Annotated in this window: 57 protein-coding genes (1 of these 57 only partly in view); 31 read left to right on the top strand and 26 right to left on the bottom strand. The window is 71.8% G+C overall.

Annotation, left to right across the window (positions count from 1 at the left end):
- Nucleotides 1-97 precede the first annotated feature (97 nt).
- The 5 genes from BIV23_RS14725 to BIV23_RS46220 are packed head-to-tail and all read right to left on the bottom strand — an operon-like array spanning nt 98 to nt 2736.
- Nucleotides 98-292, bottom strand: coding sequence for a hypothetical protein (locus tag BIV23_RS14725; protein WP_071381265.1), 195 nt, complete (start codon nt 290-292; stop codon nt 98-100).
- 5 nt (nt 293-297) lie between these two features.
- Entirely contained in the window at nt 298-696 is a 399-nt protein-coding gene (locus tag BIV23_RS49600) for a hypothetical protein (protein WP_143079083.1), read from the bottom strand.
- A gap of 56 nt (nt 697-752) precedes the next feature.
- Nucleotides 753-1535, bottom strand: coding sequence for a hypothetical protein (locus BIV23_RS14720; RefSeq protein WP_071381264.1), 783 nt, complete (start codon nt 1533-1535; stop codon nt 753-755).
- A 3-nt stretch (nt 1536-1538) separates the two neighbouring features.
- Nucleotides 1539-1979: a hypothetical protein gene (locus tag BIV23_RS14715; protein WP_071381263.1), complete on the bottom strand. Its 441-nt coding sequence runs from the start codon at nt 1977-1979 to the stop codon at nt 1539-1541.
- 1 nt (nt 1980) lies between these two features.
- Nucleotides 1981-2736 carry a S8 family serine peptidase gene (locus BIV23_RS46220; RefSeq protein WP_342746365.1) on the bottom strand — a complete coding sequence of 252 codons (756 nt, stop codon included), beginning with the start codon at nt 2734-2736 and terminating at the stop codon, nt 1981-1983.
- Between the two features lie 26 nt (nt 2737-2762).
- Here BIV23_RS46220 and BIV23_RS14710 point away from each other — a divergent pair, with 26 nt between their 5' ends.
- Together BIV23_RS14710 and BIV23_RS14705 are read left to right on the top strand one after the other, a co-directional pair.
- Nucleotides 2763-3059: a hypothetical protein gene (locus BIV23_RS14710; protein ID WP_071381262.1), complete on the top strand. Its 297-nt coding sequence runs from the start codon at nt 2763-2765 to the stop codon at nt 3057-3059.
- 110 nt (nt 3060-3169) lie between these two features.
- Nucleotides 3170-5590 carry a SpoIIE family protein phosphatase gene (locus BIV23_RS14705; protein ID WP_245790522.1) on the top strand — a complete coding sequence of 807 codons (2421 nt, stop codon included), beginning with the start codon at nt 3170-3172 and terminating at the stop codon, nt 5588-5590.
- A gap of 7 nt (nt 5591-5597) precedes the next feature.
- On the opposite strand, the gene BIV23_RS14700 is transcribed toward BIV23_RS14705, so the two are convergent.
- Nucleotides 5598-6776, bottom strand: a complete 1179-nt coding sequence (locus tag BIV23_RS14700; protein WP_071381260.1) for an alpha/beta hydrolase family protein — start codon at nt 6774-6776, stop codon at nt 5598-5600.
- Nucleotides 6777-6964: 188 nt separating this feature from the next.
- On the opposite strand from BIV23_RS14700, the gene BIV23_RS14695 reads away from it, so the two are divergent.
- From BIV23_RS14695 to BIV23_RS14685, 3 genes are read left to right on the top strand one after another with little or no spacing between them, the layout of a single operon-like run.
- Nucleotides 6965-8026 (top strand): ABC transporter substrate-binding protein, encoded by a 1062-nt coding sequence (locus BIV23_RS14695; RefSeq protein ID WP_071381259.1) that lies wholly within the window; start codon nt 6965-6967, stop codon nt 8024-8026.
- Complete coding sequence (locus BIV23_RS14690; protein WP_071381258.1) at nt 8027-9031, top strand: FecCD family ABC transporter permease; 1005 nt, start codon at nt 8027-8029, stop codon at nt 9029-9031. It abuts the gene before it with no gap.
- Nucleotides 9028-10083, top strand: a complete 1056-nt coding sequence (locus BIV23_RS14685; RefSeq protein WP_071381257.1) for a FecCD family ABC transporter permease — start codon at nt 9028-9030, stop codon at nt 10081-10083. Before BIV23_RS14690 ends, BIV23_RS14685 begins: the two co-directional genes overlap by 4 nt.
- A gap of 45 nt (nt 10084-10128) precedes the next feature.
- Here BIV23_RS14685 and BIV23_RS14680 read toward each other — a convergent pair whose 3' ends face one another.
- Entirely contained in the window at nt 10129-11172 is a 1044-nt protein-coding gene (locus tag BIV23_RS14680) for an NAD(P)-dependent alcohol dehydrogenase (protein WP_071381256.1), read from the bottom strand.
- A gap of 166 nt (nt 11173-11338) precedes the next feature.
- Here BIV23_RS14680 and BIV23_RS14675 point away from each other — a divergent pair, with 166 nt between their 5' ends.
- On the top strand, nt 11339-12247 hold the full coding sequence (locus BIV23_RS14675; RefSeq protein ID WP_071381255.1) for a helix-turn-helix domain-containing protein: 909 nt from the start codon (nt 11339-11341) through the stop codon (nt 12245-12247).
- 87 nt (nt 12248-12334) lie between these two features.
- On the opposite strand, the gene BIV23_RS14670 is transcribed toward BIV23_RS14675, so the two are convergent.
- From BIV23_RS14670 to BIV23_RS14650, 5 genes are all read right to left on the bottom strand, one after another.
- Complete coding sequence (locus tag BIV23_RS14670; RefSeq protein WP_079173152.1) at nt 12335-15643, bottom strand: S8 family peptidase; 3309 nt, start codon at nt 15641-15643, stop codon at nt 12335-12337.
- A 252-nt stretch (nt 15644-15895) separates the two neighbouring features.
- On the bottom strand, nt 15896-16579 hold the full coding sequence (locus BIV23_RS14665; protein ID WP_071381254.1) for an ABC transporter ATP-binding protein: 684 nt from the start codon (nt 16577-16579) through the stop codon (nt 15896-15898).
- Between the two features lie 88 nt (nt 16580-16667).
- Complete coding sequence (locus BIV23_RS14660; protein ID WP_071381253.1) at nt 16668-18125, bottom strand: ABC transporter permease; 1458 nt, start codon at nt 18123-18125, stop codon at nt 16668-16670.
- A gap of 136 nt (nt 18126-18261) precedes the next feature.
- Entirely contained in the window at nt 18262-19506 is a 1245-nt protein-coding gene (locus tag BIV23_RS14655; RefSeq protein ID WP_177239895.1) for a L,D-transpeptidase, read from the bottom strand.
- 226 nt (nt 19507-19732) lie between these two features.
- Nucleotides 19733-20080: a hypothetical protein gene (locus BIV23_RS14650; RefSeq protein WP_177239894.1), complete on the bottom strand. Its 348-nt coding sequence runs from the start codon at nt 20078-20080 to the stop codon at nt 19733-19735.
- A 110-nt stretch (nt 20081-20190) separates the two neighbouring features.
- Between BIV23_RS14650 and BIV23_RS14645 the strand changes: the two genes are divergently transcribed.
- Both BIV23_RS14645 and BIV23_RS14640 read left to right on the top strand, forming a co-directional pair.
- Complete coding sequence (locus BIV23_RS14645; protein ID WP_071381251.1) at nt 20191-20538, top strand: LAETG motif-containing sortase-dependent surface protein; 348 nt, start codon at nt 20191-20193, stop codon at nt 20536-20538.
- A gap of 17 nt (nt 20539-20555) precedes the next feature.
- Nucleotides 20556-20828 carry a hypothetical protein gene (locus tag BIV23_RS14640; RefSeq protein WP_143079082.1) on the top strand — a complete coding sequence of 91 codons (273 nt, stop codon included), beginning with the start codon at nt 20556-20558 and terminating at the stop codon, nt 20826-20828.
- Here the strand turns inward: BIV23_RS14640 and hutH are convergent.
- The 3 genes from hutH to BIV23_RS14625 all read right to left on the bottom strand — a co-directional run bounded on the left by hutH (nt 20809) and on the right by BIV23_RS14625 (nt 24453).
- A complete protein-coding gene (hutH, locus tag BIV23_RS14635) occupies nt 20809-22347 on the bottom strand; it encodes a histidine ammonia-lyase (RefSeq protein ID WP_071381249.1) in 1539 nt (512 codons plus the stop codon). The two genes, BIV23_RS14640 and hutH, sit on opposite strands and share 20 nt — an antisense overlap.
- Nucleotides 22348-22450: 103 nt before the next feature.
- Entirely contained in the window at nt 22451-23596 is a 1146-nt protein-coding gene (locus BIV23_RS14630) for a GGDEF domain-containing protein (protein WP_071381248.1), read from the bottom strand.
- Between the two features lie 62 nt (nt 23597-23658).
- Nucleotides 23659-24453: an enoyl-CoA hydratase/isomerase family protein gene (locus BIV23_RS14625; protein WP_071381247.1), complete on the bottom strand. Its 795-nt coding sequence runs from the start codon at nt 24451-24453 to the stop codon at nt 23659-23661.
- Nucleotides 24454-24650: 197 nt separating this feature from the next.
- Between BIV23_RS14625 and BIV23_RS46210 the strand changes: the two genes are divergently transcribed.
- A complete protein-coding gene (locus tag BIV23_RS46210) occupies nt 24651-25241 on the top strand; it encodes a hypothetical protein (protein ID WP_245790521.1) in 591 nt (196 codons plus the stop codon).
- On the opposite strand, the gene BIV23_RS14615 is transcribed toward BIV23_RS46210, so the two are convergent.
- Complete coding sequence (locus BIV23_RS14615) at nt 25238-26344, bottom strand: adenylate/guanylate cyclase domain-containing protein (RefSeq protein ID WP_071381245.1); 1107 nt, start codon at nt 26342-26344, stop codon at nt 25238-25240. The two genes, BIV23_RS46210 and BIV23_RS14615, sit on opposite strands and share 4 nt — an antisense overlap.
- Nucleotides 26345-26585: 241 nt before the next feature.
- Entirely contained in the window at nt 26586-27452 is an 867-nt protein-coding gene (locus tag BIV23_RS14610) for a biotin--[acetyl-CoA-carboxylase] ligase (RefSeq protein ID WP_071381244.1), read from the bottom strand.
- Nucleotides 27453-27563: 111 nt separating this feature from the next.
- On the opposite strand from BIV23_RS14610, the gene BIV23_RS14605 reads away from it, so the two are divergent.
- The 4 genes from BIV23_RS14605 to BIV23_RS14595 all read left to right on the top strand — a co-directional run bounded on the left by BIV23_RS14605 (nt 27564) and on the right by BIV23_RS14595 (nt 30272).
- Nucleotides 27564-29168 (top strand): acyl-CoA carboxylase subunit beta, encoded by a 1605-nt coding sequence (locus BIV23_RS14605; RefSeq protein WP_071381243.1) that lies wholly within the window; start codon nt 27564-27566, stop codon nt 29166-29168.
- 53 nt (nt 29169-29221) lie between these two features.
- Complete coding sequence (locus BIV23_RS14600) at nt 29222-29431, top strand: acyl-CoA carboxylase epsilon subunit (RefSeq protein ID WP_071381242.1); 210 nt, start codon at nt 29222-29224, stop codon at nt 29429-29431.
- A gap of 81 nt (nt 29432-29512) precedes the next feature.
- A complete protein-coding gene (mmpB, locus tag BIV23_RS53200) occupies nt 29513-29641 on the top strand; it encodes a morphogenic membrane protein MmpB (RefSeq protein WP_263636389.1) in 129 nt (42 codons plus the stop codon).
- A 13-nt stretch (nt 29642-29654) separates the two neighbouring features.
- Nucleotides 29655-30272 (top strand): Maf family protein, encoded by a 618-nt coding sequence (locus BIV23_RS14595; protein WP_071381241.1) that lies wholly within the window; start codon nt 29655-29657, stop codon nt 30270-30272.
- On the opposite strand, the gene BIV23_RS14590 is transcribed toward BIV23_RS14595, so the two are convergent.
- Nucleotides 30244-30843, bottom strand: coding sequence for a hypothetical protein (locus BIV23_RS14590; protein WP_245790520.1), 600 nt, complete (start codon nt 30841-30843; stop codon nt 30244-30246). The two genes, BIV23_RS14595 and BIV23_RS14590, sit on opposite strands and share 29 nt — an antisense overlap.
- 421 nt (nt 30844-31264) lie before the next feature.
- Here BIV23_RS14590 and BIV23_RS14585 point away from each other — a divergent pair, with 421 nt between their 5' ends.
- Nucleotides 31265-33037, top strand: coding sequence for an acetyl/propionyl/methylcrotonyl-CoA carboxylase subunit alpha (locus BIV23_RS14585; protein WP_071381240.1), 1773 nt, complete (start codon nt 31265-31267; stop codon nt 33035-33037).
- 188 nt (nt 33038-33225) lie between these two features.
- On the opposite strand, the gene BIV23_RS14580 is transcribed toward BIV23_RS14585, so the two are convergent.
- Entirely contained in the window at nt 33226-34158 is a 933-nt protein-coding gene (locus BIV23_RS14580) for a DeoR/GlpR family DNA-binding transcription regulator (protein ID WP_079173151.1), read from the bottom strand.
- Between the two features lie 166 nt (nt 34159-34324).
- Entirely contained in the window at nt 34325-35773 is a 1449-nt protein-coding gene (locus BIV23_RS14575) for an NAD(P)H-quinone dehydrogenase (protein ID WP_071381238.1), read from the bottom strand.
- 116 nt (nt 35774-35889) lie between these two features.
- Here BIV23_RS14575 and BIV23_RS14570 point away from each other — a divergent pair, with 116 nt between their 5' ends.
- The 4 genes from BIV23_RS14570 (at nt 35890) to BIV23_RS14555 (ending at nt 39308) form a co-directional block, all read left to right on the top strand.
- The gene (locus BIV23_RS14570; protein WP_071369985.1) at nt 35890-36327 is read left to right on the top strand and encodes a gamma-glutamylcyclotransferase family protein; all 438 of its coding nucleotides are present in this window, start codon (nt 35890-35892) and stop codon (nt 36325-36327) included.
- Nucleotides 36328-36377: 50 nt separating this feature from the next.
- A complete protein-coding gene (locus BIV23_RS14565) occupies nt 36378-36656 on the top strand; it encodes a type II toxin-antitoxin system RelE family toxin (RefSeq protein WP_071381237.1) in 279 nt (92 codons plus the stop codon).
- A gap of 109 nt (nt 36657-36765) precedes the next feature.
- The gene (locus tag BIV23_RS14560; RefSeq protein WP_071369986.1) at nt 36766-37590 is read left to right on the top strand and encodes a purine-nucleoside phosphorylase; all 825 of its coding nucleotides are present in this window, start codon (nt 36766-36768) and stop codon (nt 37588-37590) included.
- Between the two features lie 86 nt (nt 37591-37676).
- Complete coding sequence (locus BIV23_RS14555; protein ID WP_071381236.1) at nt 37677-39308, top strand: phospho-sugar mutase; 1632 nt, start codon at nt 37677-37679, stop codon at nt 39306-39308.
- A 112-nt stretch (nt 39309-39420) separates the two neighbouring features.
- On the opposite strand, the gene BIV23_RS14550 is transcribed toward BIV23_RS14555, so the two are convergent.
- Nucleotides 39421-40110: a PH domain-containing protein gene (locus BIV23_RS14550; protein ID WP_071381235.1), complete on the bottom strand. Its 690-nt coding sequence runs from the start codon at nt 40108-40110 to the stop codon at nt 39421-39423.
- Nucleotides 40111-40257: 147 nt separating this feature from the next.
- Between BIV23_RS14550 and deoC the strand changes: the two genes are divergently transcribed.
- The 5 genes from deoC (at nt 40258) to BIV23_RS14525 (ending at nt 44504) form a co-directional block, all read left to right on the top strand.
- Nucleotides 40258-41217 (top strand): deoxyribose-phosphate aldolase, encoded by a 960-nt coding sequence (gene deoC / locus BIV23_RS14545; RefSeq protein WP_071381234.1) that lies wholly within the window; start codon nt 40258-40260, stop codon nt 41215-41217.
- A 5-nt stretch (nt 41218-41222) separates the two neighbouring features.
- Entirely contained in the window at nt 41223-42683 is a 1461-nt protein-coding gene (locus tag BIV23_RS14540; RefSeq protein WP_071381233.1) for an aldehyde dehydrogenase family protein, read from the top strand.
- Nucleotides 42676-43572 carry an aldehyde dehydrogenase family protein gene (locus BIV23_RS14535; protein WP_071381232.1) on the top strand — a complete coding sequence of 299 codons (897 nt, stop codon included), beginning with the start codon at nt 42676-42678 and terminating at the stop codon, nt 43570-43572. The genes BIV23_RS14540 and BIV23_RS14535 overlap by 8 nt, the downstream gene beginning before the upstream one ends.
- 432 nt (nt 43573-44004) lie before the next feature.
- Complete coding sequence (locus BIV23_RS14530; RefSeq protein WP_071381367.1) at nt 44005-44256, top strand: type II toxin-antitoxin system Phd/YefM family antitoxin; 252 nt, start codon at nt 44005-44007, stop codon at nt 44254-44256.
- On the top strand, nt 44253-44504 hold the full coding sequence (locus BIV23_RS14525) for a type II toxin-antitoxin system RelE family toxin (RefSeq protein WP_071381231.1): 252 nt from the start codon (nt 44253-44255) through the stop codon (nt 44502-44504). Before BIV23_RS14530 ends, BIV23_RS14525 begins: the two co-directional genes overlap by 4 nt.
- A gap of 132 nt (nt 44505-44636) precedes the next feature.
- On the opposite strand, the gene BIV23_RS51110 is transcribed toward BIV23_RS14525, so the two are convergent.
- Complete coding sequence (locus tag BIV23_RS51110) at nt 44637-45041, bottom strand: hypothetical protein (RefSeq protein WP_071381230.1); 405 nt, start codon at nt 45039-45041, stop codon at nt 44637-44639.
- A 127-nt stretch (nt 45042-45168) separates the two neighbouring features.
- On the opposite strand from BIV23_RS51110, the gene BIV23_RS14515 reads away from it, so the two are divergent.
- Nucleotides 45169-45804 (top strand): uridine kinase family protein, encoded by a 636-nt coding sequence (locus tag BIV23_RS14515; RefSeq protein WP_425443489.1) that lies wholly within the window; start codon nt 45169-45171, stop codon nt 45802-45804.
- Between the two features lie 242 nt (nt 45805-46046).
- Here BIV23_RS14515 and BIV23_RS14510 read toward each other — a convergent pair whose 3' ends face one another.
- On the bottom strand, nt 46047-46781 hold the full coding sequence (locus BIV23_RS14510) for a SigE family RNA polymerase sigma factor (RefSeq protein WP_071381228.1): 735 nt from the start codon (nt 46779-46781) through the stop codon (nt 46047-46049).
- A 250-nt stretch (nt 46782-47031) separates the two neighbouring features.
- On the opposite strand from BIV23_RS14510, the gene afsQ1 reads away from it, so the two are divergent.
- The 5 genes from afsQ1 to BIV23_RS14485 all read left to right on the top strand — a co-directional run bounded on the left by afsQ1 (nt 47032) and on the right by BIV23_RS14485 (nt 50925).
- Nucleotides 47032-47709: a two-component system response regulator AfsQ1 gene (afsQ1, locus tag BIV23_RS14505; protein ID WP_177239893.1), complete on the top strand. Its 678-nt coding sequence runs from the start codon at nt 47032-47034 to the stop codon at nt 47707-47709.
- Nucleotides 47706-49319 carry an ATP-binding protein gene (locus BIV23_RS14500; protein ID WP_079173150.1) on the top strand — a complete coding sequence of 538 codons (1614 nt, stop codon included), beginning with the start codon at nt 47706-47708 and terminating at the stop codon, nt 49317-49319. The genes afsQ1 and BIV23_RS14500 overlap by 4 nt, the downstream gene beginning before the upstream one ends.
- Nucleotides 49316-49948 carry a hypothetical protein gene (locus BIV23_RS14495; RefSeq protein ID WP_071381226.1) on the top strand — a complete coding sequence of 211 codons (633 nt, stop codon included), beginning with the start codon at nt 49316-49318 and terminating at the stop codon, nt 49946-49948. Before BIV23_RS14500 ends, BIV23_RS14495 begins: the two co-directional genes overlap by 4 nt.
- 86 nt (nt 49949-50034) lie before the next feature.
- Nucleotides 50035-50613, top strand: coding sequence for a VanZ family protein (locus tag BIV23_RS14490; RefSeq protein WP_071381225.1), 579 nt, complete (start codon nt 50035-50037; stop codon nt 50611-50613).
- Between the two features lie 111 nt (nt 50614-50724).
- Nucleotides 50725-50925, top strand: coding sequence for a PspC domain-containing protein (locus BIV23_RS14485; RefSeq protein ID WP_071381224.1), 201 nt, complete (start codon nt 50725-50727; stop codon nt 50923-50925).
- 97 nt (nt 50926-51022) lie between these two features.
- On the opposite strand, the gene BIV23_RS14480 is transcribed toward BIV23_RS14485, so the two are convergent.
- Both BIV23_RS14480 and BIV23_RS14475 read right to left on the bottom strand, forming a co-directional pair.
- A complete protein-coding gene (locus BIV23_RS14480) occupies nt 51023-51367 on the bottom strand; it encodes an ATP-binding protein (RefSeq protein WP_071381223.1) in 345 nt (114 codons plus the stop codon).
- Between the two features lie 150 nt (nt 51368-51517).
- Nucleotides 51518-52681: an adenosine deaminase gene (locus tag BIV23_RS14475; protein WP_071381222.1), complete on the bottom strand. Its 1164-nt coding sequence runs from the start codon at nt 52679-52681 to the stop codon at nt 51518-51520.
- Between the two features lie 145 nt (nt 52682-52826).
- Here BIV23_RS14475 and BIV23_RS14470 point away from each other — a divergent pair, with 145 nt between their 5' ends.
- Complete coding sequence (locus tag BIV23_RS14470) at nt 52827-53588, top strand: alpha/beta hydrolase (protein WP_107471164.1); 762 nt, start codon at nt 52827-52829, stop codon at nt 53586-53588.
- A gap of 5 nt (nt 53589-53593) precedes the next feature.
- Here BIV23_RS14470 and BIV23_RS14465 read toward each other — a convergent pair whose 3' ends face one another.
- A complete protein-coding gene (locus tag BIV23_RS14465) occupies nt 53594-54553 on the bottom strand; it encodes a LysR family transcriptional regulator (RefSeq protein ID WP_071381220.1) in 960 nt (319 codons plus the stop codon).
- A gap of 63 nt (nt 54554-54616) precedes the next feature.
- Here BIV23_RS14465 and BIV23_RS14460 point away from each other — a divergent pair, with 63 nt between their 5' ends.
- Nucleotides 54617-55504, top strand: the 5' portion of a protein-coding gene (locus BIV23_RS14460; RefSeq protein WP_071381219.1) for an MFS transporter. 423 nt of this gene lie beyond the right edge of the window; the window shows 888 of its 1311 coding nt (coding positions 1-888); the start codon lies at nt 54617-54619; the stop codon falls past the right edge of the window.

Raw genomic sequence — 55504 nt, 5'->3', positions numbered from 1 at the left:
GTGACCTCGTCCCGATAGGGAGCACTTTCTCAGCGGGACAGAGAGCGGGCACGCACCTGCATCCGAGGGACAGGGATGCGCCGTTCCAGAGATCGACTCAACCCAAGAAGTCCAAAGCGAGCAGCGTGCCGCCCACAAAGATCCAGATCCAGCCCATGATCCGAAGCGTGACCGAGCCGCCGATCATCGGTACGAAACGGGATGCTTGTCGATATGTCCGGTCTGTGATCCCTTTGATGTTCAGTGCGAAGAACCAGCCGAAGACGAAGAAGAGCAGCGGTCCCGGGTCCAAGCCATTCACTTCTTGTCCGATCCGATTTCTGTTTGCCAGCGCGACTTGGCGTCACTGTACCCGCCACCAATCTCGGCGCCCAGACCGGCCCCTAGGCCATACTCGATGACGTTGACTCCTTCACCCTTCGAGTTGGTGGTTCCGACCTCCGTCTGATGGTTCCCGTACAGGCCGAGACCGAACTTGGCGGATCCGCCCTTATCCAAGCCCTTGCCTTCGAGCTGACCAATGTCATCGGCGTTACTGTAGAATTTACCGGCCGTTGCGGAAAGGCCGAAATCGGCACCAGCGGAATGTACGGACTTCGACGTCAGGATCCCGATCTGGGTTTTCCCATCTGGCGTTTGTGTCTCCGCCAATGTGATCGAGTATCCGATTCCTCCGCCTCCCCAGCCGGCACCCACACCGATGGTGATTCCCTGCGTTTTGTTGTAGCCGGTGGCGCCGGCGACGCCATCGATCAGCGTTCCAACGAACTTACTGCCCAGATCAGGACCGGGCTCCCCGTTAAAGATCGAAAGTCCTTGACGATGCCATGACATATAGCCTTCACGGTTCCGTCGTGCTTCTTCTTCCGCTCGGCTTCTGCCCTCTGCTCCGCTTCCTCCTTCTTGACTTCCTTCTCATATGTGGTTAGGTCGCCGACTGCCGCCCCGTTGAAGTCTTGACCCTGCCCCAGGTTTTCCAACATCTGCTCGAGGAAGCCGCCGACGCCTGCTGCTTCGCGAAGTGCGCGACTCACGACCTGGTCTTCGTCGTCGACCGCCCGCACGGCATCCTTGATCTTCTTGGTCCAGGCGGCCTCGGCGTCTTTCGCCTGCGTCACGTACTTCGGGTAGTCCGGGTCGTGGCGCAACGGAGTGATTTTCCTGAAGTCATAGACCGCTTCGCCGCTGCCGTTGACAGTCATCTCGTCCTTCACTGCCTGCTCGACCAGGTTTTTCACGTGGCCGATCAGCTGGGCGAAGCGCTCGTGGGCGCTCCGGAGAAGGGAGGCGATTGCGTGGGCTTCCGTGTGAGCATCGGTGAACTGTTTACGTGTGCCAGTGAACCGCGTATAAGCGACACCGCGGCTGACGCCAGCCCAGGAGCCGTCGTTCGCTATGGATTCCACCTTTGTCCCGTAGAGGCGTCCCAGGTCGTCGAAGGTGTGGGCCATGTCGTCCCAGTCCTTGGCAGCCGTGATTAGCACACCGAGGTCGATTGTGACTACGTCCTGATAGGTGGGATTGCCCGCTCCCATCTCCTAGCCCTCCTCTCCGAGATTGGATCCCATGTTTATCTGCGCTATCCGACTCCTGACGCCGATGTCGGTATATCGGAAGTCCTGGTGGGTCTTCTCCAGGGCGGTCTGGTCGTCTCCCAGACGCCCTTTCAGATTCTTGACCTGCAGTTCCCACTCCGCGTGGGCGGCCTTGAGGGCGGATCCGGTGGCCCAACCACTGAACTTCCGGGCCGCTGTGGACGAGGAGTCGTCGGCGTGGCTGCCGGCCTTGTCCGTGTCAGGCCGAATTTCCTCACGCAGCGCCTTGACCGCGGCCTTGTTGCCCGCGTGGTTCATCTTCAGGTCCGGCGCAGCTCCGGTACCACCTCCGCTGTCTGCGTCGGCAGCACTGTCCAGCCGCATGCCTTCCTGCCTGCGGGCCAGCGCGTCGGCCTTCAGCTGTTCCCACTCGTCCCACGCCATCTCAGGGCCTTCCTCCAAAGTCACGGTCTCTATGAGGCCAGGCCGTCTGTCCAGGACCTGGCGGCACAGGCGCTGGCGTGTGGGCAGCCGCTGCAACGCGTCGTCGCCTGCGTATCGCCCCTGTGGCAACTACCGCGCCAGTGAGAACGACGCCCCCGGCGCCAGCGAGAGCCCAAGTTGTCGTTGAGGTGCCTCCGGCAGATCCGGACCCCATACCCGACGCCGCATTCTGGTGCTTCGTCGATGCGGCTCCAGCCTCGTCGGGTCCCTGGAACGCCGCTTGTTTGAAGTCGGGCAGTGGGTACATTCCGGCCGGACCGGGGTCACCGGGATTGGTCAGTGCGATACGGGGGCGGACGGCGCCGTAGCCGATGTAATCGGTGCGCTCCTTGCCGCTCGTTGGCTTGCTGGCGGTGTTGAGCATGACCCGCAGGACCTGGTTGTTGGTCCAGTTCGGGTGCTTGGACCAGATCAGAGCGGCGGAGGCGGAGGCGAGGGCGCTGGCGTCGCTGGTACCGTGCGAGTCGCAGACGCCGCTCTTGCTTTCGAGGCAGGCGGAGATGATGTCCTCGCCCGGCGCCACCATGTCCACTTGGGAGCCGTGTTCGGACGCTGGAAGCCAGCCGGGCGGTCCGGCTCGACGAGGTCGGCGCCTTCGCCGCCCGGCGCCACGCGGAGAAGGCGGCCGGCCGGCGGACCCCAGGCGGCGCCGACGAGGCGCACGGGCCAGGACCTCGCTGGCCCAGCCGGACGGCACCCTCTCGGCTCGGACTCGTCGCCGCCGTGGCGAACCGCCACACGGCGTTCCGGCGTTCCCCCTTCCCGGACGAGAGCCTCTGCCGCGACGACCGGGGGCGGCAACTGACCGACCTGCGCGCCCGGCTCGACGACTGCGCCACCTCGTACCTCACGAACCTCGGTCACGTGGACGCGCCGGCCCGGGACGCCCTGGCCGAGACGATCAGCGGAATCGAGCGCCTCGTCCGTCCGGGCCGGGCGCCCCTGAACGGTGATCTGCTCCTGTGGCTGCGTTTCGCGAACCTCGTCGCCTACGCCGCAACGGTCCCGCTCGGCCGTTGAGCAGCCGCGCCGGGCCCGAGCCGCCGGGGGACACGGGAGTCGCGGGCCCGGGCCACCGGGAGGAACATCGGAGGCATGGAGGCAAGGTGGTGGCTATGGGGACGCCGTCCATGCATTTCAGCGAGAGCCCGGAGGATCCCTTCGCCCTCGGTCGCGGTGCCTCGGCCGTGCTCGACGACCGGGGCGTCGTGGTCGGCTGGAGCACCCGCGCACAGGAACTGCTCGGATACCCGCCCGAGGACGTGATCGGAAGGGCCTGGCAGGAGCTCCTGGTCGACGCCCGTGACCTGCCTGTCGTGCGGTCCGTCGTCGCGGACGCCATGAAGGCGGAAGGGTGGTTCGGCGTCCTGCCCGTCCGGTGCCGCGACGGACGCCGTCTGGAGATGGGTTTCCGGGCCCGCACGGTCACCCGGGAGGAGGGCGGCCGGGAGTGGCTGCTGGTCGGCGCTCCCGCCGCGGAGGTCATCGCCTGGCAGCGGGACCGCGCGCTGTTGGACGGCTTGTACCGCCGGTCGCCGATCGGCCTGGTCACCTACGACCCGGACAGGAGGGTGATCCGGGTCAACCGCGCGGTCGCGAAGGCGAGCGGTGTCCCGGCCGAGGCCCCGGTGGGCCACCGTCCCCGCGCGTTCATGGTCGACGAGGACGCGGGTCCGGCGGACGAGCGGGTCCGGCACGTCCTGGAGACCGGCGAGCCGCTGATCTTCACGGAACAGTCCGCCCGGACGCGCCACGATCCCGGCCGGGAACGGATCGTGTCGGTCTCGGCGTTCCGGATGGAAGACCCCTCGGGCCGGGTTCTCGGCGTGGCCGAGACGATCGAGGACGTGACCGACCGCCACCGGGCGCGGCGCCGGCTCGCCCTGCTGAACGAGGCGAGCGCCCGGATCGGAACCTCCCTGGACGTGGCCCAGACCGCCCGGGAGCTGGCCGAGGTCGCCGTCGACGGCCTGGCCGACTACTGCTCGGTGGACCTCCTCAAGCCCGTGACACTGGGTGACGAACCTGTTGCCGGTATGGCGGGTCCGCTGCTCCGGACCGCCTTCTCGCCGACGGAACACCGCCTGCCGTTCCGGGAGGGCGACGTGGTCCCGCTGCTTCCGGAGTCTCCGCAGGCGCGGTGCCTGGCCGAGCGCCGCCCGATTCTGGAGGGGCTGCTGTCCCTGCGCCCCGAGTGGTACGCCATGGACCGGCGGCGCGTCGAGATCGCCCTGGGCCTGGGAGTTCATTCACTGATCGCGGTACCCCTGCTCGCGCGCGGTCTGGTCCTGGGCGTGGTGAGCCTGTGGCGGTCGCGCAGTTCGGAGCCGTTCGAGGACGACGATGCCGCGGTGGCCCAGGAGCTCACCTCGCGTGCGGCCGTCTGCATCGACAACGCCCGCCGCTTCACCCAGCAGCAGAGCGCCGCTCTGACGCTGCAGCGCAGTCTGCTGCCGAGCGCGGCGTCCGACCTGCCGGCCGTGGAGGTGGCCTGCCGGTACCTCCCGGCCAGCGGTGAACCGGGCATCGGCGGCGACTGGTTCGACGTGATCCCGTTGTCGGGGGCCCGGGTCGCCCTCGTCGTGGGCGACATGGTCGGCCACGGGATCCACGCCGCGGCCTCGATGGGCCGGCTGCGCGCCGCCGCGCGCACCCTGGCCAGCCTGGACCTGGAACCGGACGAGGTGGTGGCGCGGCTGGACGACCTGGTCAGTCTGCTGGCGGCCGAACGGGAGGCGAACGCCGACGGCGACCCGTCGGCGATCGACCAGGTGCTGGGGGCCACCTGCCTGTACGCCACCTACGATCCGGTGTCGCGGCACTGCTCCCTGGCCCGCGCCGGCCACCCGGCACCGGTGGTGGCCACCCCGGACGGCGAGGTGACCGTGCTCGACCTGCCCGCGGGTCCGCCGCTGGGCCTGGGCGGACTGCCCTTCGAGACGTACGACCTGCACCTGCCCGAGGGCAGCCTGCTCGCGCTCTACACCAACGGCCTCCTGGAAGCGCGCGACGGCGACGTCGACGCCGCGCTGGAGAACCTGCGCGCATGCCTCACCCACGCCACAGAGCCCCTGGACCACACCTGCCGCACCGTGGTCGAGGCGCTGCTGCCCAAGGACCACCTCCCCCTCGACGACATCGCGCTGCTCATCGCCCGCACCCGGGTGCTGCCGCCCCAGGACGTCGCCTCGTGGCAGCTGCCTCGGGAAGCGACCGCCGCCGCCCGTGCCCGGGAGCTGGCCACGGCGAAACTGACCGAGTGGGGGCTGGCCGAACTGGCCTTCACCACCGAGCTGGTCGCCAGTGAGCTCGTCACCAACGCCTACCGGTACGCGGCCGGCCCCGTGACCCTGCGCCTCATTCGTACGCACTGCCTGATCTGCGAGGTGTCCGACACCAGCCACACCTCTCCCCACCTCCGGCGGGCCCTGAGCACGGACGAGGGCGGACGCGGACTCTTCCTGGTCGCGCAGCTCACGGAGCGGTGGGGCACCCGTTACAGCCACGAGGGCAAGACCGTCTGGACGGAGCAGCCGCTGCCGCGTGCCTGAACGTCGTTCACGGTGCGTGGAAGCCGACCTCCGGCCAGGCCGGGGTGGGTCCGTTCAGGACGGGCTGCGGGATGTGCCGTAGGTGGAGGTCGAAGAAGGCGGCGACGTAGGTGCGGGTGAGCTGGACGGCGCGCTGGGGGGTGAGCGTGGTGCCCGGGGGTTCGGGGACGCCGAGTTCCCGTGCGAGGACGGGGACGTCGGTGAAGCTGCCGTGGTTGGAGCCGGCGACGGTCAGCCAGCGTTTCCAGCCCCTCAGCCGGCCCCAGGCGTCCGTCCAGGTGGGGTCCTCGTCGGTGCCCGTGGGGTGGCCGATCATCATGAACGGGCGGCCGCCCAGACCGTCGTCGGGGACGGGCGTGAACATGGTGCCGTCGAGGTCGATCCCGGCCAGGACGCGTTTGTCGTGGGCCATGGTGGGGACGGCGGAGGCGCCGCCGAGGGAGTGCCCCGCCACGCCGATCCGCCTGCCGTCGATCATGTGGGCGAGGCGCCAGGCCGGGTGGCGGTGGCCGGTCAGCGCGTCGACGACGAAGGAGAGGTCCTTCGCCCGGTTGTTCTCGATGGCGTCGGGCGGGTACGCGTCGGGGTTGTCGCAGACGGTGCAGGTGAGGGTCTGCCCGTCGGGGAACGTGGTGCCGGAGTTCTCGTAGGTGTGGTCGACCAGGGCGACGACGTACCCCCGGCCGGCCAGGTCCTCGGCGAGGCTGGTGAGTTCCGTGCGGGGCATGGTGAAGCCGGGGGACAGCAGGATCAGGGGGTGTCTGCCGTGCAGCGGGATCGCGTCGGTGTGCGACCAGGTGCGGGTCCGGCTGACCGTCTCGGGCGGGACCGTGCTGCCCGGGATCTTCGTCTGGATCATCAGCCGGGCGGCCTCGGTGGTCATGTAGGGCGCGGGGCCTCCGGTGCCGGGCCGGGCGGGGTAGTACATCGACACCATGAGCTGCCGGGGTCCCGCCGAGGGGACCCACGGGTCCGGGCGGTGCGCGTCGACGAGGTGCAGGATGTCCCGGCCGACGGCGTACGGCCCGGTGGGGGCGGGCAGTTCGGCGGGCGCGACGGCGGTGGCGGCGGGTGCGGCGGCGCGATGCGCCGAGGGAGAGGCGGAGGCCGGGGCCGCCGCGAGGACGGGCAGCGGCAGGACGAGGGCTAGCACGACAGCAGCGGCTGTGCGACGGGTTCTGGACATGGTGGTGACCGTAGGCCGGGGACCTCGGCGTGAACGTCCGTACGGAGACGGACTTTGACGTCCCCTCAGAGATGGAGGCGCATCGCGTCGAACCTACGGGAGACGTACGGGACATCCCCTGGGGGCGGAGACCGCTTACCGAGAGGTAAGGTGAGCCTCACCTTAGTAGCTCATCGGGAGTGCGAGTCGTGCGTGCGTTCAGGTTGACGGCCGTCCTGGCCGTGTCCGTCGTCGGGGGTCTGCTGGCCGGCTGCGGCTCGGGCGCCGGGGCCGGGGCCGGGGCCGGGGGCGGTTCCGGGAAGGGGGACGGCAGCGGGCGCAACAGCGTCATCGGAGCCGGTACCGGCCCCTCCGCCGCGCCCAGCGCGCTCGCCCCCGGCATGGGGTCCGACACCGATACCGACGGCGTCTTCCCGCGCACCGTGACGCATGTCGAGGGGCGTACGACGATCGCGTCTGCGCCGCGGCGGATCGCCGTGCTCAGCACCGGACAGCTCGACGACCTGCTCTCCCTCGGAGTCGTCCCGACGGCGGCCACCCGCGCCGACAACGCCGGGCTCGTCCCGGGCTACCTCGCCGACGCCTTCCCGCGGGACAGGGAGAAGCTCGCCGCGATGACCGACGCGGGCACCCGGCAGGCTCCCAACCTGGAGTCCCTGGCCGCCGCCAGACCCGATCTGATCCTGGTCAACGACTCCCTCGGCGACCTCTACCCCAAGCTGTCGAAGATCGCCCCCACCGTCGTCACCGCGGGCAACGGCATCAACTGGAAGCGGGACCTGCTGCTCGTCGGCGACGCCGTCGGCAAGGGCGAGCAGGCCCGGCGGCTCCTCGACGGCGTCGCGCAGGACGCGGCGGACAGCGGCAAGGCGGTCGACGGCTCCACCACCGTGTCCATGCTCCGGTTCACCCCCGGCCGCACCCGGATGTTCGGCGTCTCCTCCTTCACCGGGTCCCTCGCCGTCGACATGGGGCTCGACCGGCCCAAGTCCCAGCGGTTCAAGGCGATTTCACAGGACATCAGCGCCGAGCGGATCGACTCCGCCGACGGCGACTGGATCTTCTACTCCGTGCAGGGCGACCCGGCGAAGACGGACGCGGGCAGCACGCTGGCCGGGCCGCTGTGGACGTCGATGAAGGCCGTCCGGGCCGGGCACGCGGTGCGGGTGGACGACGACCCGTGGTACCTCAACGCCGGTCCCACCGCCGCCCGTCTCGTCGTACGACAGCTCTCCGAGCACCTGCGATAAGTGCGCCCCTCTCTGCTCGGCCGGCTGCTCGCCTGGCCGGCCGCCGCCGCACTGCTGGCCCTCGCCGTCCTGCTCAGCCTCGCCGTCGGCACACGGCCGGTGGCGCCGCACACCGTGCTCGACGCCCTGCTGCACGGCGGGAGTTCGCCGGACGCGCTCGTCGTACGCTCGCTGCGGCTGCCGCGCACCCTGGTCGGGCTCACCGCGGGGGCCGCGCTCGGGCTGGCCGGGGCGGCGCTGCAGGCCGTCACCCGCAACCCGCTCGCCGACCCCGGCGTGCTCGGGCTGAGCCAGGGCGCGGCGGCGGGCGTGGTGTTCGCGCTCGCCTTCGGCGCCGGGTACGGCTTCACGGGGACCGTCTGGTACGCCTTCGCCGGGGCTGTCGTCGCCGCGTGCCTGGTGTACGGCATCGCGTCGCGCGGGCGCGGCGGTGCCACGCCGGTGAAGCTGGCGCTCGCCGGTACGGCGCTGTCGGCCATGGCCGCCGGTGCCACGGCCGTGGTGCTGACGTCGAGTTCGGCGACGCTGGACCAGTTCCGGTTCTGGCAGGTCGGCACGCTCGGCGGACGCGACGCGGGGACCGTCGTACGGATGCTGCCGTTCCTCGTGGCCGGGGGTGTGCTGGTGCTGGCGTGCGCGCGGGGGCTGGACGCGCTGGCCCTCGGCGACGAGACCGCGCGGGGACTGGGGCACCGGGTGCACCTGGTGCGGGCCTCGGCGGCGCTCGGGGCGACGCTGCTCGTCGCCTCGGCGGTGGCCGCGGCGGGGCCGATCGCGTTCGTGGGGCTCGCGGTGCCGCATGCCGTGCGGCGGGTGGTGCGCGGGGCGGGGTACCGGGTGGTGCTGCCGTTGTCCGCGCCGCTGGGGGCGGCGCTGCTGCTGGGCGCGGATGTGGCGGGGCGGGTGGTGCGGGCGCCCGCGGAGGTGCCGGCCGGGGTGATGACGGCGTTGCTGGGGGTACCGGTGCTGGTGGTGCTGGTGCGGCGGAAGGGAGCCGTGACGTGAAAGCCGCCACGCGTACCCGTGGGGCGACGGCGACACTCCGGTTGCGCCGGCACACCGTCGTCCTGCGCCGCAGGTCCGCCCGCACCGCGCTCCTCCTGCTCGTGCTCCTCGCCGGGATCATGGTCGCCTCGGCCTGTGCCGGGCAGACCTTCGTCCCGCCGGCCGAGGTCTGGCGTGCCCTGCGCCACGGCGGCACCCCCTACGACCTGGTCGTCACGGAGCTGCGGGCGCCCCGCATCGTGCTCGGGGCGCTCGTCGGGGCCGCGCTCGGCTGCGCGGGCGCGCTGGTGCAGACGGTGACCCGGAATCCGCTGGCCAGCCCGGATGTGATCGGTGTCGGGCACGGCGCCGCGGCCGCGACCGTGCTCGCGCTCGCCACCGGGGCGGCCGGCTCCCCGAGCGCCCTGCCCGCCGTGTCCGTCGCGGGCGGACTCGCGGCCGCCGCACTCGTCCACGTCCTGGCCTGGCGGCACGGCATGCAGGCGGGCCGGTTCGTGCTCACCGGCGTCGGGATCGGTCTCGCGCTGTCGGCGGTCGTCCAGCTGTATCTCGCGGACGCCCAGCTGGACGCGGCCGAGCAGGTCAAGCTGTGGCTCACCGGCTCCCTGAACGGGCGGGGCCGGCAGCAGGCCGTACCCCTGGCCGTCGTCATGGCCGGGTGCCTGCCCGGGCTGGTGTGGGCCGGATGGGCGGCCCGGCCGCTGGCGCTCGGGGACGAGACGGCGGCCGGGCTCGGGGTGCGCGTGGACCGGACGCGGCTCGGGCTGACCGTGCTCGGTGTCGTCCTCGCCGCCGCGGCGACCGGCGCGGCCGGACCCATCGGGTTCGTCGCGCTCACCGCACCCCAGCTGGCCCGCCGCCTCACCCGCACCCCGCACCTGCCGCTGCTGTGCTCGGCGCTGACGGGCGCGGTGGTGCTGGTCGCCGCCGACCTGGCCGCGCGCACCGTGCTGACGCCGCTGGAGGTGCCGGTCGGCGCGCTGACCGCGCTGGTCGGCGGACCGTACCTGCTGTGGCTGCTGGGCCGCCGCGGCCGGACCGCGACGGCCTGACGGCCGCCCCGCACGCCCGCGGCGGAACCCACCCGCCCGGCCGGGTCAGATCGTGGCCGTGTCGATCACGAAGCGGTAGCGGACGTCGCTCGACAGAACCCGCTCGTAGGCCTCGTTGATCTCCTGCGCGCCGATCAGCTCGATCTCGGCGCCGATGCCGTGCGCCGCGCAGAAGTCCAGCATCTCCTGGGTCTCGGCGATGCCGCCGATGCCGGAACTGCTCAGGCTGCGGCGGTTGCCGAACAGGCTCTGGAGCACGATCTGCACCGGCTCCTCCGGCAGGCCCACGTTGACCATGGTGCCGTCGGTGCGCAGCAGGGACAGGTAGGCGGCGAAGTCCAGCGGGGCCGAGACCGTGTTCAGGATCAGGTCGAACGTGCCGGCCAGTTCCTCGAAGGTCTTCGGGTCGCCGGTGGCGTGGTAATGGTCCGCGCCGAGCCTGAGGCCGTCGTCCTTCTTGCGCAGGGACTGCGACAGGACGGTGACCTCGGCGCCGAGGGCGTGCGCGAGCTTCACGGCGACGTGGCCGAGACCGCCGAGGCCGACGACGGCGACCTTCTTCCCGGGGCCCGCGTTCCAGTGGCGCAGCGGCGAGTAGGTGGTGATGCCGGCGCAGAGCAGCGGGGCGGCCACGTCCAGGGACAGGCCGTCCGGGATGCGGACGACGTAGTTCTCGTCGACGACGATCTTCTGCGCGTAGCCGCCGTAGGTCGGCTGCCCGTCCTTGCCGGTGTCGTTGTAGGTCCAGGTCGGGCCGCCGTTCAGGCAGTACTGCTCCAGGCCCGCCGTGCAGTTGTCGCACGTGCGGCAGGAGTCGACCATGCAGCCGACGCCCACCCGGTCACCGACGGCGAACTTCCGCACACCGGTGCCGACCTCGGTGACGACGCCCGCGATCTCGTGGCCGGGCACCATCGGGAAGGTGCCGGGCCGCCAGCCGTCACGGACCTGGTGGATGTCGGAGTGGCAGATACCGGCGAACTTGATGTCGATCAGGACGTCGAACTCGCCGACCGCGCGCCGCTCGATGGTCGTCCGCTCCAGCGGGGCCTTCGGGGCGGGCGCGGCGTACGCAGCAACAGTGGTCATGCCAGGGATCTCCTCAGGACGGTCGCGCCCGGCTGCCTTCCGCCGAGCACATGTCCACCATGCCGCATCGACCTCGGTTCACCCAGGTCACGGCCTTGCGTACGACTGCTGTGCCTACTACTGGCGGGGTCAGGATGCCGTACGTACGACCAGGAATACTGGGCGTATGGAACACAGCGAGGCACAGCCCGGAGCAGCCACCGCGGGGCACCCCCTGGACCGGCGGGCCGAGCTGAGCGAGTTCCTGCGCAGCCGGCGGGCGCGGCTGAAGCCGGAGGACGTGGGGCTGCCGGACTTCGGCCGGCACCGGCGGGTGCCGGGGCTGCGCCGCGAGGAGCTGGCGCAGCTGGCCGGGGTGTCGGTGGCGTACTACACGCGCCTGGAGCAGGGCAACGGCCGCAACGTCTCGGCGGAGGTGCTGGACGCGATCGCCCGCGCGCTGCGGCTGACGGACGCCGAGCACGCGCACCTCACCCACCTGGCGAAGCCGAAGTCGCACAAGAAGAAACCGGCGGCGCGGCAGCAGCAGGTGCGCCCGGCGCTGCGGCAGCTGCTGGACACGATGGACGGCGTACCGGCGTACATCGTCGGACGGCGCTCGGAGATCCTGGCGTGGAACCGGATGGCGGCGGCGGTCTTCGGCGACTGGGCGGAGCTGGCGCCGGCCGAGCGGAACTGGGCGCGGCTGGTGTTCCTGCGGCCCGACTACCGTGATCTGTTCGTCGACTGGCAGCAGAAGGCGATCGACATCGTGTGCGCGCTGCGCATGGACGCCGGCTGCTACCCGGACGACCCGCGGCTGTCGGCCCTGGTGGGTGAACTGTCCGTCAAGAGCGATGAGTTCCGGAGACTGTGGGCCACCCACGACGTCAAGGAGAAGAGTCACGGCGTCAAGCGGCTGCACCATCCGCTGGCCGGCGACCTGTCCCTGCACTTCGAGTCGTTCCGCCTGGCCGACGACGCGGACCAGTCCCTCATCACCTACCACGCCGAACCGGACTCCCGGTCCGCCGACTCCCTGCGCCTGCTGGCCAGTTGGGGCACGGACGCCAGCCGGGCGGGCTCCGCCGCGTAGCGCGTACGGCGTACGGCCGCCTCGGTCCTCGATCCCGAGGTCGGCCCGCATCGGCGTACCGGTCCCCGACCGGTCGGTAACCGCGGCTCACCTGCCGAAGTACGCGTCCCAGATCGTGATGTCCGACGTGTTGCCCTGCTTGTCGGTGATCACGGACCGGAGGGAGACCGACCGGCCCTCCGCCGGGTTCTTCAGGGTGATCCTGCCGCCCTTGACGGCGACCTTCTGGAAGGTCCTGCCGTCGTAGGAGACGTAGACCGTCAGGGACGTGAGGTTCCGGCCCGCGGCCGGGCCCTCGACGGTGACCGGGAAGGTGACGGTCCGGCCGGCGGCGACGCGGCTGTCCGGGCCGGTCCGGATGCCGTAGTGCGGCACGGAGGCCGGCAGTTCGGTGAACTCGTCGCGTTTCTTCGAGCGGAAGGTCCAGGACGCGTCGATCCGCGAGGAGGCCTGCGCGACCTTCGCCGAGCGCCTGACCGAGGTGGTCAGCCGGTACGCGGCGTCACCGGCCGGCACCGTGAAGGGCTCGCCGAACAGCGCGTCGCGGTTCGAGCCGACCTTGGTGCCGTCGCGGTACAGGGTCGTGCGCACCGAGGTGAAGTCGGAATACCCGGCGTGCCCGCCCGAGTCGGCGAACAGCGGCAGCGAACCGTAGATCTTGTCGCCGTCGCGGAACAGACCGAGCCCGGCACCGACATGCGGGCCGAAGACCGCTGTGTTGACCGTCTCGGTGTAGGGGTGACCGGCCTTGAACGTGAACTCGCCGAGCTCGTAGCCCGCGTCGGCGGCGGTCTCCTGCCCGGTCCCGTCGTTCTGGGCGAACTCCAGCTGCCAGTTCACCCCGCCGATGGCGGACAGGTGCAGGGTCCGGGTGCCGGGCAGCTTCTGCGGGAAGCTGAGCGAGGTGGCACCGTTCGCCCCGGGCAGCCAGCCGACGGCGTTCAGCGTGCCGGTCTTGCCGTCCGCGGCGGCACCGAGCCCGGCCTTGACCGTGGCCAGCTCGCCCGCCGTGAAGTGTTTGGTGTAGCCGGTGGCGAGCTCTGTGACCGGGCCGCCCGTCGTGATGTCGTACTGCTCGCTCGCACCCTTGGTCCAGTGGCCGTCCCACTGCTGGAACAGCGACCCGGCGGGCAGCCGCGGGCCCAGGTGGGCGCTGCGGAAGTTCCGGTACGAGTCCAGGAACATGCCGTAGTCGTACTCGCCGTTCCCGAGGGTGAGGGCGTATCCCGGGTAGGCGAACCGTGAGGTGACGCCCTTGGCCGGGACGGTGATGTCCACCGGCCTGGCCCTGCGCGCGTCGATGGTGACCGTCCGCTTCCCGGACACGGTCAGCCTCGGCTGAGCGATCCAGTCGGTGCCCTTGGCGCCCTCCTTGTCCGCGTAGACGGAGGAGTTGAGGACGTACGTGCCCTTGCGCACGCGCACCGTCACCGTGCCGGACGGGTCGTACGGGCTCAGCTGCGCGCCGGCCGCGAGACCGGCGACACCGTCGAGGCCGGTGTCGTAGTACTTCGCCGGCCTGCCGTCGCGGCCGATGACCTTCAGCGTGACGTCGTACGACTCCGCCTCGCGCGTCACCGCCGCGGCCGTACGCACGCGCTGGCCGGCGCCGGTCGCGGTCACGTAGGCCGCGTAGGCACCGTCGAGGGTGCCGCCCAGCCTGGTGTCGGCCGTGAGGCCGACGGAGGCGGTGCCGTGCGCCGGGACCGTCACCCTGCTCGCGCCGAGCGTGAAGAAGCCCGCCGGTGCCGCCTTCCCCCTGGGGTCGGTGGCGGTGCTGCTCAGGGCGAGGGTGACGGCCTTGTCCCCGAGGTTGCGGTACGTCACCTTCCTGGTGACCGGCTTGTCGTCGGTGTGCGGCCACTGCTGGACACCGAAGCCGACCGAGACCGGGTCGGCGACCACCGACTGCGTGAGGGCCCTGCCGAGTGCGACGCGGCCCGAACCCTGCTGGAACGGCGTGTAGTGGCCGCCGTCTGCGGAGCCGGTCAGCGCGCCCTTCAGCTCGGCGTAGCCCCAGTCGGGGTGCTCCTGCTTCAGGATCGCGGCGGCGCCCGCGACGTGCGGGGTGGCCATCGAGGTGCCGGAGAGCGTCAGGTAGCCCGCCGGCTTCTCGCCGACCTCCTTGTCGAGGGTGCTGCCCCCCGCAGCGGCGGCGGTGACGTCCACGCCCGGTGCGGTGACGTCCGGCTTGATCGCGCCGTCGCCGGTGCGCGGGCCGGTGGAGGAGAAGTCGGCGAGCCGGTCCCTGCCGTCGACGGCGCCGACGGTGAGCGCGGCGTCCGCGCTGCCCGGCGAACCGAGCGAGTTCGGACCGTCGTTGCCCGCCGCGATCGCGAACAGGATGCCCTTGGCCCTGGACAGCTTGTCGACCTCGGACTCAAGGGGGTCGGCGCCGGGGCTGTCGTAGCCGCCGAGGCTGAGGTTGACGACGTCGGCGCCCTGCGCGGCCGCCCACTCCATGCCGGCGAGGACGCCGGAGTCGTCGCCCGAGCCGGTGTCGTCCAGGACCTTGCCGTTGAGGATCCCGGCATCCGGTGCGACACCCTTGTACGTGCCCGCGGACGCGGCGCCGGTGCCCGCCACGACGGAGGCGACGTGCGTGCCGTGCCCGAAGTGGTCGGTGGCGTCGGCGGCCGAGGTGAAGTTCCTGGACGCGATCACCCGGCCCTTGAGGTCCGGGTGGCCGGTGTCCACGCCCGTGTCCAGGACGGCGACCTTCACGCCCTTGCCGGTGTAGCCGGCCCGCCAGGCGGTCGGGGCGCCGGTCTGCGGCACGGACGTGTCGAGGGAGGCCTTGCGGACGCCGTCCAGCCAGACGTGCGCGATGCCGGAGGCCGCTCCGTCGCCGTCGGTGACGGCGCGCCACAGGGCGGCGGTGTCCCGTACCGGGGTCTGCACGGCGTCGGCGTCGAGCGCGGTCAGGGTGCGCCGCAGCCGGCCCGCGTCCCGGACGGCGGCCTTGGCGGCCGTGGCGTCGCCGCGGTAGCCGACGATCACCTTCAGGCCGTCCTTCTGGGCCTTGCGGGTGGCGGCCTTGTTCAGCTCGGTGACGTCGAACAGCCGCTGGTCCAGCGTGCCGGAGGCCACCAGGCGGGCCGCGTCGGCGGGGATCACCAGCAGGTGCCCCGCGGCCTTGCGGACCTGGAAAGGTATGTGCGTACGGCCCTCGGCCCGCTCCAGGCCGATGACCCGGCCCCTGGCGTCGAGGTCGACCCGGTCGCCGGTGATGAGGGTGACGTGGGACCTGGCGGTGAGCGCGGAGCCGGAGGCCGGGGTACCGAAGGCGGCGGCCGGGGGGCCCGCCACCGGCCTCGCCGACGCCGGGCTGGTCAGACCCGCTGCGAGGGCGAGGGCCGCGGCCGCGGCAGCACCGGCCGCGGCAGCGCTTTTCACTTGTCTGCGCACGTTCTCCCCCTGGGGATGGAGTACCGGGCGAATTCCCCGCTCACCCGGCCGGGGGTGGTCGTGTGCACCTGAAGGTCACCCCCCGGATCACGCAGTATGCCGGGGGGTGTTCAAACGCCTCAACAGATGTGAGGACGGTAAGAGAAAGGCCGGGAAACTGTAACCCGGCGGGCGGGTCATCGTTACACGACCGCGAAGTTCCTTATGGGAAAGCCGTGTTGTATCAAGGTCGGAGAGGAGTCAGGCGCCGGCGTTCTCCCTTACCGTGATCTTTCCCTTGCGGATGGTGGCCAGCCGCGGCGCCTTCCTGGCGATGGCGGAGTCGTGGGTGACCATGACGAAGGTCAGCCCGTGCTCCTTCCACAGGCGTTCGAGCACGTCCATGATCTCGTCGCGCATGTCCTCGTCGAGGTTGCCCGTCGGCTCGTCGGCGAGCAGCACCTTGGGCTTCTTCACCAGGGCGCGGGCGATAGCCACGCGCTGCTGCTGCCCGCCGGACATCTCGCCCGGCAGATGTCCGAGGCGCTCGCCGAGGCCGACGGAGTGCAGGGCCTCGGCGGCGAGCTCGCGGCGCTCCTTGGCCTTGATGCCGAGGGGGACGAGGGCGGTCTCCACGTTCTCCTGGGCGGTGAGGGTGGGGATGAGGTTGAAGGACTGGAAGACGAAGCCGATGTTCTCGCTGCGGACCCTGGTCAGCCGGGCCTCGCCGAGCTTGGCCAGGTCGGTGCCGTCCAGGATCACCTCGCCCGAGGTCGGCCGGTCCAGGCCGCCGAGCATCTGCAGGAGGGTGGACTTTCCGCCGCCGGTGGGGCCCTGGATGACGAGCCGGTCCCCCTCGCCGATGGTGAGGTCGACGCCGTCGAGGGCGTGGACGGTGTCCTTGGCCCGGGTGTAGCGCTTGGTCACGTTTCTCAGTTCGTACATGGTCGCTCCTGGGGAGGGTTCGGAATGGCGTACTGACGGACGAGCGGGCCTAGGGGGGTGCCGTCCGGATCACCCCGGCCTCGCGGGCCTACTCCACCCGCCTCAGCGCATCCGCCGGCCGCAGCCGCGAGGCACGCCACCCGCCGAACGCCCCGGCGACGAGGCCACCCGCCACCGCGAGGCCCACCGCGAGGACGATCGTCGTGACGCTGACCGGGGCGGTGAGGGCGACCTCCAGGGTCTTCGCGGCCTGCCGGCCCGGGCCGCCGAAGCCGCCGCCACCACCGCCGAAACCGCCGCCGCCCGTGCCGCCGCCACCGCCCAACTGCGCCTGGAGCGTCGGGCTGACGGCCGTGACGACGTAGGCGCCGGCCAGGCCGAGCGCGATGCCGAGGGCGCCGCCGACCAGTCCGTTGACCACGGCCTCGCCGACCACCTGCCGGGTCACCCGGCCCGACGTCCAGCCCAGCGCCTTCAGCGTGCCGAACTCACGGACGCGGCGGGAGACCGCGGACGAGGTGAGCAGGCCCGCGACCAGGAACGCGGCCACCAGCACCGCGATGGACAGCCACCGGCCGACGCTGGTGGCGAGGGAGGAGGCGGTGGACAGGGAGCCCGAGACGGTCTTCGCCAGGTCGGCGGAGGTGGTGACCGTCGTACCCGAGACGTTCTTCTGGATCGTGCTCTTGACGGAGTCGATCTGCTGGGAGTCGGTCGCCTTGACGTAGATCGTGGTGACCTTGTCCGCGTTGCCGCTCAGGGTCTGGGCCTGCTTGAGCGGGATGTACAGGTCGGCCGCCGCGTCGCCGCTGGCGGCCGTCGCGATGCCGATGACCGAGTACTTCACGTTCTTGATGGTCACCGTGGAGCCGACCTTGAGGCTCTTCTCCTTGGCGTACGAGGCGTCGGCGACGGCGACCTTCGCGTCCGTCTCGGCCGTGGTGAACGTACGGCCGCTGGTGATCTTGGAGGAGGTCAGCGGGCCGAGTTGCGGCCTGGCCACGTCGGTGCCGAAGACCGAGTACTGGTTGACGTCGAAGTTGGCGCCGCCGCCCTTGACCTCGCCCTGTGGCCCGCCGGTCTCGCCGCCCCGGCGGAAGCTGCCGGTGCCGCCCCCGTTCTGCTGGAACTGGCCGCGGGTGAACTGGCCGCTGACCTTGAGCACGCGCAGGCTCAGCCCGCCCACGGCGGACGAGACGCCCTGCTGGTCGCCGACCTTGGTCACGGTGGAGGAGGCCAGAGTGGTGAAGCCCTGCACCATGACGCGGTCGCTGCTCTGCGTCGAGCTGTCGCCGTCGGCCTTGGCGCCGAACTGGAAGCGCGGCCGCTGCGCGTTCCCGGTGTCGACGCTCGCCGCCTTGGTCACCGTCATGTCCGTGCCCAGCCCGTACAGCGACTGGAGGACCTTGTCCTGGGCCCTGCCCATGCCGCTCGACACGGAGTTGACCACGATGACCAGCGCGATGCCCAGCGCGAGTCCGGAGGCGACGACGAGGGCCGCCCTTCTGCGGCGGCGCAGTTCGCGCCTCAGGTAGGTGAAGAACATGGCCGCAAGCTAGGCACGGTCCGTGATGACACCTTAAGGCCGACATAAAAGAAACATGAGAAGGCTGTGTCCGTGTCCGGAAACACCGATGCCGCCCCTGGGGGCGGCATCGGAGACAGCTGCTGCGACGGACGGGTCAGACGGCCGAACCGGCCTTCCACTGCGCCCAGCTCATGTTCCAGCCGTTGAGGCCGTTGTCCGGCTGGACCGTCTTGTCACCGGTGTTCTGGACGACCACGACGTCACCGACCAGCGAGTTGTTGTAGAACCACGCGGCCGGCATGTTCTTGTCGCCCGCGCCCTTGACGTCCTGGAGGCCGACGCAGCCGTGGCTGGTGTTGACGCTGCCGAAGACGGACGGGCCGCCCCAGTAGTTGCCGTGGATGAAGGTGCCGGAGCTGGTCAGGCGCATGGCGTGGGGCACGTCCTTGATGTCGTACTCGCCCTTGCCGTCGGAGTCGGTGAAGCCGACCGTCGCGCCGTTCATCCGGGTCTGGGTGAACTTCTCCGAGATCACCATCTGGCCCTCGTACGTGGTGTGCTCGGGCGAACCGGCGGAGATCGGGATGGTCTTGACGACCTTGCCGTCCTGCGTGACCTTCATCTGCTTGGTCTTCGCGTCGACGTAGGAGACCTGGTTGCGGCCGATGTGGAAGGTGACCGTCTTCTGCTGGACGCCGTAGACGCCACTGGCGCCCTGGACACCGTCGAGCGCCAGCTTGAGGGTGACGGTGGAGCCCTCCTTCCAGTACTGCTCGGGCCGGAAGTCCAGGCGGTTGGCGCCGAACCAGTGGCCGACGACCTCCTGGCCGCTGCTGGAGGTGACCGTGATGCCCTTCTGGACGGCCGCCTTGTTGGTGATCGCCTTGTCGAAGTTGATCGACACGGGCATGCCGACACCCACGGTGGAATCGGCGTCCGGGGTGTAGGTGCCTATGAAGCTGTTGGACGGGGAGACCGTGGTGAAGGACGCGTTCTCGTGCGCCACGCGGCCCTCGGAGTCCGTGGCCTCGGCGGCGACCTTGTAGGTGGTGGAGCGGTCCAGCTGGGCGGTCGGCTTCCAGCTGTGCTTGTCGGCGGAGAGCTGCCCGGTGACGGCCTTGCCGTCCTGGGTGGTCATCTGCACGCCCGTGAGGGTGCCCTTGGTGACCGTGACGGCGGCGGAGTTGTTGATGGAGGCGTTGTTGGAGCCGTCCTTCGGCGTGATCGTGATCTGCGCCTCGGACGACTTCTTCGCAGCGGCCGCGTCGGCCTTGGCCTGTGAGCTGTCGCCGCCGCCGGCGGAGGCCTTGCCGCCGCCGGAACACGCCGAGAGCATCAGCACACTGCCGAGCAGAGCGGACGCGGCCATCAGGCTCCGGCGCCGCTTACTGTCCGTCATCACAAGCTTCTCCATCGTTGCCGAGTCGCGAATCCCCGAGAGTCCCCGTAAGACCTTTAACCTTCAACGCTACGGCCGCGTCGTCCCGTTCCGGATCCAGTGGATCTGTGGGGCACACCACGTCCGCGACGGTGCGGCGGGTGCGGGAGGCGGCTCGTGCGCTGTCTGAGACGACGAAACCCCGGACGGCGGTTGCCGTCCGGGGCCAACACTGCCCCCGGGACGCTCAGACCATGCCGTCCACTTCCTCGTCGTCGTCCTCCACATCATCCTCGTCCAGATCCCAGTCGGGCGAATCCGGGTCGTAGGCGATCCGCTCGCTGGACCAGGACGCCTGCTGGAGCTCCACCCCGGGCACCTCGCTGACCAGGTCGAACGGATCGACGAGATAGGCGAGGGCCTCCGCGGTGTCTTCCGTCACAGCGCCCTCCGCGTGGGCCCGCTCGGCCGCCGGCAGCTCCGGATCCCGCGCGAGCCGGTCCAGCGCGGCCTTGGCGATCTCGTCCTCGCCGTGCACTTCGAGGACCAACTCCACCCGAAGCCGCACAAAACGTGATGTCTCTTCGTCGCTCATGGCGCGAGCGTACGACTGAAACCTCTCGTGACTTTCCTGTGACCCGCGCCTTTCACTAACATCGGCTCACACGGCCAATTCGCCAGCGTCACAAGGGGGATCGATATTCCGTGTCATCCGCTCGCCGCCCGCTGCTGACCGCCACCGCCGCGGGCACTCTGCTCTGCGCGCTGTGGTTCGTCCCGTCCGCGAACGCCTCGCAGGACTCCCCGGCGGAGACCAGGGCCAGAGCGGCCGTGTCCGAGTACTCGTCGTACTCCTCGAAGGAGGTCACCCAGCAGGCCCGCGCGGTCTCGCGGGCGACCTCGGCGACCGCGCAGGACGCCGCCGACGCCGCCGAACTCGCCGACACCGGAAGCCCCGACACGACGCCGTACGTCGTCGGCGGCAGCCTCTTCCTCGCCGTGGGCGCCGGATTCGTGGCCTATTCGGTGCGCCGCGAACGACTGGGCTTTTGAACTCCCTTGGCGGTTTCTTGGCAGTGAACTCGGCCGCGAAGGCGCTCAGCGCCACCGAGTTGAAGAAGCTGGTCGTCGCCGAGGGCGAGGTGCCGGGGTACACGGTGGAGCCGGTCCCGGCCTCCCGGGCCAGGCCGATCACGACCTCCAGCGCCCGGTGCCGGCCGCTGGCCCGCGTGCTGAGCGGGCTTCCGCCCCTCGACGCGGCGACGAAGACCGACCGTGACGAAAGGGCCCCCGCACCGGCGGGGGCCCTTTCTCTGCCGGTCCTCAGCGCAGCGGGCCGGTGACCGACTCGACCGCGGTGACCAGGTGGCCGCCGCGCACGAAGGCGTCGGCCGCGGCCAGGTCGGGCGCGAGGAACCGGTCCGGGCCCGGGCCCCGCACCCCGGCGCCGCGCGCGGCCTCGATGGCGGCCTGCGAGGCGGGGGCCGGGGTCAGACCCTCGCGCAGCTCTATGGCGCGGGTGGCCGCGTACAGTTCGACCGCGATGACCCGGGTGAGATTGTCGACGGCGGTGCGCAGCTTGCGCGCGGCCGACCAGCCCATGGACACGTGGTCCTCCTGCATCGCGGAGGAGGGGATGGAGTCCGCGGACGCGGGTACGGCGAGCCGCTTCAGCTCGCTGACGAGCGCGGCCTGCGTGTACTGGGCGATCATGAGCCCGGAGTCGACACCGGCGTCGTCCGCGAGGAACGGCGGCAGCCCGTGGCTGCGGTTCTTGTCGAGCAGCCGGTCGGTGCGGCGCTCGGCGATGGAGCCGAGGTCGGCGGCGGCGATGGCGAGGAAGTCCAGGACGTAGGCGACGGGCGCGCCGTGGAAGTTGCCGTTGGACTCGACCCGTCCGTCGGGCAGCACCACGGGGTTGTCGACCGCGGAGGCGAGTTCGCGCTCGGCGACGAGCCGGGCGTGCGCCATGGTGTCCCGGCCGGCGCCGGCGACCTGCGGGGCGCAGCGCACCGAGTAGGCGTCCTGGACGCGCGGGGCGTCGTCCTGGTGGTGCCCGGTGAGCTGGGAACCCCTGAGCACGGCCAGCATGTTGGCGGCGGAGGCGCCCTGGCCCGGGTGGGGCCGGATGGCGTGCAGTTCGGGCGCGAGCACCTTGTCGGTGCCGAGCAGGGCTTCCAGGGTGAGGGCGGCGGTGACGTCGGCGGACTTGTAGAGGGTGTCGAGGTCGGCGAGGGCCATGACCAGCATGCCGAGCATGCCGTCGGTGCCGTTGAGGAGCGCCAGGCCCTCCTTCTCGCGCAGCTCGACCGGCGTGATCCCGTGCGCGGCGAGCAGCTCGCCGGCGGGCCGCACCTGACCGTCGGGCCCTTCGGCGTCGCCCTCGCCCATGAGCGTGAGGGCGCAGTGGGACAGCGGGGCCAGGTCGCCGGAGCAGCCGAGGGAGCCGTACTCGTGGACGACCGGCGTGATCCCGGCGTTCAGGACGTCGGCCATGGTCTGCGCGACCTCGGGCCGCACACCGGTGCGCCCGGAGCAGACGGTCTTGAGCCGCAGGAACATCAGGGCCCGTACGACCTCGCGCTCGACGCGCGGCCCCATGCCGGCGGCGTGCGAGCGGACGATGTTGCGCTGCAGCTGGGCGCGGAGTTCCGGGCTGATGTGCCGGGTCGCCAGGGCTCCGAAGCCGGTGGAGACGCCGTAGACCGGCTCCGGCTTGGCCGCCAGCGCGTCCACGATCTCCCGGGCCGCGGCCAGGGCCGCCACCGCCTCCGCCGACAGCTCGACGCGGGCGCCGCCGCGCGCCACGGCGAGAACGTCGGACGCCGTGACACCGGACGTCCCCACCACCACAGTGTGCATATCCATATTCAGGAGCGTACGCACTGAATGCAGTGATGTCACTAGGGTGGATGTCACGAGTGGGGATCGCGAGCGCCCCTTACCGAACCGTACGCCTCCCGCCTCACGGCCGGCGCCCGCGGAACCGCCGCCGCTCGGCGGGCGCGAGATGCGGCGGCTCGTCCGCCAGCCGTACGACCGGATCCTCGGGCCCCTCCCGCCCCGCCACCACCGGCCGGTCGGCGCGCAGGGCCTTCGCCCGGTACTGGGCGGCGTCGGCGAGCCGGAACAGCCGCCGGGCGTCGCCCACCTCCCCGATGGCGTCCGCGGTCGAGGCGACCCCGCACGCCACCCCCTCCCCCGGCTCCAACTCCCCCGCCCTGCGGCACAGTTCGCCGGCGGCCTCGACGACGTCGTCGACGGGCGGCCCGACGGCCAGCAGACAGAACTCGTCGCCGCCGAGCCGCGCGGCCAGCGCGCCCGGCACCATCGCCCCGCACAGCGACAGCACCGAGCCGAAGCGCTCCAGCAGCCGGTCGCCGACGGCGTGTCCGAGGGTGTCGTTGACGTGCTTGAGCCCGTTGAGATCACAGACCACCAGGCTGACGACCACACCCTCGGCGCGGTGCCGTTCGACGGCCTCCTCCAAGTGCACGTCCACGGCACGGCGGTTGGCGAGCCCGGTGAGGGCGTCGGTGAACGCGAGCCTGCGGGCCTCCTCCAGCCGCTCGCTCTGCGCGAGCCCGGCGGCCACGACGGCGGCCAGGACGGTCGCGAACCCGGCGTCGTCGGGGCCGAACACAGGGGCCCGCACCCCGCGGGCGACGTACAACTCGCCCCAGGCCCGCCCGTGCAGCACGACGGGGGCGACGACGCAGCAGCCGCGCCCCCGCCGGCGCAGGGCGGCGACACGGTGATGGAAGTAGCCCGGCGTGCCCGCGGCCGTCCCCTCGGCGGTCTCCACCCAGGCGTTGGCCCCGCCCCCGCCCGCCCACCGCTCGTGCAGGAACTCGGTGATCTCCGGGAACTGGTGCACCGGGTAGGTCTCGGCCTCGGGGAACTCCTCCTCGTCCGGCCGCCGGTCCCCCACGTTCACCAGGACTCTGAGCCGCCCCATCCCCCGCTCCCACACGGACAGCGCGGCGAAACCGCCGTCCAGCGCCCGGCACGCCCCGAGCGCGGCGGCCTGCCACGACTCCGGTGGGGTGCGCGCCGCCGCCATGCCCTGCGCCAGCGCGACGACGGCCGCGAGCCGCTTGTCCTCACCCATTACTCCAGGTTAGGGAGAATTTGGGGCAATAGGGACTTCGGTCCGCCCTGTGAAGCGCCGCTTCACTCCCCGGGCCACTCCGGCTTGCGCTTCTCGTTGAAGGCCGCCACGCCCTCCGCCCGGTCCCCGGAGAACGCCACCGAGCGCCACGCCGCGTCCTCCACCTCCAGCCCGGCCCGCAGATCGAGCCCGTGCCCCAGCCGCAGCGCCCGCTTGGCGGCCCGCAGCCCGACCGGAGAGTTCCCGGCGATCCGCTCCCCCAGCGCCAGCGCCTCCTCCCGGTCCCGCCCCTCGTCCACCAGCTGGTCCACCAGCCCCAGCTCGGCCGCCTCCGCCGCCGCCACCCGCCGCGCCGAGAAGACCAGCTCGGCCGCGCGCGCCGCCCCGACCCGCCGCGGCAGCAACTGCGTACCGCCCCCGCCCGGAATGACCCCCACGGACACCTCGGGCAACCCCACCACCGCCGTACGGTCGGCCACGATCAGGTCGCAGGACAGGGCCAGTTCGAAACCGCCGCCCAGCGCGAACCCGTGCACCGCCGCCACCGTCGGCATGGGCAGCTCCAGCACCCCGGTGTACGCCCCGCGCGTCACCGGCCGCTGGCGCAGCAGATCCGCGTCGCTGAACGAGTTCCGCTCCTTCAGGTCCGCCCCGACGCAGAACGCCCGCTCGTGCGACGAGGTCAGCACCACCACACGCGCGTCCCGGTCGGCGGCCAGCGCCGTACACGCGCTCACGAGCGACCGGGCCATCTCCGTGGAGACGGCGTTCATGGCCTTGGGCCGGTCGAGCACCAGCTCCGCGACCCGCCCGTGCCGCCGCACCAGCACGAACTCCCCGAACCGCTCCTCGCTCATGACACCCTCCGGCTCACGTGTTAACGCGGGTTAACTCCCTGTCGGCCCGATCATCGCAGCCGCACCGGCCCCGGAAAACCCCAGGGGGCTACGCCCGTTCGAGTGACATCCCGCCCGACTCCCCGCACATCGCCCACAGGACCGCATAGCGTGCGTCCGCCACGGCGCACCCGGGGCGCACGGCGGGGAGGGGAGCCATGACACCGATACGTGCCCAGTTCCGTACGGCCGTCTCCACCACGGAAGCGGCACCGGACGAGGCCACCTCGCCCAGCGGCGTACGACGCGGCCGGCACCGCAAGCCGCGCCCCCGCAGGCTGCTCCTCGCGGCAGGCGGCCTGGCCCTGGCCGCCGGCGCGCTGAGTCTGGTCCGCGTGGCCTCCGACCCGGGGACGGACTCCCCGGCCACGGCGGAGGCCGACCCCCGCGCCACCGCCACGACCGAGCACGCGGCGAACACGGCCGCCACGGTCACCGGCTCCCCCACCGCACCGCCCTCGGCGACCGCCGTCATGGGCGGCAGAAACCCGGCCCCGACACGCCCCCGGCCGCCCGCGGCCCGGCCGGCCTCACCGACGGTCGCCGCGCCACGCCCCACCCCGTCGACCACCCCACCGCCCACAGCACCCCCGACACCCGCGCCCCCGGCGCCCACCACCACACACCCCACCCCCACCACTCCCGCTCCCGCCCCCAGCCGGAGCCGCAAGGACCCGGGCCCGGGCGGACTGTGCGTACCGGTGATAGGCCTCTGTGTCGACACCCCGGGAGGGGCGGACGGGCCCTAGGTGGCCGTGTCGCGTCGGGCCAGCAGCCACGGCTCGACCACACCGAGCCCGCGGACCGGCCGCTGCCACATCGGCTGGAGCCCGAAGCGGTACGCCGGCGGCTCCTCGCCCTCCTTCTCGGCGGCCGCCGCGGCCTCGGCCGCCTCCGCCTCCGAGGCGGGCGCCTCGCCGGTGCGGATCAGCTCCTCGGCGAAGGCGCTGTCCACCAGCACGGCGTCACGCGGCGCTATCGAGGTCAGCCGGGAGGCCAGGTTCACGGTCGTACCGAACACATCACCCATCCGGGTGGTGACCGTGCCGAACGCCATCCCGACGCGCAGCTCCGGCATCGTCTCGTCGTGGGCCATCGTCTCGACCAACCGCAGCGCGATGTCCGCTGCCGTACCTGCGTCGTCGGCCGCGTACAGCACTTCGTCACCGAGGGTCTTGATCAGCCGCCCGCCCCGTGCGGCCACCAGGTCGGCGGCGGTGGTCTCGAACGCCTCGACCAGCTCCCCCAGCTCCTCCTCCTCCATCCGCCGGGTCAGCCGTGTGAACCCCACGAGGTCGGCGAACCCCACGGCGAGGCGCCGGTCGACCATCTCCTCGTCGTCGGCGGTCTGCACCACCCGCCCGGCCGACGCGGCGAGCTGCCGCCGCCACACGTAGACCAGGAACTCCTCCAGCTCGGGCAGGAGCAGCTCGACGATCGGGTACGTCACCTCGGTGCGGGTCATCCCCGGCTCCGGAGGCTCGGTCAGACCCTCCAGGAAGGAATCCATCTGCCATTCGGCCAGTCGGGCCGTGGTCTGCCCCGTGGACCGCGCCACCTGGACGGCCATGGCCTCACTGAGCAGCCCCGCCTCCACGAGACCGGCGAGGCGCCGCAGGGCCAGTACATCGGCCTCGGTGAGCGCCTTGGCCTGCCCGATGTCCGCGAACCCCATGGCCCGCCAGAACCGCGACGCCAGCTCCATGGAGACACCGGCGCTACGGGCCGCCTGGAAGGGGGTGTAGCGGCGCTCCGCACCCAGGATGAGGTGTTCGAGACGCAGCGCGAGCGGGTCCTCGCCGGAGTCGGCGGCCTGCGGATCCGCTCCGGAGCCCGTGTCGTCGACGGTCACGCCTGCTGCCCTTCCGATCTGTCACGGTCAGATATCGACCGGCCTCAACTCTACGGCAGGTGTGCGCCAGCTCACTCCGTCGGGTTTGGCGCGGGCTACGCGCTCGGCACCGGGTGCGGGTCCCCTGCTCCGGTGGCCGCACCGGACAGGGGCAGGGCCCGCAGCACCGTTGCGCCCCGCGGGCCGCCGCCGGCCGATCGCGCGGTTCCCGGCGCCCCTCGACCCCGGGCGAGCCGCACCCTCACGCAGGCCGCAGATGCACGATGTCCCCCGCCCCCACGGGCTCCTGCACCCCCTGTGCCGTGGCGATGACCAACCGTCCGTCCCCGTCCACCGCGACGGCCTCCCCCACCACCGCCCGGTCCCCCGGCAGCAGCGCCCGCACGCTGCGCCCCAGCGTCGCGCACCCGGCGGCGTACACCTCCTGGAGCCCGCAGGCGGCCGGATCCCCGCCGGCCGCGCGCCACCGCCCGTACCACTCCTCCAACGCCCGCAGCACGGCCCGCAGCAGCGGATCCCGGTCCGTCCCCACCGCCCCGGCCAGCGCCAGCGATCCCGCCTGCGGCACCGGCAGTTCCTCCGCCCGCAGCGAGACGTTGACGCCGACGCCGATGACGACACCGTCCTCGCCCGCCCGCTCCGCGAGGATGCCACCGGCCTTGCGCTCCTCACCGTCGACCGTGACCAGCAGGTCGTTCGGCCACTTCAGCGCCGTGTCGACACCCGCCGTCCGGGACAGCCCGGTCGCCACGGCGACCCCGGTGAGCAACGGCAGCCACCCCCACCGGTCCACCGGCACCTCGGCGGGCCGCAGCAGGACCGAGAAGAACAGCCCCGACCGCGGCGGCGCCGTCCACCGCCGGTCCAGCCGGCCCCGCGCCGCGGTCTGCTCCTCCGCCACCAGCACCACCCCCTCCGCCACGTCCCCCGCGGCGGCCCGCGCCACGAGGTCGTTGTTGGTGGACCCGGTGCGCTGGACCACCTCCACCTCGGACCACAGGCCCCCGTCCCGCACCAGGGAGCGCCGCAGCGCACCGGCGTTGAGCGGGGGACGGTCCAGGTCGGACCAGCGGCTGCCGTTGTCGTCTGCTGCATCTCGGGGCGTCATGCAAGCCACCCTAGGTGTGGGAAACACCGCACTGCTGATCGGTAGGCACGCCACTACGCTACGGATGAGTAATCGTCCCCCCTTTTGAGCAGGCAGGGAGCCGCGATCCCGATGTCCGAGCCGGCAGAGCGCACAGAGATCGACATCCATACGACCGCGGGCAAGCTCGCGGATCTCGAGCGCCGTATTCACGAGGCGACGCACGCCGGCTCGGCACGTGCGGTCGAAAAGCAGCACTCCAAGGGCAAGCTGACGGCCCGTGAGCGGATCGCCCTCCTCCTCGACGAGGACTCCTTCGTCGAACTGGACGAGTTCGCCCGCCACCGCTCCACCAACTTCGGCCTGGAGCAGAACCGCCCGTACGGCGACGGCGTGGTCACCGGCTACGGCACCGTCGACGGCCGCCCGGTCGCCGTCTTCTCCCAGGACTTCACGGTCTTCGGCGGCGCCCTCGGCGAGGTCTACGGCCAGAAGATCGTCAAGGTCATGGACTTCGCGCTGAAGACCGGTTGCCCGGTCATCGGCATCAACGACTCCGGCGGCGCCCGCATCCAGGAAGGCGTCGCCTCCCTCGGCGCGTACGGCGAGATCTTCCGCCGCAACACCCATGCCTCCGGTGTGATCCCGCAGATCAGCCTGGTCGTGGGCCCGTGCGCCGGCGGCGCGGTCTACTCCCCGGCGATCACGGACTTCACGGTCATGGTCGACCAGACGTCCCACATGTTCATCACCGGCCCGGACGTCATCAAGACGGTCACCGGAGAGGACGTCGGCTTCGAGGAACTGGGCGGCGCCCGCACGCACAACGCCACCTCCGGCGTGGCCCACCACATGGCGGGCGACGAGAAGGACGCGATCGAGTACGTCAAGCAGCTGCTGTCGTACCTGCCGTCCAACAACCTCTCCGAGCCGCCGGTCTTCCCGGAGGAGGCGGACCTCGCCGTCAACGACGAGGACCGTGAACTCGACACGCTCGTCCCGGACAGCGCGAACCAGCCGTACGACATCCGCACGGTGGTCGAACACGTCCTGGACGACGCCGAGTTCTTCGAGACCCAGGCCCTGTTCGCGCCGAACATGGTCACCGGCTTCGGCCGGGTCGAGGGCCACCCGGTCGGAGTCGTCGCCAACCAGCCGATGCAGTTCGCCGGCTGCCTGGACATCGACGCGTCCGAGAAGGCCGCCCGCTTCGTGCGCACCTGCGACGCCTTCAACATCCCGGTGCTGACCTTCGTGGACGTCCCCGGCTTCCTGCCCGGCGTCGGCCAGGAGCACGAGGGCATCATCCGCCGCGGCGCCAAGCTGATCTACGCCTACGCGGAAGCCACCGTCCCCCTCATCACGGTCATCACCCGCAAGGCCTTCGGCGGCGCCTACGACGTCATGGGCTCCAAGCACCTCGGCGCCGACCTCAACCTGGCCTGGCCGACCGCCCAGATCGCCGTCATGGGCGCCCAGGGCGCGGTCAACATCCTGCACCGCAGGACCATCGCCGAGGCGGAGGCGAACGGCGAGGATCTCGAAGCCGTCCGCGCCCGCCTGATCCAGGAGTACGAGGACACCCTCCTCAACCCCTACGTGGCGGCCGAGCGCGGCTACATCGACGCGGTGATCAGGCCGTCCGACACCCGCGCCCACATCGTCCGCGGCCTGCGTCAGCTGCGTACGAAGCGGGAATCCCTGCCCCCGAAGAAGCACGGCAACATCCCCCTCTAGGCCCCCTGGTCCCCTCAAGTCCCCGCCAAGCCGTGCTGTCCCTGGGAGCGGTCATGAACATCAAGGTCGTACGAGGAAACCCGACCCCGGAGGAGCTGGCCGCCGCCCTGGCGGTGGTCCGCGCCCGCGCCGCGGTGGCAGCGACAACGCCGCCCGGCGCGAGCGGCCCGAGGGACGCGTGGTCCGACCCGGGCCGGATCGCGGCCCGGCACGTCCCGAATCCGGGCCCGGCGAGCTGGACGCGCACGTACTGGCCGGCCTGACGCGTCGGTGGACGACACCGGGCGCCAACATGAGTAGCCGTACTCAGGCGCCCGCCACCCACCGCACCGCACGCTGGACGAGTGCTCTGGTCAGACCCTGAAGACGAGCCGCCGGAGGACCTGCGCGAAGCGCAGGACATGCTCCGGCGGCTCGGTCTCTTCATGGCCGTGGCGATGATCCTGGCGATGCTGGTGATCGGCCTGAGGTGAGTAATCTGACCCCATGACCGCAACGCGCCGCAGGCGACTCATCCTCGCGTCGAAGTCCCCCGCCCGCCTGGGCCTCCTGCGCCAGGCCGGCCTCGAACCCGAGGTGATCGTCAGCGGGGTCGACGAGGACGCCGTCACCGCCCCCACCCCGGCCGAGCTGGCCCTCGCCCTCGCCGAGGCGAAGGCCTCGGTCGTGGCGGCGAAGCCGGAGGTGCACGGCGCCCTGGTGATCGGCTGCGACTCGGTGCTGGAGCTGGACGGCCAGGCCCTCGGCAAGCCCGCCGACGCCGAGGAGGCCACCGCCCGCTGGAAGGCGATGCGCGGCCGGGCCGGCACCCTGCAGACCGGCCACTGCGTCTGGGACACGGAGGCCAACCGGTACGTCGCCGCGGTCGCCTCCACCGTCGTCCGCTTCGGCGAGCCCAGCGACGACGAGATCGCCGCGTACGTCGCCTCCGGCGAGCCCCTCTACGTCGCCGGGGCCTTCACTCTGGACGGCCGTTCGGCTCCGTTCATCGAGGGCATCGACGGCGACCACGGCAACGTGATCGGCATCAGCCTGCCCCTGGTGCGCAAGCTGCTGGCCGAACTGGGCGTCGGCATCACGGAGTTGTGGGCACCGGCCGGATGACGAGCTGAGCGGGCGCGGAGTCCTGCGGGTCCCCGTCCCCGTCCCGGGGTTCGCCGGGGGCCGTACGCGGAGCCGGGACGGCCGCCGCCCCCGGGGCCGCAGCCGCGCCCGGCACACCGGCGGCCGCGGGCTCCCCGCCGACTCCCGCCCCGCCGCCGGAGGTGCCCCGCTGCACCCCGCCGTCACGGTCGTAGGTCATCAGCAGCAGGACGATGAGTCCGAGCACGACCACCATGAACAGGAACGCCGTCCAGCCGACCAGGCCCCAGGCGAACGCCCCCAGCAGGCCGTGCACGACCGCTGCGCTGATCAGCACGACCCGGCCGAAGCCCGCGGGCGCGCGGTCGCGTATCGCGACCACGACGGCCACCAGGGCGCACAGCGCGAAGTAGAGACCGAAGACCACGCCGCCGATCTTCGAGGACGTCGCCATCGTCGACGGGTCGAGGCCGGCCAGCGACATGTCCTGCCGGTCGACGACGATTCCCAGGAACCAGTTCAGCGCCGCGATGAAGACCGCCTCCGCCAGAAGGACGACCGCCACGACCCACGCCACAGGCCTGCGCACCACCGCGGATCCACCCACTCTCGTGCCAGCGTTCCAGTTACCCCAGGTACGCCCACCCGTCGCCCGACCACCGCCCCTCAAGGAGGCCCTTCGGGCCACAGCGCCCTATCCGTACATCGCGAACGCTACTAACGGGTAAACCAGGGGACAAGGGTTCGCGCGCCAGCAAAGAATCATTGGGCCATTCGTAGGGACTCGACAAAGAAACGGAGTGGGGCGCAGCACGCTCTCACAGAGACCTTGACCACATGACAGGGCTAGGGTTTCCGGGAGGAGCCCTGCGTGCTGTGGCGCGACAAGGGGTTTCGCGGTCGAGCGGGCCTCGAATCACGCTCCGTGTGGGCAAGCTCACCATTGGGGACGGGTCGAAGTGCCGTGTCGGCAGTCCCTAAACTCGGCTTGTTTCAAGGAGGGAGCCTCAATCGTGCGCAAGGTGCTCATCGCCAACCGTGGCGAAATCGCTGTCCGCGTGGCCCGGGCCTGCCAGGACGCCGGAATCGCGAGCGTGGCCGTCTACGCCGACCCGGACCGGGACGCTCTGCATGTCCGCGCCGCGGATGAGGCGTTCGCCCTGGGCGGTGACACCCCGGCCACCAGCTACCTGGACATCGCGAAGGTCCTGAACGCGGCGCGCGAGTCGGGGGCGGACGCCATCCACCCCGGCTACGGCTTCCTGTCGGAGAACGCCGACTTCGCGCAGGCCGTGCTGGACGCGGGCCTGATCTGGATCGGCCCGCCGCCGCAGGCCATCCGCGACCTGGGTGACAAGGTGGCGGCCCGTCACATCGCCCAGCGCGCCGGCGCGCCCCTGGTGGCCGGCACCCCGGACCCCGTCTCGGGCGCCGAGGAGGTCGTCGCCTTCGCCGAGCAGCACGGTCTGCCGATCGCGATCAAGGCGGCCTTCGGTGGCGGCGGTCGCGGCCTGAAGGTCGCCCGGACCCTGGAAGAGGTCCCGGAGCTGTACGAGTCGGCGGTGCGCGAGGCGGTCGCCGCCTTCGGCCGCGGCGAGTGCTTCGTCGAGCGTTACCTGGACCGCCCCCGCCACGTGGAGACCCAGTGCCTGGCGGACAAGCACGGCAACGTGGTCGTCGTCTCGACGCGTGACTGCTCGCTCCAGCGCCGGCATCAGAAGCTGGTGGAGGAGGCCCCGGCGCCGTTCCTGACCGACGAGCAGGTCGCCGAGCTGTACCGCGCCTCCAAGGCCATCCTGAAGGAGGCCGCCTACGAGGGCGCGGGCACCTGCGAGTTCCTGGTCGGCCAGGACGGCACGATCTCCTTCCTGGAGGTCAACACCCGCCTCCAGGTGGAGCACCCGGTGACCGAGGAGGTCGCCGGCATCGACCTGGTCCGCGAGATGTTCCGCATCGCCGACGGCGAGGAGCTGGGGTACGACGACCCGGCCCTGCGCGGCCATTCCTTCGAGTTCCGCATCAACGGCGAGGACCCGGGCCGCAACTTCCTCCCGGCCCCCGGCACGGTGACGAGGTTCGACGCGCCGTCCGGCCCCGGTGTCCGCCTGGACGCGGGCGTCGAGTCCGGCTCGGTCATCGGCCCGGCGTGGGACTCCCTGCTGGCCAAGCTGATCGTGACGGGCCGTACCCGCAAGGAGGCCCTTGAGCGGGCCGCCCGTGCCCTGGCCGAGTTCCACGTCGAGGGCATGGCGACGGCGATCCCGTTCCACCGCGCGGTGGTCAAGGACCCGGCCTTCGCCCCCGAACTCACCGGCTCCGCCGACCCGTTCACGGTCCACACCCGCTGGATCGAGACCGAGTTCGTCAACGAGATCAAGCCCTTCGCCGCCCCGGCCGACGCCGAGGCGGAGGAGGAGTCCGGCCGCGAGACGGTCGTCGTCGAGGTGGGCGGCAAGCGCCTGGAGGTCTCCCTCCCCTCGTCGCTCGGCATGTCCCTGGCCCGCACGGGCCTCGCGGCGGGCGCCAAGCCCAAGCGCCGCGCGGCCAAGAAGTCCGGCCCGGTGGCCTCCGGCGACACCCTCGCCTCCCCGATGCAGGGCACGATCGTCAAGATCGCGGTCGAGGAGGGCCAGGAGGTCCAGGAGGGCGACCTGATCGTCGTCCTGGAAGCCATGAAGATGGAGCAGCCGCTGAACGCCCACAAGGCGGGCACCATCAAGGGCCTCGCCGCCGAGGTCGGCGCCTCGGTCACCTCGGGCGCGGCGATCTGCGAGATCAAGGACTGACCGCACGGCTCTGGAAGACGCCCGGTGGACCGGTTCTCCCGGTCCACCGGGCGTTTCGTTTCAGCAGAGGCGGGCCGCGGCCGGCCCAGGGGCGCGGGGAACCGCGCGAGCAACCACGACGACCCGCGCCCGCCGAAGCAGCGCACCCCCTGCGGCGACCGTGCACCAGAGCCGACCGGGTTGAGCGGCTAACGCCGCCGCAGATCAGCGACGCGCCCCCGCTCGGCGCCCGTCGGCTCCCCCATTCCCGCGCCCGAGCGGAGCGGCATGTGCCCCCTGCGCGGCCCCGGCAGGGGAGCGCGGCGGGTCGCCGGGACCTGTTCACCCCCCGGGTTTCCGCTCGCCCCGGCCACGGCGATCTGCACCCCTTGGTCGGCAAGAGCCTGCAGCTCGGTCGCGGCGCGGTCGTCGTGGGGCGGGGGCTCGTCGGTGACCAGGCGGGTGATGAGGTCCGTCGGCACGGTCTGGAACATGGTGTCCGTACCGAGCTTGGTGTGGTCGGCGAGGACCACGACCTCGGCGGCGGCCTGGACGAGCGCCCGGTCGACGGACGCCGAGAGCATGTTGGAGGTGGACAGGCCGCGTTCGGCGGTCAGCCCGCTTCCGGAGAGGAAGGCCTTGGACACCCGCAGCCCCTGGAGGGACTGTTCGGCGCCGGAGCCGACGAGGGCGTAGTTGGAGCCGCGCAGGGTTCCGCCGGTCATCACGACCTCCACCCGGTTGGCATGGGCCAGCGCCTGGGCAACCAACAGGGAGTTGGTGACCACGGTCAGCCCCGGCACCCGGGCGAGCCGGCGGGCCAGCTCCTGTGTGGTCGTACCGGCCCCGACGACGATGGCCTCGCCTTCTTCGACGAGGCCCGCGGCGAGATCGGCGATGGCCGTCTTCTCGGCGGTCGCGAGATGGGACTTCTGGGGGAAGCCCGACTCGCGGGTGAACCCGCCCGGCAGTACCGCACCGCCGTGCCGGCGGTCGAGGAGTCCTTCTGCCTCCAGTGCCCGCACGTCCCGCCGTACGGTCACTTCGGAGGTCTGGACGACGCGGGCGAGCTCACGGAGCGACACGGCACCGTTCGCTCGCACCATTTCGAGAATCAATTGGCGACGTTCAGCAGCGAACACGAAACTGACAGTAACCCCAGCGACCGTCTGCTTTCAGCAGTTTGCGCCGAATAACAGAAGTTGTTCGCATGGTGGGGCGGGAAGTGGTATAGGACCTATCCGCCCCGACTATGCCGTACGCACACGCGGCAACTCCCCGTGACCAGCGGGGAGTCCGGGTCCGCCGTCAGGCCTCGGCGCTCGCCTTGCGGCCGTGCAGCTGACGCGCCACCTCCGCGATCGACCCCGAAAGGGAGGGGTACACGGTGAACGCGTTCGCGATCTGTTCGACCGTCAGATTGTTGTCGACGGCGATCGAGATGGGGTGGATCAGTTCCGAGGCGCGGGGCGCCACGACCACACCGCCCACGACGATACCCGTGCCCGGCCGGCAGAAGATCTTGACGAAGCCGTCCCGGATGCCCTGCATCTTCGCGCGCGGGTTGCGCAGCAGCGGCAGCTTCACCACCCGGGCGTCGATCTTGCCCGCGTCCACGTCCGCCTGCGAGTAGCCGACGGTCGCGATCTCGGGGTCGGTGAAGACGTTGGAGGAGACCGTCTTCAGGTTCAGCGGGGTCACCGCGTCGCCGAGGAAGTGGTACATGGCGATACGTCCCTGCATGGCGGCGACGGACGCGAGCGCGAAGATGCCCGTCACGTCACCGGCCGCGTAGACGCCCGGAGCGGTCGTACGCGAGACCTTGTCGGTCCAGATGTGACCGGACTCGCGCAGCTTGACGCCCGCCTCCTCCAGCCCCAGCCCGGCGCTGTTCGGAATGGCGCCGACGGCCATCAGGCAGTGCGTGCCGCCGATGACGCGCCCGTCGGCGAGCGTCACCTCGACCCGGTCGCCGACGCGCTTGGCGGCCTGCGCGCGGGAGCGGGCCATGACGTTCATGCCACGGCGCCGGAAGACGTCCTCCAGCACCGCGGCGGCGTCCGGGTCCTCACCCGGCAGCACGCGGTCCCGGGACGACACGAGCGTGACCTTGGACCCCAGCGCCTGGTAGGCACCGGCGAACTCGGCACCGGTCACACCGGACCCGACCACGATGAGCTCCTCGGGCAGCTCGGTCAGGTCGTACACCTGGGTCCAGTTGAGGATGCGCTCGCCGTCGGGCTGGGCGTCGGGCAGCTCGCGCGGGTGACCGCCGGTCGCGATGAGGACGGCGTCGGCGGTCAGGGTCTCCTCGGTGCCGTCGGCGGCGGTGACGACGACCTTGCGGGACCCGTCGAGGCCCTGCATGCCCTCCAGCCGGCCGCGCCCGCGCAGCACCCGGGCGCCGGCCCGCGTGACGGAGGCGGTGATGTCGTGCGACTGGGCGAGGGCCAGCCGCTTCACACGGCGGTTGACCTTCCCGAGGTCCACGCCGACCACCCGGGCGGCCTGCTCCAGCGGCGGGGTGTCGTCGGCGACGATGATGCCGAGCTCCTCGTACGACGAGTCGAAGGTCGTCATGACCTCCGCCGTCGCGATGAGAGTCTTCGACGGCACGCAGTCGGTCAGCACCGACGCTCCGCCCAGACCGTCGCAGTCGACGACGGTCACCTCCGCGCCGAGCTGAGCGGCCACCAGCGCCGCTTCGTATCCGCCGGGTCCGCCACCGATGATCACGATCCGAGTCACGTACCCCATTGTCCCGCACGCTTCAAGGTGCTACCGCCCCGGGGCGGACGCGAGTGCCGCAGCAGGCCTTCTGTGGCGGGAGGGAGGGGAGGTCCGCGCGCCGGGGGCTGCCGTACCCTCTCTCCATGTCGCTCTATGCCGCGTACGCCGGCAACCTCGACGCGCGGCTGATGTCGCGCCGCGCACCGCACTCCCCGCTGCGCGCCACCGGCTGGCTGAACGGCTGGCGGCTGACGTTCGGCGGCGAGCAGCTGGGCTGGGAGGGCGCGCTGGCGACGATCGTCGAGGACCCGCTGGCGCAGGTCTTCGTCGGCCTCTACGACATCGCTCCCCTGGACGAGGAGTCCCTCGACCGCTGGGTGGGCGTGGGGCTCGGCATCTACCGCCGCGCACGCGTGCGCGTGCACACCCTGGACGGCGAGGAACCGGCCTGGACGTACGTCCTCGACGGCTACGAGGGCGGACTCCCCTCGGCACGCTACCTGGGCGAGATCGCCGACGCGGCGGAGTCGGCGGGAGCACCCCACGATTACGTGATGGAGCTGCGCAAGCGGCCCTGCTGACCGGGACCGGCTTCTAGACTCGGAACACCGGCGCGCCAACGGGAGGTCGCATGGCCCCGCCCACATATGACGTCTACTACACGGTGCAGGCCGCGGAGGCCCGCGACCGGCTGGACGACCGGCAGCGCGCCGCCTTCGACAAGGGCATCGCCCTGCTGGCCCGCGACCCCTTCCTGCCGGTGTCGCGGCCCATAGGGTCCACCGGCGACGACCGCACGATCCGCCTCACCCAGAACATCCTGGTGGAGTACACCGTCAGCCGCGGCCGTCTGCTGATCTTCATCGTCGAGGTCTTCAACGACAAGGACGTCCTCATCACCGACGAATGACACCCGACCGCCCGCGGCCTCCCCTCGTCGGAAACGACAAGACAACGATCGCGATCCCGTGACGTCTGTCATCTACGCGCGTAGGCGAAGAGCGGCTACCCTCGACGACGTGAACGCATCTCTTCTTCCGGACGACATCCAGGGCGACCCGTACGCCGCCGCCGACGCCGCCGCCGCGCGCCTGCGCGAACTCACCGGCGCCGAGACCCACGACGTCGCCCTCGTGATGGGCTCCGGCTGGGCTCCGGCCGTCGACGCCCTGGGCGCGCCCGACGCCGAGTTCCAGGTCACCGAGCTGCCCGGCTTCCCGCCGCCGGCCGTCCAGGGGCACGGCGGCAAGATCCGCTCGTACTCCTTCGGTGACAAGCGCGCGCTCGTCTTCCTGGGCCGCACGCACTACTACGAGGGCCGTGGCGTCGCCGCCGTCGCCCACGGCGTCCGCACCGCCGTGGCCGCCGGCTGCAAGACCATCGTCCTCACCAACGGCTGCGGCGGCCTGCGCGAGGGCATGCGCCCCGGCCAGCCGGTCCTGATCAGCGACCACATCAACCTCACGGCCACCTCCCCGATCGTCGGCGCCAACTTCGTCGACCTGACGGACCTCTACTCCCCGCGCCTGCGCGCCCTGTGCAAGGAGATCGACCCCTCCCTGGAGGAGGGCGTCTACGCGCAGTTCCCCGGCCCGCACTACGAGACCCCGGCCGAGATCCGCATGGCCCGCGTCATCGGCGCGGACCTGGTCGGCATGTCCACGGTCCTGGAGGCCATCGCCGCCCGCGAGGCCGGCGCCGAGGTGCTGGGCATCTCCCTGGTCACCAACCTGGCCGCGGGCATGACCGGCGAGCCCCTCAACCACGAGGAGGTCCTCCAGGCGGGCCGCGACTCCGCCGCGCGGATGGGCCAGCTGCTGGGCCAGGTGCTGGGCAAGCTGTAAGCGCCGCCGAGCCCGTCCGGGCGGGTGGGCGAACGGGGGGCGCAGCCCCCAGTGGAGCAGGCAAACACGGAGAGGTTGATCCCAAGGTGCACGACGATCTCATCGCCCGGGCCACGTCATGGCTCGCCGAGGACCCCGACGCGGAGACGCGCGACGAACTCGCCAAGCTGATCGACGCCGGTGACGTCGCGGAACTGTCGGCCCGGTTCTCCGGCACCCTCCAGTTCGGCACCGCGGGTCTGCGCGGCGAACTCGGCGCCGGCCCGATGCGCATGAACCGCAGTGTCGTCGTCCGGGCCGCCGCCGGCCTCGCCGCGTACCTGAAGAAGAGCGGCCACGCCGGCGGACTCGTCGTCGTCGGCTACGACGCCCGCCACAAGTCCGCCGACTTCGCGCGCGACACCGCCGCCGTGATGACCGGCGCCGGCCTGCGCGCCGCCGTACTCCCCCGCCCGCTGCCCACCCCCGTGCTCGCCTTCGCCATACGGCACCTCGGCGCGGTCGCGGGCGTGGAGGTCACCGCCAGCCACAACCCGCCCCGGGACAACGGCTACAAGGTGTACCTCGGCGACGGCTCCCAGATCGTGCCGCCCGCCGACGCGGAGATCGCCGCCGAGATCGACGCGATCGCACGCCTCGACGACGTACCGCGCCCGGAGTCCGGCTGGCAGACCCTGGACGAGTCGGTCCTGGAGGCGTACCTGGCCCGTACGGACGCGGTGCTGGCCCCCGGCTCCCCCCGCACCGCCCGCACGGTCTACACGGCGATGCACGGCGTCGGCAAGGACGTCCTGCTGGCCGCGTTCGCCCGCGCCGGCTTCCCCGCTCCGGTGCTGGTCGCCGAGCAGGCCGAGCCCGACCCCGACTTCCCGACGGTCGCCTTCCCCAACCCGGAGGAGCCGGGCGCGATGGACCTGTCGTTCGCGCAGGCCCGCGCCACCGGCCCGGACCTGATCATCGCCAACGACCCCGACGCCGACCGCTGTGCCGTCGCCGTGCAGGACGGCGCCGACTGGCGGATGCTGCGCGGCGACGAGGTCGGCGCGCTGCTCGCCGCCCACCTGGTCCGCCGGGGCGCGACCGGCGTGTTCGCCGAGTCGATCGTCTCCTCCTCCCTCCTCGGCCGCATCGCCGAGAAGGCGGGCCTGCCCTACGAGGAGACCCTGACCGGCTTCAAGTGGATCGCCCGCGTCGACGGCCTGCGCTACGGCTACGAGGAGGCCCTCGGCTACTGCGTGGACCCCGAGGGCGTGCGCGACAAGGACGGCATCACGGCGGCCCTGCTGATCACGGAGCTGGCCTCGGTCCTCAAGGAGGACGGCCGTACCCTCCTCGACCTCCTCGACGACCTCGCCGTCGAACACGGCCTGCACGCCACCGACCAGCTCTCGGTCCGCGTCCAGGACCTCTCCCTGATCGCCGACGCCATGCGCCGCCTGCGCGAGCAGCCGCCGACCGAGCTGGCGGGCCTGCCGATCATGCGGTCCGAGGACCTGACCCGGGGCACGGCCGAGCTGCCCCCGACCGACGGCCTGCGCTACACCCTCGACGGCGCCCGCGTGATCGTCCGCCCGAGCGGCACCGAGCCGAAACTGAAGTGCTACCTGGAGGTCGTCGTCCCGGTCCCGGACCACGCCGGCCTCCCGGCGGCGCACGCGCGAGCGGGCGAACTCCTGACCGCGATCAAGCGGGACCTGTCGGCGGCGGCCGGCATCTGAGGCGTACGACATCGACGGGGTGCCCCGGAGAACCGGGGCACCCCGTTTCGTTGTTCCCGGCACCAGCGGCGCCGCGAATGCACGCGATGACGGAACGGAAAGCCCCGGGCCCTCAGCCCGTCGCCAGCAGGATCGCGAGCAGGATCGCGCCCGCCACCGCCGGCGCGGCCACCTCGTAGGCCCAGCGCACGGTGATCTCCCCCTGCGCCGACTCCGCCTCGCCGCGCCGTTCCAGCAGTTCGCGCAGCTCGTCCATGGCCTGGTCGGACTCCGCGCGGGTCGTGCCGGCCGGGGTGAGGCCGCCGCCGACGGCACCGAAGCCGCCGAAGCCGCCCAGCCCGCCGAGGCCGCGTCGTGCGGGCTCGTCGCCGCGGGCCGCGTCCGCCGCCGCCCGCGCCTTGCGCATCTCCGCCTTCTTGCGGCCCCGCAGCGAGACGGGCAGCGCCCACAGCTGGTACTTGCCGCCCCCCTTCACGACGACCTCGTTGGAGTAGCCGGAGCGCAGGGCGGCGATCTCGCCCCAGGGCAGGCTGATCACGCGGAAGGGGTTGCGGATCCGCATCCGGTCCTCGCCCGCGTAGACCGCCGGGCGCAGCGTGAAGGCGATCACCAGCGGCACGACCAGGATCATCCCGGCGAGCGCCAGCCACGGCGCGCGGCCGTGTCCCCGGAACAGGGCGTCGAAGCCCAGCCAGAGGATGACGGCGAGCAGCAGCACGCCGCCCACGAGCGCCATCGGCGAGCGGTAGACCCGGTCCTTCACGGTGAGGGACGCGGGTGGCTGGTGGTCCGGGGTCGTCATGGCCCCGATTCTGCACGACATCCCCGGCAGCGGCCCACACACCCCGGCACCGGCGCTCATCCGTGACCTCCGAACGAGAGATGAGCAGCACAGGGCATCCCGGGGGTATACATCCGCTACGCGCGTAGATATGCTCGTCTGGTGACCATGCCCACTACTGCTCCCCCAGCACACGCGCTCGCCGACGTCACCGCGTCCGACAGCACGCTGCGCCGCTTCCTGCACGGGCTGCCCGGCGTCGACGCGGTCGGCCTGGAGGCGCGGGCCGCGTCTCTCGGCACCCGTTCCATCAAGACCACCGCGAAGGCGTACGCCATCGACCTCGCCATCTCGATGGTCGACCTGACGACGCTGGAAGGCGCGGACACCCCGGGCAAGGTCCGGGCGCTCGGCGCCAAGGCGGTCCATCCCGACCCGACGGACCGGACGACCCCGGCCACGGCGGCCGTCTGCGTCTACCCCGACATGGTGGCCGTCGCCAAGGAGGCCGTCGCCGGTTCCGGCGTGAAGGTCGCCTCGGTCGCCACCGCCTTCCCGGCCGGCCGCGCCGCGCTCGACGTGAAGCTGGCCGACGTCCGCGACGCCGTCGCCGCGGGCGCGGACGAGATCGACATGGTCATCGACCGGGGCGCGTTCCTCGCCGGCAAGTACCTGAAGGTGTACGACGAGATCGTCGCCGTGAAGCAGGCCTGCGGCACGAGCGCCCGGCTGAAGGTCATCTTCGAGACCGGCGAGCTGTCGACGTACGACAACATCCGCCGCGCCTCCTGGCTCGGCATGCTCGCCGGCGCCGACTTCATCAAGACCTCGACGGGCAAGGTGGCGGTCAACGCGACCCCCGCCAACACCCTGCTGATGCTGGAGGCCGTACGGGACTTCCGCGCGCAGACCGGTGTCCAGGTCGGTGTGAAGCCGGCCGGCGGCATCCGCACCACCAAGGACGCCGTCAAGTTCCTGGTCCTGGTCAACGAGACCGCGGGCGAGGACTGGCTGGACAACCACTGGTTCCGCTTCGGCGCCTCCTCGCTCCTGAACGACCTGCTGATGCAGCGTCAGAAGCTGGCCACCGGCCGCTACTCCGGCCCCGACTACGTGACGGTGGACTGATCACCATGACCGAAAAGCTCACGGAAAAGCGGTCTGCCGCGTTCGCGTACGCGCCGGCGCCCGAGTCACGCTCGGTCGTCGACATCGCCCCCTCCTACGGCCTGTTCATCGACGGCGAGTTCACCGAGGCGGCCGACGGCAAGGTCTTCAAGACGGTCAGCCCGTCGACGGAAGAGGTCCTCTCCGAGGTCGCCCAGGCGGGCGAGGCCGACGTCGAGCGCGCCGTGAAGGCCGCCCGCAAGGCGTTCGAGAAGTGGTCGGCGCTGCCCGGCTCCGAGCGCGCCAAGTACCTGTTCCGCATCGCCCGGATCATCCAGGAGCGCAGCCGCGAGCTGGCCGTCCTGGAGACGCTGGACAACGGCAAGCCGATCAAGGAGACCCGCGACGCGGACCTCCCGCTGGTCGCCGCGCACTTCTTCTACTACGCGGGCTGGGCCGACAAGCTCGACCACGCCGGCTTCGGCGCGAGCCCGCGGCCGCTCGGCGTCGCGGGCCAGGTCATCCCGTGGAACTTCCCCCTCCTGATGCTGGCGTGGAAGATCGCCCCGGCCCTCGCGACCGGCAACACGGTCGTCCTGAAGCCGGCGGAGACCACTCCCCTCTCGGCCCTGTTCTTCGCGGACATCTGCCGCCAGGCGGGCCTGCCGAAGGGCGTCGTCAACATCCTTCCCGGCTACGGCGACGCGGGGGCCGCCCTCGTCGCGCACCCGGACGTCGACAAGGTCGCCTTCACGGGTTCGACGGCCGTGGGCAAGGAGATCGCCCGTACGGTCGCCGGTACGTCGAAGAAGCTCACCCTCGAACTCGGCGGCAAGGGCGCCAACATCGTCTTCGACGACGCACCCGTGGACCAGGCCGTCGAGGGCATCGTGACGGGCATCTTCTTCAACCAGGGCCAGGTCTGCTGCGCGGGCAGCCGTCTGCTGGTGCAGGAGTCGATCCAGGACGAGCTGCTGGACTCCCTCAAGCGCCGCCTGTCCACGCTCCGCCTCGGCGACCCGCTGGACAAGAACACCGACATCGGCGCGATCAACTCCGCCGAGCAGCTGGCCCGGATCACCGCGCTGGCCGAGCGGGGCGAGGCGGAGGGCGCCGAGCGCTGGTCCCCGGCCTGCGAACTGCCCACCTCCGGCTACTGGTTCGCCCCGACGCTCTTCACGAACGTCACCCAGGCGCACACCATCGCCCGCGACGAGATCTTCGGCCCGGTGCTGTCCGTCCTCACCTTCCGCACCCCGGACGAGGCCGTCGCCAAGGCCAACAACACCCAGTACGGCCTGTCCGCGGGCATCTGGACGGAGAAGGGCTCGCGGATCCTGGCGGTGGCGGGCAAGCTCCGCGCGGGCGTGATCTGGTCCAACACGTTCAACAAGTTCGACCCGACCTCGCCGTTCGGCGGTTACAAGGAGTCGGGCTTCGGCCGCGAGGGCGGCCGCCATGGCCTGGAGGCATACCTCGATGTCTGACCGCACCAATGAGCGTCTGAGCGTCTTCAAGACCTACAAGCTGTACGTCGGCGGGAAGTTCCCGCGTTCCGAGAGCGGCCGGGTGTACGAGGTGACGGACTCGAAGGGCAACTGGCTGGCCAACGCTCCGCGGTCCAGCCGCAAGGACGCCCGGGACGCGGTCGTCGCCGCCCGCAAGGCGTTCGGCGGCTGGTCCGGCGCGACGGCGTACAACCGCGGCCAGGTCCTCTACCGCGTCGCGGAGATGCTGGAGGGCCGCCGCGAGCAGTTCGTGCGCGAGGTCGCCGACGCCGAGGGCCTGTCGAAGTCGAAGGCGGCGGCGGTCGTGGACGCCACGATCGACCGCTGGGTCTGGTACGCGGGCTGGACCGACAAGATCGCCCAGGTGATCGGCGGCAGCAACCCGGTCGCGGGCCCGTTCTTCAACCTCTCCTCGCCCGAGCCGACGGGAGTCGTGGCCGTCCTGGCCCCGCAGGAGTCGTCGTTCCTGGGCCTGGTGTCGGTCCTCGCCCCCGTGATCGCCACCGGCAACACCGCGGTCGTGGTCGCGAGCGAGAAGTCCCCGCTCCCCGCCCTCTCCCTGGGCGAGGTCCTGGCCACCTCCGACGTCCCGGGCGGCGTGGTCAACGTCCTGTCCGGTCGTACGGCGGAGATCGCGGCCCCGCTGGCCGCGCACCAGGACGTCAACGCGATCGACCTGGCCGGTGCGGACGCGGAACTGGCCAAGGAGCTCGAGATCTCCGCGGCCGACAACCTGAAGCGGGTCCTGCGTCCACAGGCTGTGGATTACTCCGAGACGCCGGGGACCGAGCGGATGACGGCGTTCCTGGAGACGAAGACGGTGTGGCATCCGACGGGCTCACTGGGGGCGTCGGGGTCGTCGTACTGACGGCCACCCGCCGAGCAAGGGCTGCGTCCTCCCTCCGTCCGGGGAAGACGCAGCCCTCTCGCTTCACGCCAAGGCAGTCCGCGTCACACCTCCGTGCTGTGTGACCCGCGGTCTGCAATCGACCTTGCCCGCACCTCTGACGAATGCCTCGTCTGTCGGGCACGGAGGCCGGACCGTGCCGAATCACCCGGAGCCGTCCCGCGCGAACGCGGGCTGCTCCGTGAGCGGCAATGCGGCGTCCGGTACGGCCTCGGGCTCATCTGCCCGCCCAGCTCGGGGTGGGTGTCCAGCGCCCACGGGGTTCCCGCCAGGCGACACGTGTTCCTTCCGTTCGGACGGAACACCGGCATCTTCGGCGCGGCAGGCCAAAGCCACGCCCACACATAGACACATGCATTGCTCACAAGAGCAATCTAGTGGCACCATATGCGCATGGTTCAGATTGCCATCAGTGCCGCCCGCTCCCAGCTCGGCGACCTGGTCCGCCGCGCCGCTCACAGCCGCGAGACCATCGCCCTCACCGACCACGGCCACGTCGCCGCCCTGCTTATCTCACCCCAAGTGATAGAGGACCTCGAAGACGCCTTGGCGGTGGCCGAGTACAGACTGAAGAAGGAGCAGGGCACGCTGGAGCCGGGCATCCCGCACGAAGAGGTCGGCAGGATGCTGGGGTTGCGTAAGTGACCTACGAGATCATTTGGGAACCGCGCGCCACCGACGCGGCCGTGCGGTTCCTCAAGGACGACCCGGTCGGCCTGGCTGCCGTCTACGAGGCCGTGGACGCCCTGGCCAACGAGCCCCGACCACGCGGCTCCATCCCCTACGGGTCGCAAGACGTGCGACGCCTACACGTCGGCGACTACCGGGTGCTGTACATCATCGATAACGAAGTGATCCGCATCATGGTCACCCACCTGGGCCGGACCGCTTGAACAAAAACCCGAGAGCCGCACCTTCCCCCATCGGGGCAGTGCGGCTCTCTTCGTGCGGTACTCAGCGGCCACTCGGCAACCCCGTCACCAACTCCACCCCGGGCACCGCCCCACGCGCCCTCACGGGCGCATTCAGTTGCCCGGCCCGCCCAGCACCCGGTCCGCCCCCGGCAGGCTGCCGACCGACTCCGCCTCCGCCACCGGCCGCGTCACCATCCGCGTACCGACCGGCTGGAAGTCGGCGATCTGTGTGCCCACGCCGTTGTCCAGGGGATCGACGCCCGTGCCCGCCAGGGGGTTGGGCTTGAGGCCGGCCACCGGGCCCGTGACGTAGGGGACGGTGGCCGTGAGCACCGCGAGCCCCGCCTGGGGGTCGACGTCGCCGAGGGAGGCCGGGCGCGACGGCATCTGCACGAGTGGCGCGGACGACTCCGCGTGCGCCGTGACGGCGCCGGCGCCCAGGGCCGCCCCTGCGGCCGCGAGGGCGATCAGGCCGCGCGGCGCGACGGGGGGTCGGGGGGAGTTCTGTCGGGCCATCGCTGGTGCCACCTTCCGGCGCGCAGGGTAATGGTGTATGTACGCAGGGTAGTTGAGGTGGGAGTCACGCTCAAAAGCCGACCCGCGGGGTCGGCAGGCGGCCCGCCATACGTCAAACTGGTGTTCCGTGAGCATTCATCCTCCCGTCCCCGCCCGTGTCGTGCTGCTGTGCGGCCCCTCGGGCTCGGGCAAGTCACTCGTCGCCGCCCGCTCCGGGCTCCCCGTGCTGCGCCTGGACGACTTCTACAAGGAGGGTGACGACCCGACTCTGCCCCTGGTGCAGGGGAGTTCGGACATCGACTGGGACCATCCGGAGTCCTGGGACGCGGACGTCGCCGTCGAGGCCATCACCCGGCTGTGCGCCACGGGCTCGACACCGGTGCCGGTGTACGACATCGCGCGCAGCGCCCGTACCGGCGAGAACACCCTGCACATCGGCCGTACCCCGCTCTTCATCGCCGAGGGCATCTTCGCGGCGGAGATCGTCGAGCGCTGCCGGGAGCGGGGAGTGCTCGCGGACGCGCTGTGTCTGAGCCGCGGCCCGTTCACCACCTTCCGGCGGCGCTTCCTGCGCGATCTGAAGGAGGGCCGCAAGTCGGTGCCGTTCCTGCTGCGCCGGGGCTGGCGGCTGATGCGCGCGGAGCGGTCGATCGTCGCCCGCCAGGTGTCCCTGGGCGCACACGCCTGCGACCGTGACGAGGCGCTGGGGCGGCTGACCGCTGCCGCGGCGGGGCGGCAGGTACGGCAGCAGACGGCGGCCTGACCGCCGTACAGAGACGCCGCACGGAGACCGTCGTACGGAACCGGGCGTACGGAGCCGTCGTGCAGAGGCAGAAACAAAAAAGCGGGACTGGACAGGCCCCCCAGCCCTCCAGTCCCGCTTCTCGTGCTCCCCCGTGTTTCCCCCGTTTCCCCTCCCTGTTTCCCACGTGGACCCATCCCCCAGTGGTCCCCATGGGGCCCCCGTTGCTCCCCCCTCGGGCCACCCCCCGGTGACCCCGACCTTCAGGCGACCAGTTCGCCGAAGGCGTTCTCCTCGTCACGGCCGAAGCTGAGGACCTCGTCCTCGCGCAGCCGGCGCAGCGAGCGCCAGATGCTGGACTTCACCGTGCCGACACTGATGTTGAGGATGTCCGCGATCTCCGGGTCCGTGCGGCCCTCGTAGTAGCGCAGGACCAGCATGGTGCGCTGGAGTTCGGGCAGCCGGGCCAGCGCCTGCCACAGGACCGCGCGCAGTTCGGTGCCGCGCATCGCGTCCGTGTCGGAGGGCGTCTCCGGCAGTTCCTCGGTCGGGTACTCGTTGAGCTTGCGGCGCCGCCACGCGCTGATGTGCAGGTTGGTCATGGTGCGGCGCAGGTAGCCGCCGACGGCCGCCTTGTCGCTGATCCGGTCCCACGCCCTGTACGTCGAGAACAGCGCGCTCTGGAGCAGGTCCTCGGCCTCGAAACGGTCGCCGGTGAGGTGGTAGGCGGTGGCGTACAGGGAGGCGCGGCGCTCCTGGACGTAGGCCGTGAACTCCGCCTCGCTCAGCGAGCGACGCCGCTCCCCCGAGCCCTCCCCGTGGCCGTCCCCCGTGTGCGCCTCGACCACCGACATGTACGCCGGGTGCTGACGTCCGGTGCCGCGAGCGCACCCCCGCCCGCTCACGGCACCGGACTTCTCGGAACCGGACCGGTGCGTGTGCACGTCGTGCAGACGCGTGACCACTGCGCTGGTGCTCATGCTGTGCAGCGTGTTCATCTCGCGCTCCCCGTCGTGGACGTCCGGTGGTTCGGTCTCGCCGGGCCGGCTTCCGGCTGATCCGGTCGGCCGCCTGGCCCGTGACGAAAACTCTGCCGGGGGCACTTCATGGCCGTGTCCGCCGACTGTCACAGACCTGTCACAGGGGTCCTGCTCAGGGACGTCACAGGAAGTGCACATGTCGTGGCGGTGGGGAAGGGCTGGTGCGGGCAGGTGGGAGGACGGCGGGTCCATGGGCCAGAATGAGCCCGTGGCTTCCCTGTTGCTGATCGAGGACGACGACGCCATCCGTACGGCCCTGGAGCTCTCCCTGACGCGCCAGGGCCACCGGGTGGCGACCGCTGCCAGCGGTGAGGACGGTCTGAAGCTGCTGCGCGAGCAGCGGCCCGACCTGATCGTGCTGGATGTGATGCTGCCCGGGATCGACGGCTTCGAGGTGTGCCGTCGGATCCGGCGCACCGACCAGCTGCCGATCATCCTGCTGACCGCGCGCAGCGACGACATCGACGTGGTGGTCGGGCTGGAGTCCGGCGCCGACGACTATGTCGTCAAGCCCGTGCAGGGCCGGGTGCTGGACGCCCGCATCCGGGCCGTGCTGCGGCGCGGGGAGCGCGAGTCCAGCGACTCGGCGACCTTCGGCAACGTGATCATCGACCGCTCGGCGATGACCGTGACGAAGAACGGCGATGACCTCCAGCTGACCCCGACCGAGCTGCGGCTGCTGCTGGAGCTGAGCCGGCGGCCCGGTCAGGCGCTGTCCCGCCAGCAGCTGCTGCGGCTGGTGTGGGAGCACGACTACCTCGGTGACTCGCGCCTGGTGGACGCCTGTGTGCAGCGGCTGCGCGCCAAGGTCGAGGACGTGCCCTCGTCCCCGACGCTGATCCGTACCGTCCGCGGTGTCGGCTACCGCCTGGACACGCCTCAGTGACGGACAGGCAAGGAGGGCTGCGCGGCTGGACCGCGGGGCGGGCGAGGAGTCTGGCGCGGCTCAGGTTCACCAGTCTGCGGCTGCGGCTGGTCGTCGTCTTCGCGCTGGTGGCCCTGACGGCCGCCGTCTCGGCGTCCGGCATCGCGTACTGGCTGAACCGGGAGGCGGTGCTCACCCGCGCCCAGGACGCGGTGCTGCGCGACTTCCGCCAGGAGATGCAGAACCGCGCGGGCGCGCTGCCGGCGCACCCGTCGCAGGACCAACTCCAGCGCACCGCCGGGCAGATGGCGACCAGCAGCCAGGGCTTCAGCGTGCTGCTGGTCGGCCAGGACGCGAGCGGCAGGACGGTGTACGGCAACTCGGGCGGGATCAACGGCTTCTCGCTGGAGGACGTGCCGAAGACGCTGCGCGCCGCCGTGGACAAGCAGCAGAAGGTGTCGGACGCCAACAAGGAGCCGTACCACCTGTACTGGCAGCGGGTCGTGGCGCACGGCACGCCGTTCCTGGTGGCCGGCACGCGGGTGATCGGCGGCGGCCCGACCGGCTACATGGCGAAGTCCCTGGAGCCGGAGGCCAAGGACCTCAACTCGCTGGCCTGGTCGCTCGGCATCGCCACGGGCCTCGCGCTGATCGGCGCGGCGCTGCTCGCGCAGGCCGCCGCGACGACCGTGCTGAAGCCGGTGCACCGGCTCGGGGTCGCCGCCCGGCGCCTGGGCGAGGGCAGACTGGACACCCGGCTGCGGGTCTCCGGCACCGACGAACTCGCCGATCTCTCCCGGACGTTCAACAACGCGGCCGAGGCGCTGGAGCAGCGGGTCGCGGAGATGGCCGCCCGGGACGAGTCCTCGCGCCGGTTCGTCGCCGACATGAGTCATGAGCTGCGGACGCCGCTGACCGCCATCACCGCCGTCACGGAGGTGCTGGAGGAAGAGCTGGAGTTCGAGTCCGGGAGCATCGATCCGATGATCGAGCCGGCGGTGCGGCTGGTGGTCAGCGAGACGCGGCGCCTGAACGACCTGGTCGAGAACCTGATGGAGGTCACCCGCTTCGACGCGGGCACCGCCCGGCTGGTCCTGGACGACGTCGACGTCGCCGACCAGATCACCGCCTGCATCGACGCCCGCGCCTGGCTGGACGCCGTCGAACTGGACGCGGAACGCGGCATCCACGCCCTGCTGGACCCGCGCCGGCTGGACGTCATCCTCGCCAACCTGATCGGCAACGCGCTCAAGCACGGCGGGTCGCCGGTGCGGGTATCGGTGCGGGCGGCGGACGACGAGGTGGTGATCGCGGTGCGCGACCACGGGCCGGGCATCCCGGAGGACGTCCTGCCCCACGTCTTCGACCGCTTCTACAAGGCGAGCGCCTCGCGGCCGCGGTCCGAGGGCAGCGGACTGGGTCTGTCCATCGCCATGGAGAACGCCCACATCCACGGCGGCGAGATCACCGCCGCCAACTCGCCCGACGGCGGGGCGGTGTTCACCCTGCGGCTGCCACGGGACGTCTCACGGCTGGCGGAGGAGCCGGACGAGGACGGGAAGGCCACCGGCACCGGCGGGAACGACGAGAACGACGAGAGCAGTCCAGGATCGGGAAGGGAGGGGTCATGACCGTACGACGCGCGACCGCGCAGAGCCGGGCCGCACGCCGTCTGCTGGCGCTGCCCCTCCTGGGCCTGGCGCTCTCCGGCTGCGGCATCCGGGCCACGGAGGTGCCGACCGACTTCGGGGCGGCGCCGTCCCGGGTGCCGTGCTCGCTGGCCGGGCCGGACCTGTCCGCACCGTCCTCGCGGGGTGTGCCCGTGCAGGTCTTCCTGCTCTGCGGGGCGTCCCTGGTGACGGTCGACCGGACGGTCGGCGTGCCCGACGGCACCCCGGACGCCCGGCGCCGGGTGATCGTGGCCCAGGGGCTGCTGGACCAGCTGGCGGCCTCGCCCTCCACCGCCGAACGCTCCGCGGGCTACACGACGTACGTCCCGGGCGGCCTGAGCGTGTCGGGCCCCGGCCCGAGGGACCCCGAGGACATGCTCCGTCTGAGCACGCCTCCGGCGCATCTGACGTCGTACGCCCTGGCCCAGGTCGTCTGCACCCTGTCCGACTCGGCGGCGACGGAGGGCGACGGCTCGGTCATCCTGGCCGGCCCGGTCCCCGACGCCCCCCGCCGCTACGCCTGCACGGACGACGTCCGCAACCGCCCGGGAAACGCGCAGCCGCCGTCGAGTGCGGTGCCGGAGAACTAGTTCGGCGAAGTGCGGACCGGCTCCGGCCGGCACGTCGGGGAAACCGATGCGGAACCGATCGTGCCCGGGGCTGCGTCTAGGGGGTCGTGCAGCGTCAAGGCTCCTTCGGCGGCAGCGCCGCGTTCCGCATCAGGGTGACAGGGGGTGTCCTCCTCGTCGCCCACCTCGTTCTCGTCGCCTGGCTGACGCTGCGGCCTCTGGACGTCCCCTGGGTGACACCCCCCAATGTGCATCCCCTGGCCGGCATCCGCGCCGACCTGGCGCTCGGCGGCCGGGAGGCGGCCCGGCGGCTCGGCGAGGGCCTCGCCCTGCTCGCCCCGCTGGGCGTGCTGCTGCCGGCGGTGCACGGCCGGCTGACCGTCTCCCCACTCGCCTCCCTGGTCCGCACGGCCGCGGCGGGCGCCCTGATCTCCCTGGGCATCACGCTGCTGCAGACCGGGGTGCCCGGCCGGGTGGCGGACGTCGACGCGCTGCTGCTGAACACCGCGGGCGTCGTCCTCGCCCACCTGGCCGTCGTGCCGGCGGGCCGCGCCTGGCTGCGCCGCCGTGAGGCGCGGGACGCGCGGGAGGGCGCCGAGTCCGGGGCCCGGCGGCCCGTCACGCTCCAGGAGGAGCTGTCTCAGGGGCGCACCCCGACGATTCCCAGGGTCGGGATCGCCCCGTAGAGCGATGCTTCGCCCCCTTCGTCTCCCTACCGTGGAAGAAGGTCGAGGGACGCCGCCGGGGCGGCCCCGGCCACCGGCCCGGCAGCGGGCCGACGACACGGAGGAGCCGCGATGACCGCCCTTGCCCGCCCCACCCACGGCCGCGTGATCGGCGGCGTGTGCGCCGGACTGGCCCGGCGCTTCGGCACCTCCGCGACGACGATGCGGGTGATCTTCCTGCTCTCCTGCCTGCTCCCGGGCCCGCAGTTCCTGATCTACATAGCCCTGTGGATCCTGCTGCCCTCCGAGGAGAAGTCCCGCACCGCCTGGTAGGCGTACGAACGCCGCTGGGGCGCCCCGGAGTTGTCCTCCGGGGCGCCCCAGCGGCGTGGTGCCGGCCGTCGGCCGGATCACGTCAGGTCGGGCCAGGTCAGCCGACCGGGATGCCGTTCACCGGCAGCCCGTGCGTGGGCAGGCCCGTGCGGGCCGTCGGCAGTCCGCCGAGCAGCCCGGCGGCCGGGACGGCCGGGCCCTTGGCGAGCGCGTCCTGGGCGGCCGGCTGCGCGGCGGCCGCCGCGTTGCCCACGGCGCCCTGCCCGCGGCTCAGCGCCGCGGCGGCGGCACCCGGCAGCGTCTGGGTGACGGAGCCCACGGCCTGCTGGGCCTGGCCCGTTTCCGGGAGGGCCGGGGCCGCGTTGGCCGCGCCCGCGCCGACGGCGGCGAAGGCGGCACCGAGGGCGGCGACACCGAGAGTCTTGGCAGCAGACTGCTTCATCGTGAATGCATCCTTGAATGCGGAGACGGGAGATCGGAATCGATCCCAGCGGTCCTCGACCGTAAACACGCCTCACCGCACGCCGCAAACACCGAAATGCGGACACCCTGTGAAAGCGCGTCCGCATTTCATGCCGAAAACCGGATGCACTCACTCCTCCGAGTGAGCAGAGCCCCTGGTGGAGGCCGTCTGCTGGAACAGCCATTCGGACTTCAGCTCTGCATATCCGGGCTTGACGACGTCATTGATCATCGCAAGTCGTTCATCGAAAGGAATGAACGCGGATTTCATCGCATTGACGGAGAACCACTGGAGGTCGTCGAGCGTGTAACCGAATGCCTCGACGAGATGCTCGAATTCCCGGCTCATGCCGGTGTGCGACATCAGCCGGTTGTCCGTGTTCACCGTGGCCCGGAAGTGCAGCCGGCGCAGCAGCCCGATCGGATGCTCGGCGTACGACGACGCGGCCCCGGTCTGGAGGTTGGAGCTGGGGCACAGCTCCAGCGGGATCCGCTTGTCCCGGACGTACGACGCCAGCCGGCCGAGCCGCACCGAGCCGTCCTCGCGGACCTCGATGTCGTCGATGATCCGCACCCCGTGCCCGAGCCGGTCGGCGCCGCACCACTGGAGCGCCTGCCAGATGGACGGCAGCCCGAAGGCCTCGCCGGCGTGGATGGTGAAGTGGTTGTTCTCGCGCTTGAGGTACTCGAAGGCGTCCAGGTGCCGGGTGGGCGGATGGCCCGCCTCCGCGCCGGCGATGTCGAAGCCGACCACGCCGGAGTCCCGGTACCGGTTGGCGAGTTCGGCGATCTCCAGGGAGCGGGCCGCGTGCCGCATGGCGGTCAGCAGCGCGCCGACCCGGATCCGGCGGCCGTCCTCGCGGGCGAGCCGTTCGCCCTGCCGGAAGCCCTCGTTGACCGCCTCGACGACCTCTTCGAGGGTCAGCCCGCCCTCCAGGTGCTGCTCGGGGGCGTACCGCACCTCGGCGTAGACGACCCCGTCCTCGGCGAGGTCCTCGGCGCACTCCCTGGCGACCCGGATCAGCGCGTCCCGGGTCTGCATCACGCCGACGGTGTGCCGGAACGTCTCCAGATACCGTTCCAGCGAGCCGGAGTCGGCGGCCTCGTGGAACCAGATGCCCAGCTTGTCCGGGTCGGTCTCGGGGAGGTCCGCGTACCCGGTCTCCCGGGCGAGGGCGACGACGGTGCCGGGGCGGAGCCCGCCGTCGAGATGATCGTGCAGCAGAACCTTGGGCGCCCGGCGGATCTGGTCCGGCGTCGGAACGACCCCGATCGGTGCAGTCTGGCTCGTCATTTCCGCACTCTAACGCCTACGCGCGTAGAGGGCCCGGTGAACGCGACGGCTCTTTCACCGCACTTTTCCGGCGCTTTCCCGCCGATACGCAACAGTGACCGCACGTACGGGTTTGGTACACCACCCCTTCTGACACTGTTCTGTCATGGGACAGCAAGCGACTCCGGTCCGAACGGCCGGGCTGGGAAAGGCAGTCGGCCCGGAGCCGACGGCGGTGAGCGGAGCGGTACTGCTGCTCCCCGGCGGGGAGGAGGTGTCCGCCCGCCGGCCGTCCCCCGTGCGGGCGGCGCTCGCGCTGCGCTCGCTGGGCCGCCGGTTCGTGCGCGCGGGGCGGGCCGAGGGGCTGGCCGTGCACGGCGTGCGCTACCGCTACCGGGGCTGGAACGGCAGCGAGGCGCATCCGGCGGCGGACGCGCAGTGGGCCGTCGACGAGGTCGTACGGCGCTACGGGGACGTTCCCGTGTGCCTGGTCGGGGTCGACATGGGCGGCCGCGCGGCGCTGCGGGCGGGCGGTCACGAGGCCGTCAACTCCGTGGTGGCGATGGCCCCTTGGCTCCCGGAGGACGACGTCGCGGCGCCCGCCGAGCCGGTGAAGCAGCTCGTGGGGCGGCGGGTGCTGATCGTGCACGGCACGAACGACCAACGCACCGATCCCGAACTGTCGTTCCGGTACGCGGCGCGCGCGAAGAAGGTGAACCGTCAGGTGTGCCGGTTCGAAGTGCACTCCGACGGCCACGGGTTGACCGGGCACCGGGACGAGGTCGGGTGGCTCGCCGTCGATTTCGTGCTGGGCGCGCTGTACGGACACCACCTGTCCCGGCCCGTCGAGGACGCGCTGGCCGCGCCGCCGCCGATCGGGTTGCGGATGCCGCTGGCGGCGGGGTTCGGCAGGTCGTTGAAGAGGTAGGCCCGTCAGGGCAGCAGGTTGCCCCTCCGGGACAGCAGGAACTGCTTGAAGGCGGCCACCGGCGGGGTGTCCGGGCGGTCGGCCAGCCAGGCCACGCCGATCTCCCGCGCCGCCCTCGGGGCCGTGACGGTCAGTTCCACGACGCCCGGCCTCGGGACCGTCGGCGGGGGCAGGAGGGCGACGCCCAGGCCGGCCGCCACCAGGCCCCGCAGGGTCTCCGCCTCCTCGCCCTCGAAGGCGACCCTCGGGCGGAAGCCCGCCTCGCGGCACAGGGCGTCGGTGATGCGGCGCAGGCCGTAGCCGGGTTCCAGGGTGACGAAGGTTTCCTCGGCGGCCTCGGCCAGCCGGATGCGTCTGCGGCCGGCCAGGGCATGGTCGGCGGGGACGACCAGGCGGAGTTTCTGCTCGTCGAGCCGGCGGGCGACCAGGTCGGGGGCGTCGGGGACCGGGGAGGTCAGGCACAGGTCCAGCTCGCCCGCGCGCAGCCGCTCCAGCATGGCCTCGCCGTAGTTCTGGACCAGGCTGAAGCGGATGCGCGGGTGGTCGGCGCGGAAGGCGTGCAGGAGGCCCGGCACGGTCTCGGCGCCCATGGTGTGCAGAAAGCCGAAGGCGACCTTGCCGGTGGTCGGGTCGGCGTCGGCGCGGACCTCCTCGGCGGCCCGGCCGACCTCGGCGAGGGCGCGTTCGACCGAGGCCAGGAAGGTGCGGCCGGCGGGGGTGAGGGAGACCGTACGGCCGTGCCGGGCGAAGAGGTCGACGCCCAGGTCCCGCTCCAGGCGGACCATGGCGCGGGAGAGGGTGGACTGGGGGACGTTCATCTCGTGCGCCGCCCGGGTCACGTGCTCGGTGCGGGCCACGCCGGCGAAGTAGGCGAGGCGGGGGGCGAGCACCTTCGCCATCTCGTACATGTCTTCTGTGTCACTGTTCGGTGACAGGCGGGCCTGTGAGCTCTGCTGATGCGCCATGGGAACGATTATGGCGATTCCATGCATTGGACGCATGAGGCGGACCGTCCCTACGGTCTAGGCATGTCTCCCGCCAGTACCGGGGCGTCCACCACCGTGGTCGCCACCTCGCCCGTCCCCGTCGCCGACACCTCCGTCGACACCTCCGACCGCGCCGTCGACACCCGGCTGACCCCGGGCGGCCCCGGCTACCGCCGGATGAGCCTCGCCCTCTTCCTCGCCGGTGTCGCGACCTTCGCGCTCCTGTACTCCACGCAGGCCCTGCTGCCCCTGATCTCCGGCGAGTTCGGGGTCGCGGCGAGCGACGCGAGCTGGACGGTGGCGGCCGCGACCGGCGGACTGGCGCTGTTCGTGCTGCCGATGAGCGCCCTGTCGGAGCGCTTCGGCCGCCGCGCGGTGATGACGGGCTCGCTGGCCGTCGCGGTCGCCGTCGGTCTGCTGGTGCCGTTCGCGCCGTCGCTCGGCGTGCTGGTGGCGCTGCGGGCGGTGCAGGGCGCGGCGCTGGCCGGTCTGCCCGCCTCGGCACAGGCCTATCTGGCCGAGGAGGTCCGGCCGAAGGCACTGGTCACGGCGATCGGTCTGTTCGTCGCGGGCAACAGCGTCGGCGGGATGAGCGGCCGGATCATCACCGGCTGGGTGGCCCAGGCGTGGGGCTGGCGGGTCGCCGTCGCGGTGATCGGCGTGATCGCGGTCGGCTGCGCGATCGCCTTCCGGCTGCTGCTGCCGGCCCCGAAGCACTTCACGGCGGGCTCGCTGCGGCCCCGGATCCTGCTCGGCACGGTCCGCGACCACCTCGCCAACCCGCTGCTGCGCCGGCTGTACGCGATCGGCGCGCTGTTCATGACGGTGTTCGGCGGCGTCTACACGGTCATCGGCTACCGCCTGACGGAGGCGCCGTTCGGGCTGCCGCAGGGCATCATCGGCTCGATCTTCCTGGTCTACCTGGTGGGC

The sequence above is a fragment of the Streptomyces monashensis genome (assembly GCF_001866665.1).
Lineage (GTDB): Bacteria > Actinomycetota > Actinomycetes > Streptomycetales > Streptomycetaceae > Streptomyces > Streptomyces monashensis.
The sequence above is the reverse complement of the archived record's forward strand: the minus strand, read 5'-3'. Positions and strand labels throughout refer to the sequence as shown.

Bases quoted from the DNA above. Each gene is read 5' to 3' on its own strand.
- BIV23_RS14720 (WP_071381264.1), bottom strand. From the start codon at position 1,535: ATGGGAGCGGGCAATCCCACCTATCAGGACGTAGTCACAATCGACCTC.
- BIV23_RS14715 (WP_071381263.1), bottom strand. From the start codon at position 1,979: ATGGCGTGGGACGAGTGGGAACAGCTGAAGGCCGACGCGCTGGCCCGC.
- BIV23_RS14705 (WP_245790522.1), top strand. From the start codon at position 3,170: ATGCATTTCAGCGAGAGCCCGGAGGATCCCTTCGCCCTCGGTCGCGGT.
- BIV23_RS14700 (WP_071381260.1), bottom strand. From the start codon at position 6,776: ATGTCCAGAACCCGTCGCACAGCCGCTGCTGTCGTGCTAGCCCTCGTC.
- BIV23_RS14680 (WP_071381256.1), bottom strand. From the start codon at position 11,172: ATGACCACTGTTGCTGCGTACGCCGCGCCCGCCCCGAAGGCCCCGCTG.
- BIV23_RS14675 (WP_071381255.1), top strand. From the start codon at position 11,339: ATGGAACACAGCGAGGCACAGCCCGGAGCAGCCACCGCGGGGCACCCC.
- BIV23_RS14665 (WP_071381254.1), bottom strand. From the start codon at position 16,579: ATGTACGAACTGAGAAACGTGACCAAGCGCTACACCCGGGCCAAGGAC.
- BIV23_RS14660 (WP_071381253.1), bottom strand. From the start codon at position 18,125: ATGTTCTTCACCTACCTGAGGCGCGAACTGCGCCGCCGCAGAAGGGCG.
- BIV23_RS14655 (WP_177239895.1), bottom strand. From the start codon at position 19,506: ATGACGGACAGTAAGCGGCGCCGGAGCCTGATGGCCGCGTCCGCTCTG.
- BIV23_RS14650 (WP_177239894.1), bottom strand. From the start codon at position 20,080: ATGAGCGACGAAGAGACATCACGTTTTGTGCGGCTTCGGGTGGAGTTG.
- hutH (WP_071381249.1), bottom strand. From the start codon at position 22,347: ATGCACACTGTGGTGGTGGGGACGTCCGGTGTCACGGCGTCCGACGTT.
- BIV23_RS14630 (WP_071381248.1), bottom strand. From the start codon at position 23,596: ATGGGTGAGGACAAGCGGCTCGCGGCCGTCGTCGCGCTGGCGCAGGGC.
- BIV23_RS14625 (WP_071381247.1), bottom strand. From the start codon at position 24,453: ATGAGCGAGGAGCGGTTCGGGGAGTTCGTGCTGGTGCGGCGGCACGGG.
- BIV23_RS46210 (WP_245790521.1), top strand. From the start codon at position 24,651: ATGACACCGATACGTGCCCAGTTCCGTACGGCCGTCTCCACCACGGAA.
- BIV23_RS14610 (WP_071381244.1), bottom strand. From the start codon at position 27,452: ATGACGCCCCGAGATGCAGCAGACGACAACGGCAGCCGCTGGTCCGAC.
- BIV23_RS14605 (WP_071381243.1), top strand. From the start codon at position 27,564: ATGTCCGAGCCGGCAGAGCGCACAGAGATCGACATCCATACGACCGCG.
- BIV23_RS14600 (WP_071381242.1), top strand. From the start codon at position 29,222: ATGAACATCAAGGTCGTACGAGGAAACCCGACCCCGGAGGAGCTGGCC.
- BIV23_RS14595 (WP_071381241.1), top strand. From the start codon at position 29,655: ATGACCGCAACGCGCCGCAGGCGACTCATCCTCGCGTCGAAGTCCCCC.
- BIV23_RS14575 (WP_071381238.1), bottom strand. From the start codon at position 35,773: ATGGGGTACGTGACTCGGATCGTGATCATCGGTGGCGGACCCGGCGGA.
- BIV23_RS14570 (WP_071369985.1), top strand. From the start codon at position 35,890: ATGTCGCTCTATGCCGCGTACGCCGGCAACCTCGACGCGCGGCTGATG.
- BIV23_RS14565 (WP_071381237.1), top strand. From the start codon at position 36,378: ATGGCCCCGCCCACATATGACGTCTACTACACGGTGCAGGCCGCGGAG.
- BIV23_RS14550 (WP_071381235.1), bottom strand. From the start codon at position 40,110: ATGACGACCCCGGACCACCAGCCACCCGCGTCCCTCACCGTGAAGGAC.
- deoC (WP_071381234.1), top strand. From the start codon at position 40,258: ATGCCCACTACTGCTCCCCCAGCACACGCGCTCGCCGACGTCACCGCG.
- BIV23_RS14540 (WP_071381233.1), top strand. From the start codon at position 41,223: ATGACCGAAAAGCTCACGGAAAAGCGGTCTGCCGCGTTCGCGTACGCG.
- BIV23_RS14535 (WP_071381232.1), top strand. From the start codon at position 42,676: ATGTCTGACCGCACCAATGAGCGTCTGAGCGTCTTCAAGACCTACAAG.
- BIV23_RS14530 (WP_071381367.1), top strand. From the start codon at position 44,005: ATGGTTCAGATTGCCATCAGTGCCGCCCGCTCCCAGCTCGGCGACCTG.
- BIV23_RS51110 (WP_071381230.1), bottom strand. From the start codon at position 45,041: ATGGCCCGACAGAACTCCCCCCGACCCCCCGTCGCGCCGCGCGGCCTG.
- BIV23_RS14510 (WP_071381228.1), bottom strand. From the start codon at position 46,781: ATGAACACGCTGCACAGCATGAGCACCAGCGCAGTGGTCACGCGTCTG.
- BIV23_RS14495 (WP_071381226.1), top strand. From the start codon at position 49,316: ATGACCGTACGACGCGCGACCGCGCAGAGCCGGGCCGCACGCCGTCTG.
- BIV23_RS14485 (WP_071381224.1), top strand. From the start codon at position 50,725: ATGACCGCCCTTGCCCGCCCCACCCACGGCCGCGTGATCGGCGGCGTG.
- BIV23_RS14480 (WP_071381223.1), bottom strand. From the start codon at position 51,367: ATGAAGCAGTCTGCTGCCAAGACTCTCGGTGTCGCCGCCCTCGGTGCC.
- BIV23_RS14475 (WP_071381222.1), bottom strand. From the start codon at position 52,681: ATGACGAGCCAGACTGCACCGATCGGGGTCGTTCCGACGCCGGACCAG.
- BIV23_RS14470 (WP_107471164.1), top strand. From the start codon at position 52,827: ATGGGACAGCAAGCGACTCCGGTCCGAACGGCCGGGCTGGGAAAGGCA.
- BIV23_RS14465 (WP_071381220.1), bottom strand. From the start codon at position 54,553: ATGGCGCATCAGCAGAGCTCACAGGCCCGCCTGTCACCGAACAGTGAC.